Genomic DNA, 44,433 nt, shown 5'->3' on the forward strand with positions numbered 1-44,433 from the left:
CCCCATGTTGCTCATGAGCGTGCCGACAACACCTTCAGCTTTGGTTTTACCTTGGGTAGCAAGTACATATAAGATACCATCACCATCAACTAGCTTACCCGTCTCATCAACCATTACGATACGGTCACCATCACCATCTAGTGCAATACCGACATCTGCTTCATGCTCAAGCACGGCTTTTTGTAAGCTTTCAGGATGAGTAGAACCACATTCAGCATTGATATTGATACCGTCTGGCGTATTATTGATAGCAATCACGTTTGCCCCCAACTCGCGCATCACTCTAGGTGCTACGCTATAGCCCGCACCATTCGCACAATCCACTACTACCGTCAGATGACTAAGGTCGTACTGATAAGGGAAGCTGCCTTTGCAAAATTCAATATAGCGACCTTTCGCATCATCAATACGGTTGTTTTTGCCCAAATGTGCAGGATCAAGAATAGGCATTATGGCAACATCACTACCAACGTCGTTCATAATTGCCGTCAATTTATCATTGATTGCAGTTTGCATTTCATCACTTATCTTTTTGCCATCACCTGAGAAAAACTTGATGCCATTATCATAATAAGGGTTGTGCGAGGCTGAAATAACCACACCAGCATCTGCATTAAAGCTACGGGTTAAATGCGCAATCGCTGGGGTTGGCAATGGACCAAGCATATAAACATCAACACCTGCTGCATTAAAACCTGCTTGTAATGCTCCCTCTATCACATAGCCTGACAGACGCGTATCTTTACCAATCACCACACTTGGCTTACGCGTAGGATTTTCATTTTTTTCTATGAGAACAAGCCCAGTGACATAGCCTAGTTTTAAGATAAAGTCCGGTGTAATTGGCAATTCACCAAATTTTCCGCGAATTCCATCAGTGCCAAAATAGCTCATTATGTGTTCCTCAAGTCAAAAAAATAAAAGGCCAAGCGTATACGCAGGCAATACTATTGTTGTAATAATCTGTTTCTGTATTTTACAAAAAAAACAGCCAACAATAACATAGCATTGTTGGCTGTTTGTATCTTAAGCTCGCTGCAGCCTTACGTCTCAGCTAACACTAATACGATGTAAATCTACAAAAGTGAAGCGTCTTACGGAACGATCTAGTTTACTCGATAGTTCGGTGCTTCTTTAGTGATTTGCACATCATGCACATGTGACTCTTTCATACCCGCTGAGGTTACTTTGATAAACTGCGGATTGGTACGCATATCTTCAATCGTGGCAGAACCAGTATAACCCATTGATGAACGTAAGCCACCAACCAACTGATTAACGATACCCGCAACTGGTCCTTTATAAGGAACACGGCCTTCGATACCTTCTGGTACTAGCTTCTCTACGCCGTCTTTTGCATCTTGGAAGTAGCGGTCTGAAGAACCGTTTGATCCTGACATCGCACCCAAACTACCCATACCGCGATAAGCTTTATAGTAGCGACCTTGGAACAGCTCAACTTCACCTGGTGCTTCTTCAGTACCAGCCATGAGTGAACCAACCATGATGCACGATGCACCAGCAGCGATTGCTTTTGCCATGTCACCTGAATAACGAATACCACCGTCAGCAATCAATGGAATGCTGTCTTTTAAAGCACTAGCAACATTATCAATGGCTGAGATTTGTGGTACACCGATACCTGCAATAATACGCGTGGTACAGATAGAACCAGGGCCGATACCTACTTTTACTGCATCAGCACCTGCGTCACGTAAAGCAATTGCAGCTTCACCTGTTGCGATGTTGCCACCGATTACTTGTACATGCGGATAGTTTTTCTTGATCCAAGATACTTTATCGATCACGCCTTTTGAGTGACCGTGCGCAGTATCAACGACGATAACGTCGACATCAGCGGCGATTAATGCTTCAACGCGTGCTTGCGTGTCTGCACCTGTACCAACAGCTGCGCCAACACGTAAGCGACCTTGCTCGTCTTTACACGCGTTTGGATTGTTTTCAGCTTTGGCAAAGTCATTAACAGTAATCAAACCACGTAGACGGAAGTTATCGTCAATAACGATGACTTTTTCGATGCGGTGCTCATGCAATAGTCTTTTTATATTCTCGTTGCTTTCACCTTCATGTACAGTTACTAGCTGCTCTTTAGGTGTCATAATCTGACTAACTGGCAACGATAAATTGGTCTCAAAACGCCAATCTCTATGAGTAACAATACCCACAACGTTATCTGTGCCTTTTTCGACCACAGGCACACCTGAGATATTGTTATCTTGCGTCAAACGCAGCAATTCACCAATCGTCATCTCTGGATGTACAGTGATAGGATCAACAACGGTACCCGCTTCAAATTTTTTGACACGGCGTACTTGGGTGGCCTGCTTTTCGATGTCCATGCTCTTATGCAAAATACCCATGCCACCAAGCTGTGCCATAGTGATAGCCATTTCAGACTCAGTCACAGTATCCATCGCCGCAGAGATTAGCGGAAGATTAAGTGTGATGTTTTTGGTCAAACGAGTAGACAGATCAGCAGTTTTTGGCAGAACTTCAGAATAGGCTGGTAATAATAAAACGTCATCAAAGGTTAAGGCTTCATCGACAATTCGCAACATACAGACCCCTAGTGGTGGTTATTTTGATGGGTAGGAGCTCAGGGTTAAGCGTATTAATCGTTGCAGCTGTATGCACAGTGCCGACTCATCGCCAACCACTCAGTTATCCTATAAAAATAACGCCACATTATAACAAATAAGCGCCTCGCTGACACACTATATTTGTCAGATTATTTTACACAAGTGCGTCTTTATCGATGTCAGTCATATCTCAAACCATTAATAGCTCCCTTTTGAAAACAATCCGGCTCGCAAGGCTCATCGCTATTCCCAATTTCTAGTCGTCTTTTGTTAACGTAAAGCGCTCTGTAGGTAGATACTTGTTTTGCTGCGCATGCAGGTAACCAAGCATTTGCTCCCGTATCTCACAGGCCAGCGTCCATGCCTCTATAGGCCCTACCGATGAAACAGCGCCGCGCAGTTGAATAGTATTTTCGGTCACATCAACCACATACATTTCGGGTTCTGTTTTATTATCCCAAAGCTTATTGTCCTTGACCATCGATATAAATGCCTCTCGGATAGCGTCGATATCTGCGCCATAATCAATATACAAAAACACAGGACAGGTCTGATGAACCTCTGTATGCGACCAATTCTCCACTCGTTCAGTGATTAGCTCACGCATCGGCACGATCAAGCGACGCTCATCCCATGTTTTTAACACAGCATACGTGTAACGCAGGTCTTCAACCGTACTAAAATTACCATCCACTATCACACTATCGCCAATTCGCACTGGCTGCGTCACTGCTACCTGTACACCAGCGATGATATTTCCTAATATTGGCTGTGCCGCAATACCGATAACCACACCTGCAATACCCGCTGAAGTCAGTAACGTATTGCCAAGGCCTTCCATATTGGCAAATTCACTAAGACCTATCCAAAAGCTTCCCAAAATCATCACAAAAATAAACACACGGCGAAATATCGATACATAAGTACGGCGACGACGTTCTTTATCGAAATGCTCTGCAGCTAGATTCTCAATCTGCATGTCTTGATAGCGATTGGCAAAAAAGTTAATGATACGAATACCCAACCACATGGTACTAAATACCAGTCCAATCCAAATCAATGGACGAGTAGATGACGCGACTGCATCTAAATAAGGAAAACCACCAGAAACTAAGGTAAAAACCAATGAAAAACTGATGGTAAAGGTTAGTGGTACTGTCAGTTTGTTAACCAAATCGGCGACACCATTAGTGCTGCCAACGTGCATGCTGTATTTTTCATCATCGATATAATGATTGATGATTTTTCCAGTACCTTTACTTAGTAGCCAACCCATACCCATGGTTAATAAAAAGAACAATATCAGCGCTGAGAATTCCCATAGCGCAATTCCAAAAAACTTTAACTTTAACCAAGTGGGCAAATAACGCTCGAACTCAGCTGGGTGATACTGCTCATAGAGATTATCAATATTGCCTACTGTCTGCGCCGAAAACACCCAAACAGGGGCTTGATCCCCTACCCGCACTCGCTGCAAATAAATAGGAACACGGCGCTCGCGATAATCAACATAGCCAAGCTGAATAGAGCGTCTAGCAATACCCATGACACTGCTATTATTACCAAGCGGTGGTTCAATTAAGCCATCGGGACGATCTGGCATATCGTCGAATACATAGAGTTCTTTCTCGGATAATAAGAAATCCAGTCGCTTTGTGAGATCAAGCGCACGGCTACGTTGACTTTTTTCATCAATCAAATTCATGTTTAGCGCATAAGCGGCCAAATCATACTGCTGCTTCATTAACGCTGATTGAAAAAACTCTAAGGCTGCAAGCGGCGTTTCTAAATTAGGTGGCTCAGATAACGGCGGCAACCCAGCATTTAGTTTATCGAGTATATAATAGCTCTCACTATATTCTCCGGTCAGTGCCGTATCACCTTGTAGCCTGCCTGCCTGCTCCACTGCGTTACGCTCAGTAGGATCGAAGATCTCTTCAGTAATACCAGAAATACTGACACTTTCATCTTTAAGCGCATTGACTTGCTGAGTGGCATATTCAGTAAAACTATCAGGCTTACTAGGCGTTTGTTTTTCTGACTCGCTCGCATTCTGCCCGCTCTCATTAATTGCTGCGTAAACAGGTACATAGATCACACTTATAGTGACAATCAAAAAGCCCAACAATACTTGCAGCACATGGCTTTTAAAACGACTTTTCTCTACATCTACTTGATGATTATCATCTGAGCGCAAAACGGCACAATGATTGTCCATAGGATTGTGTTTAAGAGTATTCATGTTTTCAAAGCCATCAGTCTACAAAAGGGAAGTATAAAAAATATATCGGTGCTGCTTTAACCTAATTCAGTAAGCAAAAAAAAGCCAGCCTAAAGCTGACTTAATTTATTACGAGATTTGTAGCTATTTACCCTATAAACGGCAAAAATTATTTTAAGCGCGGCGCCATGTCGTGCCAGCACGGCTATCTTCGAGCTCAATACCTGCCTCTTTTAGTTGCTCACGTATCTCATCAGCACGGGCAAAGTTTTTGTTGGCTTTAGACTCTGCACGTTCGATAATTAAATTATCAATAACGGCATCCGTTAGACCATATTCTGCCTGATCACCAGTCACTGCTTGCAAAAACTGCTGCACTGGCTGCTGTAAAATATTTAATACTTGCGCCAATGCTTTTAGTTGCTGTGCTAATTGCCATGCGGTATCGACGTCTTCTGCTTTAATGGCTTTGTTGATATCACGTGCCAATCCGAATAAGACGCTGATAGCCGTCGAGCTATTAAAGTCGTCATTCATCGCCTTGATGAAGTCTTGTCCAACCGCGCTATTGTAAGCTTCAGCCACTAAGTCTTCGTTGAGTATGATTGACTGTCCTTTTTGCTGCTCAACCAATTTTAGTGCATTGTATAGTCTGCTTAGGCTATTATGTGCTTCATCCAATGCGCTATCAGAGAAGTTAACTTGGCTGCGGTAATGGCTCGATAATAAGAAAAAACGTACCGTCTCAGGTAAGTACTTTGCCATGACATCACGAATGGTAAAAAAGTTGCCCAATGATTTAGACATTTTTTCGCCATCGACATTGATAAAACCAACATGCATCCAGTTGCGTGCATACTCACATTCAGTTGCTGCCTCAGATTGCGCGATTTCATTTTCGTGATGCGGGAACTGTAAGTCATGACCACCGCCGTGAATATCAAAGGTACTACCTAAGCACTTAGTCGACATCGCTGAACATTCAATATGCCAACCTGGACGCCCTTGACCCCATGGTGATGCCCACTGCGGCTCGTCAGGTTTTGCAGATTTCCATAGTACAAAGTCAAATGGATTACGTTTATCACTCTCAACCTCGACTCGCGAACCTGCCTGCATATCATCCAGATTGCGCTTAGATAATTTGCCATAACCGTCAAAGCTATCGACGGCATAATAGACGTCACCGTTGTCGCCTGCATACGCATAGTTGCCAGTGACTAACGTCTCAATCATATTCTGCATATCATCGATATGATCGGTTGCACGTGGCTCAGCATTTGGCATCTCACAACCAAGCGCAGTCGCGTCTTCATGCATCGCTTCAATGAAACGCTGCGTCAATGTACCAATCTCTTCACCGTTTTCAGCGGCACGAGCAATGATTTTATCATCGATATCGGTAATATTGCGCACGTAATTGACGTCATAACCCAAGCGTGTCAACCAGCGTACCGCCATATCGAACCCAACCATCACACGGGCGTGCCCGATATGACAATAATCATAGACTGTCATACCGCACACATACATGCCCACCTGCCCTGCTTTGAGTGGTTCAAACTGACGTTTGCCGCCAGTCAGTGAATCATAAATGGTAAGCTGAGACATCGCATCTGCAAGTGGTGTGGTCATAGTAAAAGAGCCTTTTAGCATAAATAAAATAGATAAATTGAAAATATCGGCCACAGCGCATGAACAAGCCGTACCGATAGCTATGATTATAATTTTAGAAAATTAGATTTAGTTAATATCGTGATATAAAACGTAACCCATTATCTTAGCGAAAACAGGCGTAAAATACTACAATGAGCATGCAACTACCACTATTCAATCATAAAAACCGTTAAGGATTTAAAGATGGGCAATCGATTAAGCAAAATATATACGCGTACTGGAGATGATGGCAGCACTGGCATGGCCGATGGCAGCCGCCTTAGTAAAGCCGACGATCTATTTAGCGTCATGGGTGACATCGACGAGCTCAACTCGCATATTGGCTTGGTACGTGCGCAACTAAAGCACAATAAAGGGCAATCTATAGAGAAAGAGTTCTCTGAAGCCTTGGTCATCATTCAGCACTTGTTATTCAATATAGGCGGCGAGCTTGCCATGCCAGAATATGAAGGGGTTAATGCCACTCATATTGAATGGTTAGAGCAGCAAATAGATATGATGAATGCCACATTGCCACCTCTAAAAGACTTTATTTTGCCGACAGGTTCTATATTGGTGAGTCAATTACACGTGGCGCGTAGTGTGTGCCGCCGCGCTGAACGTCAAGCTGTAATATTGCAGCAGCAGCGTCCACAAGCGATTCGTCGTACTGCCGTCAGCTTTATCAACCGCTTATCTGATTGGTTGTTTGTCGCTGCACGCTTCTGTACTGATCCAGAAAAAGTCTCTGAGGTGTTGTGGGATAGTCAAGCATTGAAGACGTTCACTGACAGTCAATAATACAAACTAAGTATTTAACAATAAATAGCTTAAACACAAAAAACCCCGCGACATGATTGTTGCGGGGTTTTTATTATTCAGCGACAGCAATTCGGTTGACTGGATATCGCTATCTCTTACTACAATGATAAATTAATAAGTCGCGCTGTTGTCTTCAATGATGACCATATCGATGGTTTCATCTTTAGGTACGGCTTTTGGCGTGGCGGGCTTACTAGGCTCGGCAGCAGCTGCTTGGGTGTTTGCAGTCGAACTGTTCTGACTTTCAGCAGGTTTATTGATGGTTGGCGGCGTAGGTTCAGTTGGACGAATTGGCTCAACTGGCGTTACGGTTCTTGGCTGACGGATTGGCGCTGTTTGAGCCGTATCGTTGTTCTGTGTTGCACGGCGCTCAGCAGCACGTTGGGCGCGTTGCTCATCCATTGCAGTTTTAAAGACAGAACCTGCCATCACATCTGCAACAACAGTAATCAAAGCAGGCTGACCTGCAATACGCGTACGCACTTGACCGCCTTGAGTACCGACGATGTAAGTGAACGCGTCGTCAACGAGCATATTGTTATTGATACGGATATTGTCTTGCGCTAAACGCGATTGTAGACTTGGCTGATTATTGGCCGCTTGTACCTGACTGGCTTGATACAAGTCTTCACTTGGTAGCGTCATGCTGACACTTGCTTGACAAGTGGTCATGCCGTTCTCATTGGCTTGTTGCAAGATGGCAGCGTTTTGGACATCAATGACAACACCATTGGTTTTTTCGCTAACCACACCATTTGCTAAACTGATTTCAGCATCATTTGCATAGTTGGCAGCCAATGACTGTGCTTGTTGATTGAGCGTATTCTTTAGAGCTGACTTAAGGCGATCTTGCACCATAGGATCATCACAGCTGATCGCAGGTGCAACGCTATTTTCAGCGTCGACAGTCTCTTGTTCTGTTAGCTCTGCCTGCTCAGTAGTGTCTTCTTTATCTGAGCGATCACAGCCTGCAAGCGCCAAACCACATACCAATCCAATCCCAGCAACTTTATGCCACTTGCTCAAACTTATATTTGCTACGCTCATACTAACTCTACTCCCAATTTACAGGTTCGTACCGCCACTGACTGACAGTGTTCAACATTCAAATGCAACGCTAGCTGCTACAGATATGAAAACCACATCATTATACGGTGTTTAAATCAAATGGTCATTAGTGTATCCCATGGATATACAAATAGTGCCCCTCACTATGGAAAAAACCTGCGTTTGGTTGCAAAAACATAACAAACATTCGCAGATTTGGACTCTAAAAAGTCATATTTAAAAAAGTACGGATTGCATCGCAGTTTTTGTTAGACGTCATGGATATGACGCTATATGATTGGGCATAAAAATCATCGATAATTGGTGCATATGATAAACTTTAGAGATACGTTATTACTAGGTCATCGAGGCGCACGCGGTGAGGCGTTAGAAAATACCTTTTCAGGCTTTCAATACTCTCAAAACCTTAATTCAAGAGGCTTAGCAGGCGTAGAGTTTGATATACAACTAAACGCTGATGGTCATTTAATTGTATTCCACGATGACGATCTAGAGCGTATGTGCGGTCGGCAATCACGTATTGATCAGTTAAAACTGACTGAGATTCAATGCCAGTTGCAGTTTGGCCAACCTATTATGACATTGGCGAGCATGGCACCTGCGCTTAGTGGATTTAACGTTATTGAGCTGGAAATTAAGACGCATAGCCGTACCAACTATGCAGTAATGATTGAAGCGCTTCGGCAGGCCTTTATTGATACACCTCTTACCAGCTTACCAGTTGTGTTGACGAGCTTCGATGTCGAGTTACATAACCGTTTACAACGTCACAAACTATTATCTCATATGCCTCGCGGCTTGCTCATTCGTACGCCAGAAGCGTTGGCAAGCGCTACCAATACCGCATTGCAACTCGGCTGTATTCAACTGGGCATTCATTATCCGCTTTTGACCCAAGCTGTCATCAAGCATAGCCACCGTTATGGATTACCCGTAAGTGCTTGGACGGTTAATGATATTCCCACCATTGAACAGCTCATAAAATGGCAGACTGATGTCATCATTACGGATTTTCCAAGTCATTTGCTGTTGCCTTAACTGACTTATCCGTACTTTTTTGATATTTAATCATTTTTTTGATAAACGCATTCTTTCCTACATATCTACCCTCCTTGTTACACTTCTCCTTCATGTCTGATAAGTCACTCGTATTTTTGACCAATACATCCTATAATCCATACAAGTTATTGTTATTTAGCAATATTTTTATAGTGTATAAGTGTTCACTTTACACGCATTTTAAGGTACTATGGTGGCTTAAATTAATACCGTTAGGGATATTATATGATTGCAAAAAAAGCACTTGGCTTACCGCTTAAAGGCTTACGTTTCGCTATCAAATCTGGTGACACGCTTGTAAAGACCGCCAGCACTCAAGTAACGCGTTTTAAAACTCGTTTTGATGAGAAAAAAGCGCAAATGGCGCTTGATGAGCAGCCTGTTGCAAAACGCAATTATGCTAAAGCTTCTGAGCAAGCGGATCTTTCTGCGCAAGAGCAAAGCATTGATATGCGCGAGTTTGAATTTACCAAAGCACCGATCAACTGGATTCCGGCAACTATTTTGGTGGCGACGCCGATTGCTGCTGCTATCATTACGCCATGGTACTTGTTCACTCATCAAGTGAGCGCACCTGTTTGGGGTGTATTTGGTGCCTTTATGGTATGGACCGGTATCAGTATTACGGCAGGTTACCATCGTCTAATGGCGCATCGTGCTTATAAAGCGCATCCAATTGTCAGAAACTTTTTATTGCTTGGTTCTACCCTAGCGGTACAGGGTTCTGCGTTTGATTGGGTTTCTGGTCACCGTACTCACCATCGTCATGTAGATGATCGTTTGGATGATCCGTATTCAGCACAGCGTGGATTTTGGTTCAGTCATATTGGCTGGATGCTACGTAACTACCCTAGCGGCAAGTTCGACTACAAAAACATTCCTGATTTGACTAAAGATAGAGTCTTACAGATTCAGCATAAATACTACGGTCTATGGGTAGTTGCCATGAACGTTGGTATGGTTGCCGCTATCGGTTGGTTGCTTGGTGATGTTTGGGGTACGTTGGTTATCGCAGGCCTACTACGTTTGGTATTGACGCATCACTTTACGTTCTTTATCAACTCGTTCTGCCATATGTTTGGTACACGTCCTTATACAGATACCAATAGTGCTCGCGATAACTTCTTCTTGGCTATCTTTACGTGGGGTGAGGGTTATCATAACTACCATCACTTCTTCCAATACGACTATCGTAATGGCGTGAAATGGTGGCAATATGACCCAACCAAATGGTTAATTGCTGGTTTATCAAAACTTGGTTTAACTTCTGAGCTGCGTACTGTTGATGATACAACTATCAAACATGCAGAAGTACAAATGCAGTTTAAGAAAGCTCAGCAGCAAATCGATACAGCAGCAGTAAGCGGCATTGATCTTCCTCATGCGATGAAGAGCTTCCAAGACCGTATTAAGTTTGAATATGATGCCTTTACGCAGACTGTTGAAGAATGGCAAGCGCTAAAAGCAAAAACTATCGAGCTTAAGAAAACAGAGTTTGCTGATCGTTTGCATGAAGTTGATGATAAGTTAAAGCACGATTATGCCAAAATTGAACAGAAAATCCTTGAGCATAATAGCAATCTAAAAACCGCTTTCCGCTCTATTGGCGCGAACGAAAAAGCGGCTTAATTAACCTCTGATTTCATTATAATTTTGAAGCTTCTCCATCCCCCTATCCGTCCTAGATAGGGGGATTTTTTTGCTTATAGTTTATCGCTTATGTCATTTTAGCTACTTCTAATGATTTTATTATCATAATAAATGGTCAAATACATCGGCTAAACTGTGACGACCTCTAATCTAAAAACAATAACAATCTCGTCCATTAGAGTCAGTCAATTAAAGACAGAGGAATTTATTTTTTGGTTAGATATTACAAGAGACGGACAGAGTGCAACGATGCCATATGAGAGCTATGCTATAGTGACATTCTCACTTTTATATTTTAATGGAAACGGCCTGTATGCGTTATCAAAACACTTACGTCAACCTAGACACGCGCCTTTATCATGAGCAGCCACCGACGCCACTAGACAATCCTCGTGCCGGTCACTTCAATACTCAAGTTGCACAGCAGTTAGGCTGGGCCGACGACGAGGACCTGATGACCAATTGGGTTGAGATATTGGGCGGTCAATACGTGCCAGCTGATTTCAAACCACTATCGATGGCATATGCTGGTCACCAGTTTGGACAATGGGCTGGGCAATTGGGTGACGGACGCGGTTTACTCATGGCACAGGTACTCGATAATGATGGACAGCCACAAGACTTGCATCTTAAAGGTGCTGGCTTGACGCCCTATTCACGCATGGGTGATGGACGCGCAGTCTTACGTAGTACTATTCGCGAATACCTGTGCGGTCATGCATTGACGAAGCTTGGCATCCCCTCGTCTAACGCTTTGGGGTTTGTGGTATCTGATACGAGAGTGCGCCGTGAGCGTATCGAAGCAGGTGCAGCGTTGATGCGTGTGGCTGATAGTCATATTCGTCTCGGTCATGTCGAGTGGATTGCCAGCTTTGCCCCTGATGTACTGGGTGAGTTCACCGACTATATGATTGACACTTATTATCCAGAATGCCGCGATAGCGAAACGCCTGTCTTGGCTTTCTTGACCGCAGTGGTCGAGCGTACGGCGCGTATGATTGCTGATTGGCAATTGATTGGCTTTGCTCACGGTGTCATGAATACAGATAACTTATCTATAACAGGCAGTACTTTGGACTTCGGGCCGTTTGGCTTTATGGAGCGCTTCAATCCTGCATGGATTAATAATCACTCAGACCATACGGGTCGCTATGCTTATCAGAATCAGCCTGCTATCGGGCACTGGAATCTAAATGTTTGGCTGCCACACTTTATGCGCCTAGAAGGTGTCACCCGTGAGACGCTCGCTGATTGCTTAGCACCTTATGAAGCAACCTTTATGCAGCACTATCAGCAAGGTCTGTGCCGTAAGCTTGGCTTACCGCATCAAAGAGAGAGTCTCAGCTTAGCCTTTGAATGGTTGACACTATTAGAAGACAATTTGCTCGACTATACTAATAGCTTTCGCGCCCTACTCGGTTTGGTCGCACCAGCAGATCATCCTTATGAGCAAAAGCTACTGGCTACTATGACCACTGAATTAAGCGGTGATGCGCAGCAAGTATGGCAAGACTGGTCAACACGTTATCTGGCACAGATCGAGAAGCTGCCACTTGAGCAGGCAGTTAACGACATGCAGACCAACAATCCTGTCTACGTCCTTCGTAATAGCATGGCGCAGCGTGCAATTACTGCCGCAGAGCAAGGCCAGTTTGAAGAAGTTGATCGGGTATTCCGTTTACTAGCCAATCCTTATAGTGTGCAAGATATCGCTAATGATGTAGATAGCAGTGTGCCTGCGCCGGATACACCGCAGGTGCCTATTAGCTGCTCATCTTAGTAGTTGCTCGCCTTAGCACCTTTCAATTCTGTAATATTTTGAAACATTATGAAATTAAGGTTGATATCTAACTGCGTTTTTTGGCATTATCAATGAGATAAATAACGAATATCATTTTATTATATTATTCGCATAATTCATTGTTGTTGACTAGGCAGTGAATTGGCAATAATGCTAGAATGAATATTTTAGCTAGTTTGCTTTTTTGACCTGATCTTTGATCGTCGACCATGATTCTGATGGTCGTGAGTCGTTTAACGTCTTTATACTTTTCAATTATTATCATTCAATGATTTTTGGAGGGTTGGACGTTGTTTTTTATCACCATTTAATTTATTCCAATTTATTCCAACCATGGCAATTATTATGAATGACGATACCACTTCGAATACGGATAACCTCAGTACAGAAAAAGAGCAGTTTGAACAAGCTGCCTTACATTACCATGAGTTTCCACGCCCAGGTAAAATTTCGGTAACCCCTACTAAGCAGCTAGCCAACCAACGTGATTTAGCACTCGCCTACTCTCCAGGCGTTGCTGTACCTTGTCTTGAGATCCAAAGAGATCCAAAACTTGCGTCTAAATACACGGCACGTAATAACCTCGTTGGTGTTATCACTAACGGTACTGCTGTATTGGGTCTGGGTAATATCGGTCCATTGGCATCGAAGCCAGTCATGGAAGGTAAAGGCGTTCTATTTAAGAAGTTCGCAGGTATCGACGTTTTTGATATTGAAATTGCTCAAAATGATCCAGATAAGTTCATCGAAGCGGTTGCCTCGCTTGAGCCTACCTTTGGTGGTATCAACCTAGAAGACATCAAAGCACCAGAATGTTTCAAAATCGAGCGCGTACTACGTGAGCGCATGAACATTCCTGTGTTCCATGATGATCAACATGGTACGTCAATCATCGTTGCCGCAGCCATGCTAAATGCTTTGTTGATCACTGGCAAAAAAATCGAAGAGATTAAAATTGTTTGTTCAGGCGCAGGCGCAGCAGCCATTTCTTGCCTAGATATTATTTGCGCGCTTGGCGTTAATAAGAACAACATTATTGTTTCAGACTCACGCGGTATCATCAGTACTAGCCGTGAAAACCTTGATGAAACCAAACAACGTTATGCTCGTGATATTACAGCTACTTCTATCGAAGAAGTCATGGACGATGTCGATATGTTCCTAGGCTTATCAATGCCAGGTACACTATCAGAAGATATGGTTCGCCGTATGGCAAAAGACCCTATCGTCTTTGCACTTGCCAACCCAACACCTGAAATCATGCCAGAATTGGCCCATGCGGTACGTCCAGACGTCATCATGGCAACTGGTCGTTCAGACTATCCAAACCAAGTAAACAACGCGCTATGCTTCCCATATATCTTCCGCGGTGCATTAGATGTTGGTGCGACCACTGTTAACGAAGAGATGAAAGTTGCTTGCGTAAAAGCAATCGCTGCTATGGCACACGTCGAAGCCACTCCAACTACCAGCGCTAGAAACATCGAAAAGATGCAAAGTTTTGGTCGTGACTACTTAATTCCAGGCCCTCTAGAGCCAAATCTAATCATTGAGATCGCGTCTGCTGTTGCCAAAGCAGCGATGGATTCAGGCGTTGCCACGCTACCTATCGATGACATGCAAGCCTATCGTCAGCGTCTGTCTGAGTTTGTTTATAACTCAGCGTTTGTGATGAAGCCAATCTTTGCTCGTGCTAAAGCCGATCCAAAACGTATTGTGTACTGTGAAGGTGAAGACAACAACATTTTGCTTGCTGTACAAGTGGTCGTTGATGAGAAGCTAGCACAACCTATCTTGGTTGGTCGCCCTTCAGTTATCGAAGCCAATATCAAAAAGCTAGGCCTACGTCTAAAAGCTGGCGAGAACATTACCATCGTCAACGTTGATGACGATCCTCGCTACAAAGACTACTGGCAGGGCTACTATGAGAAGAACAAACGCCGCGGTGTAAGCATTGAGCTTGCTCGTCGTGATGTTCGCCGTAAGACGACTTTGATTGGTTCTTTGCTGGTCGAAAACGGTGCAGCAGATGGCATGGTATGTGGTACATTTGGCCATTATCAATTGCATCTAAAATACGTTGAAAGCGTCATTGGCAAAAAACAAGGTATGAACGACTTCTATGCAATGAATGCAGTACTCATGCAAGATCGTAATATCTTTATCGCTGATACCTATGTCCATGAAGACCCAACAGCTGAGCAATTGGCTGAAATGACCGTCTTGGCAACGGATCAGCTACGTCGCTTTGGTATCACGCCACGCGTTGCGCTAGTATCTCATTCTAACTTTGGTGCTTCAGATCGTGCTAGCGCTGTCAAAATGCGTAAGGTTCATGAGCTATTGACCAATATGAACGTCGACTTTGAATTTGAAGGCGAAATGCAAGGTGACGCCGCGCTTAACGAAAATATTCGTCTAAACGATATGCCATCAAGCCCGTTAAAAGGTGCAGCGAACTTGCTTATCTTGCCAACCCTTGATGCCTCAAACATCGCTTTCAACCTGCTTAAAACAGCGACTGGCAGTGCTTCTATTGGCCCTATCTTATTGGGTACTAATAAGCCGGTACACATTTTGACGCCATCAGCGACAGCACGTGGTATCGTCAACATGACTGCATTGACCGTTACTGAAGCGCAAGACCTAGAAAACGAAAAATAGTCACACACCATACCCAGTATGAATGCACTGTATCGGTTCAATATAATTTGGATGCAAGGAAGCCGAGTGAAAGTACTACAAATAGTAGACTGAACGAGGCTGACACCGTACTCAATTTATAGAGGATTGACTATATTAAGAAGGGCTCTGTCATCCATTGACAGAGCCCTTCTGCTATACTAAAACCAGTCAATGCGACTTATAGAGCATTGGCTGTTTTTTTGATTCATAAAAATTGAGCTAGTGATATAAAGCTCAATAATAAGAAGAGGCTTCTATGCAAATTTACCTCGTAGGCGGTGCTGTACGCGATCGACTGCTCAAACGTCCTATCAAGGACAAGGACTTTGTCGTCGTTGGCGCTACTGTGGCAGAAATGATTGATGCAGGGTTTCAACAAGTGGGCGCTGACTTTCCTGTGTTTTTGCATCCGACCAGTCATGAAGAGTATGCATTGGCACGCACAGAGCGCAAGCAAGGCTCAGGCTACAAAGGTTTTAGCGTACATGCCAGTCCCGATGTCAGTCTAGAGGATGATTTGCGCCGTCGTGATTTAACCATCAACGCGATGGCAATCGAAGTTACCAGCTTAACTGACGACACCCCTATTGACGGACAAGTCATCGACTACTATGGCGGCCTACAAGACTTAAAAAGTAAGACATTGCGTCATGTATCCAGTGCTTTTAGTGAAGACCCATTACGTGTACTTCGAACAGTGCGCTTCTATAGTCGTTACTACGATTTGGGCTTTACCATCGCGGATGACACTTTAACGCTGATGCGTCAATTGGTGGATACAGGAGAGCTAGCTCATTTGAGTGCCGAGCGTATCTGGCAAGAATCAAGCCGTGCGACTATGCAACTATCACCGCAAGTCTATTGGCAAAAACTGTTTGAAATTGGTGCGATCATAGAGTATTTCGCGCCTTTGCATCATGCTTGGGACAATATCCAAATAAGAGAAACAGTGCAGACAGCGTTATACTTTGCAGGACAGATGCGTTTGAATTTATCGCAGCGCTGGGCGCTACTCATGACTAGCCTGTCTTCATTATTTAATAGCGAAAACTCTGAGTCTACCTCTAACGTATCAACCGCTATAAAAAATATTAACGCTATCGGTAATAAAGCCAAAGTCCCAAAAGCACATACTCAGTTCGCAACTTTATTCGCTCAGCAAGCTGAAAAACTAAGCACAATAAACAGTCTAAATGCGGCTGAAAAAATCGATCTAATCCAAGCCTGCGGTGCGCATAAGGAGCCTGACAAACTATCTCAACTGCTAGTGTGCAGTTATGTGTTACAGCTAGCAACACAGCATCGCCAAATGATGTTAGCACTAAACAGCTTTCACGCCATCGGTATGAATGACATTGCGCCAGACCTTAAAGGCCCCGCTATAGGTGCAGCCTTACGCCAAAGCAGGATTGAACACTTGCAAGCGCAACAATGATATAGACAAGCACACTAGAGAAAAAAGTAGTATTGCTATGAACCAAGAAACTAATACTTTCCAAGCAGAAAATATGAATAACCAAGCGCCAGTGATGCTTGTCACAGGTAGTGCTAGGCGTATTGGGGCGGCCATTGTTAAAGCAGCTCATAGGCAAGGTTACCGCGTTATCATTCATTGTTACCGTAGTGAACAAGACGCTAATGACTTGGCTGACCATCTGAACGACATCCGTGCTAATAGTGCAAAAGTTATCGTTGCTGACTTAACGATAGTCAACGATGGGATGACTTTAGACAGCTTTGTTGGAAGTATTATAGAGGCGTTTGGACAGCTTGATGTACTGGTGCATAATGCCTCACGGTTTTATCCTAGCCCACTCGGTAGTATCAATCATGCACAGTGGGATGAGTTGCTTTTGACCAACGCGAAAGCCCCTTTATTACTAAGCCAAGCTCTACTACCTTATCTAAAGCAACAACAAGGCTGTATTGTCAGCTTATTGGACATACACGCGCATGATAGACCGTTTAACAACTATACTGTCTATAACATGGCAAAGGCTGCGCATCGAATGATGGTACAGTCGCTAGCGTTAGAGATGGCGCCAGAAGTACGGGTCAACGGAGTTGCTCCTGGGGTCAACATTTTACCTGACCCTACTAGCGACCAAGCTATTGACAATGAGCAACAAAAAAGTATCATCGACGCTATTCCTATGCGGCGTATAGGCCAACCTGATGAGATTGCTCATAGCGTACTGTATCTTGTGCAGGCAAATTATGTCACAGGAGAGATCATCACCGTGGATGGAGGTCGTAGTCTAACCATAGCTGGTGGTCACCTGTAATACAAAAATATGGCTCAATAAAAAATATCTTGATTACTGCCTATCTTTTACTTGAAAAATTAAAAAAATCAGGTATCATTGTGCGTCTAACGTTAGGGCCCATAGCTCAGTTGGTTAGAGCAGAGGACTCATAATCCTTTGGTCGTAGGTTCAAGTCCTACTGGGCCCACCACATTTAAGTATTAATAAAAAAGACCTTCAAGAGATTGGAGGTCTTTTTTATTGTCTACTGTTTTTTTAGTAAATAACAACCATGTTTATAAGCATAGATATAGGCACTTTATTCAAGCCTCTTCGCTGACAGCGGATAATTATTGATAGTTTTGTAGTGCTGATTTTTTTCAGACCTCTTGCGAGCCGCTATAGCATAATGTGCTAGTTTTAGACCCAAAAAGTCTAACTATTAATATAGATAGGCTTTTCTTAGGTAAACAAATGCTTTGCCTCTACAAGTCAGTAATAAATTTATACACGTAATGACTATCTGTTCGTAGTAGACAGTTTTATATAATTATTGAAGATGGCTTAATAAAATCCATGCACCGATGGCAATTAGCATCACACCACCAAATATTTCAGCTCTATGACCGATTAGGGAGCCCAATACTTTTCCTAACATCACCCCTAGCGTGACCATTACTGTAGTGGCCAAGCCAATAAGACCTGCCGCCAGTAAAATATTGACCTTTACAAATGCTAGGCTCACACCGACAGCCATGGCATCGATGCTGGTACCAAATGCAGTCAAAGCAAGTTTGAAAAAAGAATGTCTCGACGGTGCTGCTTCCGTTTCATCACTTGGCTTCATTCCCTCATATAGCATGTGCAGACCGAGCGCAAAAAGTATGACAAACGCGACCCAATGATCCCATGCCTCAATAAAAGATGCATCTATAAAGGATGTGGCAGAGTGACCAATTAACCAACCAATAATAGGCGTGATCGCTTCAATGGTGCCAAAAATAACACCCATTCTGAAAGCTTCGGTAAAACGAGGGTTTTTAAGACTTGCGCCTTTACTGATTGCCACAGAAAAGGCATCAGTAGACATAGAAAGCGCAAGTAATAGAAGTGCGATAGGATTCATGTGATTTTCTCTGGTCGAGTATAGAGTCCATGACATAGCCACACCCCCGACCTGCAGTGTAGATATATCGATGGTCTCGCCAACCGAGAGGTGTTCGCACCATGGCATGTGGCCAAGTATGTTGATACGAACGCTTTCGCAGTACGAAAGCAGGCTACTCCCCAAAGAGAGATTAGATTAGCATTGATAGGCTGTAAGTCAATCATAAAATGCCAAAAAATAACTTTTGCACCTGATAAAGCGTAAAGTTGGAAACACTAGCAAATACTCTTGGAACAGATGAATGCTTTAGAGAGTTATGAACATAAAAAAAACCCTTCACGCTAAATTTACATAGCCTGAAGGGTTTTTTTATGTGTGGCGCTTTTTAGTAATCGACGGTATAGCTTAAGCCATAAGTCGTGCCTGATGCAGGTAAGCGGTTTAAATCACCAAATGTGGTTTGATGATAGACCGTTAGATAGTCTTTATTAAGCAAGTTATAAACGCCATAGTCTACTCGGCCGACTGGCATGTTCACTTGGCCCAATACATCAAGGGTCATATAACCAGTGACAGGTAAGGCACTAGAGTCAGGGTCTTTTTGTTGGTCTTTAAAAGCCTTGTCATCACCGCCGATTGCCAATGCTTGTAGACGAATATTGCTGCCTTCATCGAAGTTATACTGAGCAAATGCCGTACCTTTTAGCGGTGTTAGACGTACTGCATCGAGCTCCAACCAATCGCCATCTTTGTCATACTGACCACGAGTGTACGCCACACTACCGCCTACTTGCCATTTATCACTGATATCATGACTAAGCGACCCTTCTACCCCATAGACACGCTCATCGGTATCGACAACTTCTACGGTATAGCTATCAGTAAAACGTACTACTTTGTCTGATTCGTTATAAAAACCGCTCAGTCGCGCAGCAGTATCACCATGTTTGCCCTGCCAACCAAACTCGTAGTTGTTGATCGCGATCGGTTGTACGTTGTCTGAATTAACTACAAACCCTGCACGCACATCACGAAGCGCACGTTGTATATCTGCGGTGGTAAACCCTTGTGAAAAATTAGCAAAGATTTGATCATTTGGGGTTAATTGATAGCTAGTACCGAGATTAAACAAGGTTTTGTCGTGGTCTGTGCTGCCTTTTTCTACATCGCCCGCCTGATAGTCAATGCCGTAAGCTGCACTTGTTCCACTGATAGCAGAGCTATTAAAATACTCTTCAAGCAGTTGCTCATAGATGGGCGTAAAGGTATCAGTCTCTGACTTCAATTTTTGGTAACGCACACCAGCACTGGTATGCCACTTGTCGGTTATATCTACATCTGCATTAACAAAAGCGCCCCATTTATCAATGGTAGTATCTGGTCCACCGTTATAAGTAAGCCCATTGGTTTGGGCGCTTAAGCCATTACTAGCAAGAAACGTATTTAGGTCTTGACCGTAGTAAGTTTGCTCACTGTTTTCGCGTTCAAAATCAGCGCCGTAGCTAAACAGCGTCTTTTTGCCTGCAATTTCCGTCTCGGTTTGCATGGCTGCCCGCAAACCCATTACTTCAATATCAGCTTCTGATTGAGTGACAAATGTTGCAGCACTTGCCAGTTTCTTCAGTGTGGCTGTATCAGTTAGACCATTGTCTTGCCATACTTCAGTCGCTTGGTCTCCTGCAGTTTTACCAGAAGGGTAAAAACGGCCTTTTTCATCTCGATAGTAGCCCGTCACACTTAGACTTGACCCTGCTATATCGTCATTATTATAGTTCAAGTTCATTGAGGTCTTAGTGGTATAAGGCTCGTTCTCTACGTTTGCACCATCGATAGCTTTTAGAGAAGGTTTTGCGCCAAATAACACTGCCAAACCATCACCATAATCTGGGCCGTAGTCGGTGTCTTGCTCATCTTTGTAGTAAGTCACTGCAAGATCAAGACGTTGGCTGTCAGTGAGCTCTACACCCAAGCTACCATTCACACTTAGCGATTCAGTATCTTGTTGGTCCGTTTGGTTGACATCTGGGCTGATTCGGTTGCCTTTGCTATCAAACTTACCGCCTTTATTATCGTAATCAACATCTAAGCGACCATACACTCGCTCGCCGCCATATCCTAAGGTTTGTCCTACATGATAACCCAATGAGTCTGACTCAAAATTACGACTGCTACTGACACCGACTCTAGTCTGTCTGATAGGGCCATACCCTACTAAAGATTTGGTCACAAGGTTAATCAGGCCACCTGCTGCACCAGCACCGTAGATACTGGTGGCACCTGAGAGTACTTCTACCCGCTCAAGTTGAGCAGGATCGATACTATTGAGCTCGCGTGAAAGACTACGTGAACTGCTTAAAGGCACACCATTCAACAAGAACTGCACAGGGCGACCGTGCATGGTCGTACCATAGTTACTGGTAGAACCACTACTAGCACCCAGACTCGGTATCAATTGTGCCAAGATATCACCAGTGGTACGGTTACCCGTTGCCTGCATCTGAATCTCATTTTCAGTAATCACTTGAGTAACTGCTGGCATCTCACTAATTTTTTGTGCCAGTGCCGTGCCCGTTCTGGCTTTAGCAGTGACATTGATAGTGTCTAAAGTCACATTGGGAGTATCATCAGACACAGTACGTGAAGACATTTCCGCTGGGGTCTGCGCATCTAATACGGCATCCGCTTCATTGACATTGTTTTGTGCATATAATTGCTGACTAATACAAAGGGTAAGAACAGATAGAGCAACTTGATGATGGCTTTTCATAATTTTTTCACTTAGGTTATTTCACTTAGTTGAATAAATAAACAGTAATATTTAGCTAATAATACTGTGTGTACTAACTTTGTGAATCGTATTGTAAATGATAATCGTTTTTATTTCTATATGTATTTATACTTTGGTAGTAAGCGTTTATTTGTACTGTTTTCAGATATGGTTGACTATTTGAACTCTGATAATTTCATTAATCACTGAATAGTTTATTTAGCTCGTTGTTACGATAAGCCTCAAAAAACATCTGAAACTTTACCTCATCCTCTTTATGCTTCTTTTGACAATCTGATAATAGCTGCTGTGCTACATCAACAGACAATATAAATACCCCATCATTATCCATGATGGCGATGTCGCCTGATCGAATCGTCGTTTTCTGCTCACCGAAGCGATAGGCAATATCGGACGCCAGCGTGCCTTGTGCTTGATTGCTCTTGAAGGTGGTCACAGCGCTGATACCCTGTGCAAACACAGGGAAACCTAACTGCTGAATCTGTAGCGAATCAGTCGCCTGTCCAATAATAATGACCGCTGATAACTTTTCATAGATAGCCGCGCAAGTTCGCAGTGCTCCCCAACAGGCTTTGACGCCCAATATCTGAGCATCAATACATAGCACATCATTTGGCGCTACTTGAATCAATGCTTGGTTGATCACATCCGTGTTGTCAGAGGTTAGTTGCACCGTCAACACTCGGCCGACTATAGTATTTGCGCAAGGATTAAGCGGTTTTATATCTGGTAAATACCCTTTCCCAGTCAGATGACCAATGGTAGAGGTACCTATCTCTTTATAACTGTCTATAAGTTCGCGAATATCAATATCATTCATTATGTTCTCATTATGGTATTTCATAATTTTAACCACTGTTCTTGACACGCTTGAATGGGTTGATCGTTTTACTTTCTCCAGCGGGCATACTGCCATGAGGATCAGAGCCACGGGCAATCACAGGCAATAGCAATGTCTTATGCGGATAATATGAGTTGTTAAATAACTCATCACGGAGTATCTGACGTTGATCATCATCAAAATCGATAGTTACTAAGGACTCCTCGATACTTATCATTGCCTCCTGCCACAACGTCTCTTCATTAATATGATAGTGCTCAACCAATGACTCGATAATCGCTCGAATATTAACTAATAACCCTAGCGACTGTAGATAAAATATCAACGCTTGCGGCGTCTCGCGATATAGACGGTTTTTAAAATCTGGTGGGCTCAGATATTCAGGATCTGATATTTTGTGGCGTGCCAGCCATGGTAGATGAATACGTACGGAGTCGTGGTCACGCAATAACAGACTGGTAAAATGATTGTCTTTTAATACGATAACAATATTTTGCCCGTGCATCTCAGGTGCAAACCCTAAGCGTAAGCAGCGCAGCATCGTCCCCAAAAACACATCACAAAGATTCTTAAAGCACGCTATGACAGCGAGTTTTTTATTCTGTGTTGAGCCTTCTTGAGCATTGTCTTGGCTACCATGCTGGATGCTGTCCTGAACAATGCCGTCAAAGATGTGATGGCTGACACCCTGCTTGTAAACCGACATGCCTAAGCTTGCCATTGGCAACAGTCGAATCGAATCGTCACACAGATCTGCTGGTAATTGACGTAGCATCGCGCCTAAATGCGTGGGTTTTTCTTGATAAAATTGCGGATTGATAGCGCTTTTATCATGCAAATGAGACGGAGACATATATCCCCACCATAGGCGCTCATCCCATAACCGTAGCTGTGCTGATAGTACAGGGTCTAACGTTCTTGCCTGCATCAGTATGGCTTGGTTTTTTTCACCATTGATCAGCTTGAGGGCTGGCAAGTAGCGCTTTGAGTTTAGTGCGTACACACCTATGGGCAGCTTAATGCTATTTAGCGTATCAGCATCAATCAGCATACTGCGCATGGATGAACTGGCATAAGTGATTAGCTTGTCAAAATTGAGAGCGACAACTGTGCCATTGGCAAGATCGTCGGTATACATTTCATCAATCACATGAGTCATTTGCCAAGGATGTACGGGCATCGCAATGTGCGTGTCTGCAATACCTTTATCGTCTAGCTCTCGCATCAACTTCTGCTGCTGCGTAGTATCCAAAAGATATTTCGCTGGATTTTGTATTGTTATGTCTTTGACATGCTCTGCCACCATGATATGGCTATTGGCAATGGCGACCCATACCAGCTTAATGGGTTGGTTAAACTCTGCCATATAACGTTCATAGTCTGTTACCGTAAAGCCCAACTTGCCTTTTGCCAGCGGATGAAACGGACGATCCATCAGTGAAGCCCACTGTTCCGCTGCAATCAAGGTTTGATGCCAATGCGGGTGCTGACATACAGTAGTCGTGATGTTTGCCACTGCTGACTGTTGCTGCGCTATAAATGAAACCTCTAAGCTTTCTTTTAACTTTAAGATACCGACATCAGACAACGTGGCACTATCCATCATTGATAAAAACATATCTAACAATTGCTGTGCTGAGCCTACTGGTTCTAGCAAAGCGCTATCTACATGATGCTTGCTATTAAGGTTATGTATGATAGGCAGACAAGATTTAGACAATCGCCACGGTGACGCATAAGCAGGCTCTACCAATAGTAATAACTGTCTATTCTGATTAATCTGCATTACCATTAACGGGTTATCTTGGTCAAAAAAATCTTGATACTGCTGTGGTAGCGACGCTAAAAATTGCTGCGCGTCTTGAGCTTGAGTCGTCTGATGATTTGCCAAGTACTCAGTGGTAGTTGTCACTTGAATAAGGTGCTCATCCACCCACTGCTCTAATAGAAAGCACTCTACCAAATGACTAATCAGCGACCATTGAATGGCCTCGATATCTGGCTCAGGATTTACATCAAGGTGGTTGTTTTGTACAGAAGTTTGCACAGGGAATAATGTATGCATCGTTTTACCCCCGACTTTTAAACAGTGGGTTATTGATGTATTTAATCGGGAATGCTTTGTCTCCGAATAATCGGCGCTTAGCCAATGACTCAATGCGCGTTTGTTCAGCGAATATATCAAACAAGTCGAAACGTACTTGATGCTCTGGATGAGAGGTTTGATAGTCGGTCACGCAGTCAGCGACCTGTTGCCAAAACGCCACTTCAGAATAGTGATAATGCGTCTGCATAAAAATCGCAATGTCTGACAACGCCACAAAGAATAAGCAAGCAACCGTCATATCACGAATGCCATCTGTATCTTCGGTCTCGATGAACGAGCCTCTATTTAAGGCAGCATGTGCAGGTGGCAAGCTATAAAAATTTGGACGCAAGTGTTGTTGAGTTAAGTGCTCAGGTGAATAGCGAACCCCGTCATGCAAATCTTTTAATAATATTTTTACGGGATAGCCATCTTCATGTACCAAGACGATGTTTTGCGCATGGCACTCTAATGCCACACCATAACCAAATAGGATATGTAATAAAGGGGTGACAGTGACATTAATTAACTGCGCAATCCATGTTTCTGCACCATATTTGTCAAGCCAAGGGGCTATCAGATGCGAGCCATCAGCATTGACATAGCTGACGCCATTGAGCGGAAATGCTGTTTGACCTTTTGATAGATACTGGTTCACGTTTTCTCGCCAAATCGCAGCCAGCCCGCCATACATATTTGGATGCTGATAGCCACGTGTGCGTAACGCCTCATGGTCTAAACTAACGCCAACGGTCTCACCCAAAAATGCAATGGGTAATGCTTGAGCGCTCTTATCGTCTGCAATCAGTTGGTTTAACCACGTAGTGACAACAGCGGCATTCATCACGGTATGCTTTGCTAGTATTCGCGTGCTTGAGGTATTAATCAAATGCATACTCAGCTTTAAGTAGGCTTTATCATTAACAGTGTCATTGTTACCAAGCATCGTCAATGAGCGAATGGATTGCTGAGCACGGTACTGATGACCCGCACTACCTAAGTAGACAACTTCTTGCGTGGCAATCAATGGTTGTAATGCTTGAATCAAGGTATTTTGCCATTGCCAAGGGTGCGCAGGTATTAGGTAATAGTCATTAGCCGTCTCATTTGCGATTGCAAGTACTTCTATGAGTTTGGCATTAAGTGCATCAAATTCACTAGTACCCACATAATCTTTCACCCATTCATTGATATCGATACCAGTAGTGGTATTGCTCACCAGTAGCTGTTTTTTGACGGCTAACCACACCACGCCGATGTTGTGATCAAACTCTGGGCCATAGTCATAGTTGTCTTGCAAATCAAAACCAATACGAGACTTAAAACACGGATGATAAGGATGACCTGCCGTCAAATAGCCTTCGAGTTGCTCATAAGTGAGTTTATTAATAGCTACAGGCACATTAGAAGTCAGTATCTGAGACTGTGTTTCATTCACTAAGGTATGACGCAGCTCTTTGATAAAGCTGTCTTTGAGTTCTGCACCTTCAATATTGAGCAAGATATCACTGATGACATGCTCAAGAATGGCGTCTTGGGCAACACCATTAACCACTCGCTGCACATTCAAGTCATTTAAACGGATGATGTCAAAACTGTAATGAATATAGCCTTGAGCGGTATAACGGACATCATCACTTGCTTGTATGACAAAATTCAGCAGCGACTTGTTACCAGTACTGTCATGAGCGGTGTTCGCACTTTCAGATTCAAAATCAATGATATTTTCATATAGTAATGCTTGTAGCAATTGCTTGATCACCCGTTGCTCAGCGCGTGCCATAATTTGAGAATTAACAGGTGCTTGCCACGGTTTAGTCGCATAAGTGACATTTGCACTATTATTATTTTTGGTAGAGTTTGCTAGATGATTGGACATAGATATAAGCTTCCTGTCTGAAAATTGAATCAAGTAAAAGTATGAATTTAGATGCATATAAAGCGAATGATAATTATTTACGTTAATAATTTAAAGTAAACCCCGATACGGAATATTTGTTTATAAGGATCGTGGTAATTTGCACGCTGAAGGAATTGTAAATAATAAAATCACCGCGATGACCACCAGTATTTCTTGGATCGCGCTTGCCATGCCGTCACTACTACCTGCTGCTAATAATTGCGCACCTCGACTGTCTATATAAATGGTGGACAGCGTGATAAATATGGTAGAGATGATGCGGCGACTGATGTTATTAAGTGCAGCTCCCTCAGTGACCGAGTCTTTGGGTAAGCTGCTAAACCCTACCGTTGTGGTTGGCAGGTAAGCCAAACCCACTCCGACACCTCGCACACTCATAATTAGCATTAATAGCCAAAGCGTTGGCTGATACAAGCACCATGCCAGCATCAAAGTAGACAGCGCACTAATCGCAATTCCTACGATGCCAATCCCTCTGGCACCTTGCTTATCTACCATCTTGCCAGCGTAATGCGTGGTGATACTGGCCACGAGCGTCGCGACCATCAGGACAACACCTGTCCATAAAGCACTCTCGCCCATCACGTCTTGTATTAACACGGGTAATAGCAAGAGACACAGCATCAAACCGACTGTTTGGCTAATGCTAATGATATTACTGTGCAAATAGGTTTTATTACGGAACAAGCGCACGTTTAATAATGGATATTTCTGCCGCCGCTCATAGGCCCACCACACCATCGCGGACAGTAGAAATCCGACAGACAATAAACCCAATATGACTATCTTAAATAAGCCATCACTGCTGAGTAGCCCGCCAGTGAAGTCTATCTTTAGCGTACTCAGCCAAACCATCATCGCAAGCAGCCAAACAAGCAAACTGACAAACCCAATGGTATCGAAAGGGCTTTTTTTGTCATGTGAGCGCATGTCAGGTATTAACCACCACACCATCGCCATGACCGCCGCACTGAGTGGCAAGGTAATGGCAAAAAGTGTCCACCACGCAAACTGCTCAACCAAATAAGCACCGACCAAAGGGCCAAACGCTAATGACATCATAATAACAATGCCCCATAGCGCCATTACTCTGCCGTGCTGCTGCTGCGGATAAATCTGATACAGCATACCAATAGACAGCGGGATAATCAGACCGCCACTCAGTCCTTGTATGGCTCTGGCAATGATGACAAAGCTCATACTAGATGCCAGCATGCCAATGACTGAGCCTAGCATAAATCCAAAAATTGCCGCCAAATAAACATGCTTAAACGGAAACTTTTTGTTTAAGTAGCCACTCAGCATCAGCCCCACACTCATGGCCAAGACATAAGCATTTAATACCCAGCCGCCCATCACAATGTCGACATCAAACACCGACATAAAAACAGGAATGGCTGGGTTAAGCGCACTATTACTAAAGCTGACCACCGTACCGCCGAGCAGTAGTGTCAGTAAAACCTGCTGTACCTGTTTGTCGCTCAAGCCATTACTACTACTCTGAGAAGCTTCGCTTATAGACGACTCATTGGTAGATGCCTTATTTATAGGGGCTTTATTTATAGGGGCATTGCTCATTAAGCCGTGGCACCATAAAAGCTGAGATAACCTCTAGATTCTAGAAACTCATCTCGATTGCAAAAATATAATGAGGCGGTTTTTTCTGGCATCTCAATCAGACGTTGTACGCGATAAGCAAAGCTATCAGCAATCCATTGATACACTTCAACCTTACTATCCGGCTCGACCACGATTTTTTTGGCCTCAGTATGCTCAAATATAAACTTGCTAATCATCATGCCTGTTGGCTTGAGATAGCCTTTGCCAACCACCGCTGGATCGCCAAGCAAAATATGCCACCCCATGTCCGTTTCTTTGGCTTTGTAATACTGAGATAACCGGTCACGAGCCGTTTCATAAATCTCTGTATAGCCAATCGGCTTATCATCACAAAGTATAAGGTAGAGACGCTGATGATCATCGGCAAGCATTTTTTCAAAATGTGTTTTTAGCTGCGGCATCGGGAGATGTAGCTGCCACTGATCGACCACATGCTCAGCATGCATCCATTTATACAGCAATGGCATATCATCTGGGTATTTGACAGGTCTCAACGCAAACGTCTTTTGATAAGCCTCAATGCTAAAGGTATCGGGCAAATTTTGGGTAATAGTCGGCATGACTTGCTCCTAGTTATTATTTTGTTAGATGATTAATATTCTCTAATATCGTTTCTGTTAAATATAAGTTTTATAAAACACTACGCGCCAAATTTTTGAAATACTTCTAAGGCATCGGTATCGTAAGTCTGTTCACCCGTTAATTGATTAACGATACACCCTGCTCGATAAGCACCCAACCCCAAGTCTGGTGCGCCAACGCCATGGGTATGCACCTCTTGGTTTTGTACAAAAATCTTGCCATCAGTCGCGATATCTTTTTGATACGTCATCACATATTTCAATGCATAGTCTCTATCAATGATTGGCTGATCAAACTCATCGTGCGCGATGCTAGGCAGTATCGTGTTTAAACACTCAGGTAGACCGTAACGATAGCCTGTACCAGCAATCACACAGTCATACTCAGCAGTAAAATCCTGATTCTGTTCACGCTGTTTAACTACCAGTTTTATGGTGTCTGTCGGTTCTGGCTCTTCTAGCATTGTTGTCAGAGTAGCCTCAACCACTTCACAATTGGACAGCAGCGTTGAATACAAATCTTGATTGGTAATACTGCGCTCATAGAGACGGTGATAAATATCGCGTATGGTCTCAAAGCCCATGCCTTTATAGAGCAGGTCTTGCTTAGCAGTGACTTGGGGTTTGGTTGCTGAGTCCAACTCATAAAAGTAATCTGTATACGCAGGACTAAAATGCTCTAAGCCTAATGGGGAGTACTCCATTGGAAAGAAGCCTGCCGAGCGCGTCATCCAATCTAACTGAAACTTAGGGTCGTCATTAGTACTATCATCGCCATCAAACTGCTGATCAAACAGCGTTCGATACACCTCTGCGGAAGATTGCCCAGATCCCAACACCAATACTTTGGTCAGCTTGTTGTCTGTCTTGGTGCTATTCAGATCAAGGCTACTAGTATTGAGGCTGTCCAAGTCAAAATTATCTGAAAAATGGGCGGTGTGCATACAGCGGTTAGGCGCTTGCTTGGCAATATTTTGCAGCGATGGTGGTAACGTGGCCTGTGTGCCAGTCCCTATGACCAGATTTTTAGCATGATAGGTTTTTTGTGTGCCTTGTTCAGAGACTGTCACTACAAATCCATCATTGGTATCGTCAAACGCCACGTCTATCACTGCCGCATCAAAGCTCAAACTATCCAGTTGCCCTGCTACCCACTGGCAATAATGGTTATATTCTTTACGATAAATTTTAAATTCTTCTAAAAAGTAAAACTTGAGCAATCGGTGCTGAGTATGCAGATAATTCAAAAAAGAATACGGACTGGTTGGGTCTATCAATGTCACCAAGTCTGCCATAAAAGGCACTTGCAGTGTGGTGCTCGGCAATATCATGCCTTTATGCCAATTAAACTCAGCCTTTTGCTCAAAAAACTTGGCGGTTACGTCGGTCTTTGTCAGTAATGCCGCCAAACTTAAATTAAACGGTCCTACGCCAATACCAATAATATCTAACACTGTCGCCCCTTAGTGATTTGGTAGTAGTGATTTGATAGTTACGTTAATTCTGCTACTTGTTTCTATCGAACCCTAACTTTTATCGTGTGCTTATCTTTGCCGTCACAATATGACGTGCTACGTCACCATAGGATTTGGGATATCGACATAAATAGACTGGGTTTCAACAGGTGCGGTCAGCTCATCGAGTGCATAGAGTCTGGTAAGTAGATTGCCCTTAAACGGCAATGTAGGGCTACGCAACAACAAGTCAAATAACGAGCGATGTGGGTATTGTTGCTCTAACGCTATTAAGCATTCTTTAAACGTCGTGATTAATGCTTCCTCACTCACAAGCTGAGTACGAGCAATAGCAGTGATAAGACCAAATATACTGTTACCAACTAGGTAATAGGCAAATCTTGAGTCGGCAAAGTCTTCTGGAATGACACACTCTCCTTCGCTAATCAGCTCGGGATAAGCATCAATGAGCGGCGTGGCATACTCTGCAATATAGCCAAAGCCTTGATTGTCTCTGGCCCAAAACTTAGTAGGATAGCCCTCTTTTAGCTCAATCAGACTGTTTTGCTGATGTACCTCAAACCCAATACCATGCTGATAATACATATGAATAAGCTGTATAAAACCAACTTGCAAATAAGTATCAAACCATTGGATAGCCACCTGTTCTAGAGGTTCATCTGTTCTTTTATGAATAGACTTAAACAGTGTCTCTAAGCGATTGGTGAGACGGGTTGGATGGTCTTGGCTTAAGCTGGCAAGATTGGTGACTTGCGTATCCTCTGTAAAAGGGTTGTCACGTAAGATGCAAATAGTCTCATCAATGATTTTTCCATCCACACGTAAGGCAATCCAAGCAGGATCATTCAATACCGCAATCGTAGGGTACTGGGTCTTGAGCTGAGTACCATAGTCGCTACGCCAGATTCGGCAGGCATGCATACCGCGTTTACATTCTTTGGGCAAGTTAATCCGCACCGAATTGGTAATCGCTACAGACAACGACAGTTTAAACATCCAAGGCGCATCAAAGGCCGCTAGCGTGCGTACTGATGTCGTTGGATGCAGATACCAACCGAGCTCGCCCAAGTCAAGCAATTGGCCTTGTTCTAGCAGCTTTTGATACCACGGCTGCTGCTGCAAAAACCTTGCTTGCCAAGGGTGTAATGGTAACAGCTTATAGTCAGGATGCTCATCCACAAGTTGCTGCTGATAGCCACTCATATCAGCTTGTAGCTTGGATTTTAGCGCTGTGGTAATACTCTCGCCATCTACGAATTCTTCTGTAATGCAGCTGGGGTGCACTAGCCAATAATGCAGCTGGGTTTTGCTACTGGTCTCGGGCGCATACTTCGCCCACTCAGCACCATAAAAACCAGCACGGCCTTTGGGTGTAGGGTGCATGGCATGACCGTAAATAAGGTTTTGTTCGGTCTGAATAAAATCTTGCTGATAATCAACGATGTCATCAATCTCATCATTGCGATGCTCTAAAATAATCTGTAGCCCTTCATAACTCTCAATCCAGCGCTTTAATACACCATTGGCATCTAGCGTCGCTTTGTCTTTATAACGATGCACGATGTCTTCAATAATCAAAGACGCTAGGCTCATAGCAGAGGATTTTATCCATCGGCTGTTTTGCAAAGGGTCGTCCAGTTTCGTGTCTAGTTTTGAGTCCGATCGTATGCTGACCTGCTTATTCAATATAAGCGGCGTGCCCGCCAAACGGTGCTGACCCAATTGGCTCACTCTGTCGACAGGTACGACCATTACCGTGTTCGAAGGCAATAGCATTAGCACTAATAGAGGCTTGTTTTGTGAGGCCTGCTTCTGTATATCATCCTGCTGCTCTACGGCAATAATATCGCCGCGCCCAGTTTCAAAACAGTAAGCATTGATTAGATTTTGTAGTGTAAGTCGATCAAGCGTTTTATGCTGCATCATGTTATTTTTTCCCATCGACGTTCAGGTTGTCAGAATTGAGTCGGTTAAAACCAGCAATAGCCATCTGCTCAATGATGTCTGCAATATCATTGATTTGGGTATTGGGATTTAGAATAGTGAATTTAAGGCAAAGGCGCTGCTCAAACTGGGTGGTGGCCACATTGGCGATGTTATTGACCAATAATTCTTGTGCAATGTGACGATTAAGCTGTGCGAGTTGCTCATCAGATAGCGCGGTATCTTTGGGTATAAAGTAAAACAAAACACTGCTAATAATAGGCTCATGTACCAGTACAAAATTTTCATTTGCATCAATCAGCTTTGCCGCCTGCTTAGCAGTGTCCAGACAGCTATCAATCAAAGTTGCATAACCATCCGTTCCCAGTAAGTCCAGCGCCATCCACAGTTTCAAGGCATCGAAACGGCGTGTGGTCTGCAAAGAGTACGTGACTAAATTTAAGATATTGTCCTGTTCGTCATCAGCAGAGTTTAAATACTCACTATGATGGCGAATGCTCTCGAAATTTCGATTGTCTCGTAAGAGAAAAGCACCGCAGCTGATCGGTAAGAAGAAATGCTTGTGAAAGTCCAAGGTGATAGAGTCAGCTTGATTCAGCCCGTTAATTAAGTGTCGATAACGCTGTGATAGTAGCAATGCCCCGCCCCATGCCGCATCGACATGTAGCCATATATTTTCATCATGGCAAATTTTTCCGATAGCCATTAGAGGATCAATCGCACCCAAATCGGTGGTGCCAGCCGTTGCGATGATGGCCATCACATTGTCAGCACCTAGCCGATTTATCTGATGTTGTAAGTCAGAAATCAGCATGGCACCCGATGCATCGGTCGCTATTTTAATGACGGAACGTTGGCCTAGACCCAGCAGTGTCGCGTTTTTCTCAATAGAAAAGTGCGCCTGGTCTGAGCACAGAATTTTGCCAACAGACTGACCTATCAGGCCGTCCTTTTGCACATCAACGCCCTTAGCTTTATAGAATTGATTGCGTGCTAGCAATAAACCCATCAGGTTACTTTGCGTACCGCCACTGGTAAAGACGCCACCAGCGTTATGGTCTGTCTGTTCATCAAAGAGGGCATCAGAGATGTCGTTAAATTGACAACGCTGACATAACCAATTGATGAGATCTTTTTCAATATAGGTCGCGGCTGGGCTTTGATTCCACGAGTCCATACTTTGGTTAGTGGCCGCTATAATCATCTCAGCAATCTGACCGATGACTAGTGTGGGTGGATGCAAGTGGGCTAAGCAATTCGCATTGGCCGTCGACACACAACTGGGTAAAAACTTGTTTTGAATATCAGCGAGTATCGTGTCGATGTCTCGGCCTTGCTCACGGATGCTGAAGGTATTGGTCGCTTGCACTTGTTGCGGCGTGCCGCCCAAATAGACGTTATTGTCGTCTAGCCACTGTTTGATGACAGCGCTGGTTTTTTGCATATGCGCGACATATTGCTTACTGGTTTGCTGATTTAATAAATGCAAAATGTCCTCACTTGTTTATTCTACGATTATATAAATCGCAAATAAGTGACTTGTTATTAGAGTTATTTTTATAGATGTGTGAATCATGCTAAGGCGCTGGCAATACTATTGATTGTCTTCTAGCGCCATATCAAGTCTCTGCAAGACTTGCTGCAGCTCATCTTTGGTTATATTGAGTGGCGGTAATAATCGCAGTACTGTGCCACCGCGTCCGCCCTTTTCAATCACCAAACCATGCTTAAAACACGCTTGTTGGATTTTGGCAGCCACATCACTGTCTGCTGGATAGCTTCCATCATTTTGTTTGGGCAGGCTGGGGTTGATAATCTCTATACCAATCATGAGACCACGTCCTCTGACTTGGCCAATTTGTGGATAGCGCTGTTGGCGTATTTTTAGCTGTGACATGAACCATGCGCCTATTTCTAAAACATAGTCAGCAACGTTGTTATCTTTTAAGTAATTAAGGGTGGCAAGGCCAGTTGCCATGGCCAATTGATTGCCTCTAAATGTGCCAGAATGATTGCCCGCTTGCCATACATCGTATTGTTTTTTGATACCCAATACCGCGAGTGGCAGACCACCACCGATTGCTTTTGACATCACAATCATATCGGGGTCAATGTCTGCATATTGATAGGCAAACCAACGGCCTGTACGGCAAAACCCTGTTTGTACTTCATCGATGATAAGCATGATACCAAGCTCTTTTGTCACTCGGCGCACATGCTTCAGCCATTCTATTGGCGCAGGGTTGACACCGCCTTCCCCTTGTATAACTTCTAAAATGACCGCTGCTGGTTTCACCACGCCACTCTCTACATCTTTTAGGAAGTTTTCAAAATAGCGCATATGGGCATGGATACTTTGCTCAAAAGGCAAGCCAAACGCGCAGCGATACATATTGGGATAAGGCAAGAACTGTACCGAGCTCATCAAGCCTTCGATACCCTGTTTAGGTGCCAAGTTCCCTGTCACTGCCAGCGCGCCATGCGTCATGCCATGATAGCCACCGCTAAAGCTAACCACACCTGAACGTCCCGTGACTTGCTTGGCCAGTTTAATAGCCGCTTCTACCGCATCAGCACCTGTTGGTCCGCAAAACTGCAAGCAATACTCATCGCTATTGGTGGCGAGTAGCTTGTACATGAACTCGCTAAATTTGTCTTTTAACGGGGTGGTGATATCCAATGTATGCATTGGTAAATTGCTGTCTAGTAGATCTTTAATGCTTTCTATGACCACAGGATGATTGTGCCCAAGCGCCAACGTGCCAGCACCAGATAGGCAATCGATATACTTATTACCTTCCACATCGGTAATCCACGCCCCTTTAGCTGATTGAATCGCAAAGGGTAGCTTACGTGGATAACTACGAACCTTTGATTCAAATTGTTCTTGACGATTTAAGTAGCATTCGTTATCACGTGATTCGTCTAATAAGATCGTGTCCATAGCTTCAGCCTTGTTATTTTCAGTCGTCTTGGATAAACATTCGAAAGTAAGGTTTGACGCTTACTTCTTAAAATATCGCTCGTTTATATTGAATGATAATGTAAATGATAATCATTATTATTAATGAGGCGTAGTATCTACTACCAATAACTGACTGTCAACCCAGTTTGCGAATTTTCTATTGATGAAAATGACAAAGATAGCAGCTAGCTTGAATCTAAGAACGACGAATCAAGAGCGATTGATTAGGAACAATGCAGGCTACTACAAACTGTCGACTAATTAATGACACACAGCTACCCAGTACAGATAGTTCTAAACTATCTGTGTTCACTTTTATCGTTAGTTAAGAACTATCTAAAAACAGCGGCTATCTATTTGCCGAGGCTGGTACCTTACGAATGAGCCATAAGAAGTAGCCACCACCTATAATCGCCGCAATCGTGCCCGCAGGCAGCTCATAAGGAAAAATAACATAACGGCCAATCCAATCTGCTATCACCATCACCCCTGCCCCTAAAAGTGCAGCTAATGGCAATTGCCGTTCAAGCTTTACGGCGCCTAGCGAAGTAGCCAAATGTGGCACCATCAAACCAATAAAGCTCAACGGGCCAACGGCAAGCGTACTGGCCGTGCTAAGCGCTGCTACTAGTGCCAGTAGTGAAAAGGTAACGGGCGTAACTGCCACACCTAGATTACGTGCCACACCTGTGCCTAAACCAAGGACACGCAAGGGTTTTATCAGCAGTAGACTGAGTACAAATAAGATAGCGGCAATACCAATGAGATACCATACCGTACTGGGCTGGGCGCTATAAGTTGTCCCTGACAGCCAACTGAGCATCGCTTCTAGACGCGGATCTCCTGAAAGCTTGACCATATGCATCACCCCGTCCATCATGGCGGCAATGCCTATACCTACTAACAATAAATAACCTGAGCTGACCCTGCGTGCCAGCCAAATAATCAATAGCAGCACAGCCATCGCACCTGAGAGTCCTGAAACCAGCAACGTCCCTGCTCCAGCAGATAGCCCTAAACTTGGTAATAATAAAAACCCTAAAATCACCCCCAGTGCGGCACCTGAACTGACCCCCAATACCTCAGGACTGGCCATGGGGTTACGCGTTAAGGTTTGCAGTAGCACACCGGCGACTGCCAACATCAAGCCTGTTGCTGCAGCACTCAAACTGCGAGGCAAGCGGTACTGCTGCGTGAGCGCCCAGTCCGTACTGAGCCCCCAACCATTGATGTCTTGTACCAAAAGACAAGCCAGCAGGATAAGGGCGAGCACCCCAACACCCCATCGCCAAAATGCAATGGATGTATGCTTACCCGCAAGCATAGGCGTCACTGTCTCTATCCGCTCGCGACGCTGACGCAAAATCAACCAAATAATCAACGGTGCACCCAAGATACCTGTCATGGCACCAGCTGGAATTTGCATATCAAGTATTGGCTCAAGCAATAATGCGACATTACTGGTCAATAGTAAAAGCAGCGCCCCTAACCCAAAGGCTGCGGCCAAACGCTTACCAATAGAAGAAATGCCCAGTGCATTGACCAAGCTTGCTGCACCAAGACCAATGAAACCAATCAAGCCAACTTCACTAATAACTAGAGCAGTCACAACGGCAACAACCAATACGACAAGTGCCCGAATCCCATTAATAGGCACACCCAAACGTCTGGCCTGCGTGTCATCTAGACTCATCAGCGTTAATGGTTTCAGTAATGGCAGACATACGACCGCCATCAAAATGGCAGTGATGACTAGCGCTATACTGGTATGCCAGCTGTTTTGTGCCAAAAACCCAGCCGCCCACGACAGCATGCCATTACTACGCTCAGCAAAAAACAGCACCAGTACATTGGCTACTGCGGCCAGCAAAATATTGACCACCAAACCGGCCAATATCAAAATCAATGGATTAAATCGACTGGGTGCTGATAAGGCAAACACCAGACCCATGCTAATGATAGCCCCCACAAAGGCCACATAAAGTCCGCCATAAATAGCCAGGCTTGGCAAAAACAACGTGACGATGAGCATAGCCAACTGTGCACCCACGCCCACCCCTAGCGTCGTATCTGATGCTAAGGGGTTTTTTACCAATTGCTGCAGTAAAATACTGGCCACGCCTAATAGCCCGCCAGCCAACAACGCCACCACGCTGGTCGCCACTAGATGCAGCTGTATCGCCATACTGGCAATATCCAATTGCGAGCTTGGTATAAGCAAATCACTCAGTGGGCGCGTCCATTGCTGATCTAGCAGCGCCCAACTACTCCATAATGACAGAGCCGCTAATCCGATGAGCATGGCCCACAGTCGCCAAGACAAATTGGCAAACAAGGAAGTTTGAGAATTGGGTTGGTTCGGTGGCTGATTCAGTGGTGGTGATGACTGTTTCAATGATTGCGACGATAGCGATGAATCTGAAACCGTTGCTGCTTGAGAAGCTGATGTCATCGTATGAGCACTGTCGGTGTGGTTATTGATAGGGTTGTTGTTAGTATCTGCATTGGCGCTCATAGTACTTCCCCGCCTTTTAATGAAACTTCTGACAAGTTATTTGCTAGGCTAACCAATGATGACATCCCACCATAAATCCATACTGGTGGTAGCTCGCCCACACAGCGGGTATTACCATAACCCAGGCGCTGCCAAATTAAGCTATCATCAATTTCAGCTCTAGTAATTGGACTTAGCGGATCGATGATTAATAGACAAGTCTCATCATCTAATTGCGCCAAATCCCCCATTCGTATCGGCACAAACCCCCACTGATTGCCCTTGCCCAATACCACAAGCTCTCTATTCATCTGCTCTAACGCAGGCTGAAATAAGCTATTTGCCACATACATACGCATGTTATTAGCATCCGCAAACTGTACCACTGCGAATTTCTTGGCTTTTGGATAACGCTGCTGGAATTGCTGACTGGCCAGCTGTATGTCTTTCTGACTTTGTACAATATAGTCTTCAGCCATCTTTGGGTTATCGATCAGCATGCCAAGCTCCCGCGTTGGTTCGGTATAGTCCGCCCACGTTGCTGTCTCTCCTTTTGCCGCAGACATTACAGATTCTGCAGGCACATCGCCGTATAAGTTGCGTGCATGCTCATAAAAATAATTATCTATGACCATATCGACAGGCAGTTGAGCGATTAGTTCAGCATTGGGCTGATAGCGGATGCCTAAGTCTGTTATCGAAGTTGGTAGTTTGGGGCTTCCCACCCATCTATCCCAAACCCTGACATCACCTGTCGCAATTGGTGCATGCCCCATCGCTGTTAAAGTCGCTGCATTACCCCAGTCGGGAGACACGATATTCATCCTATCGCTATGACTGTTTTCTGCTTCTGAGGTAGTGGATGTTTGACTATTACAGGCTGTCAATACCAAGCACAATGCGAGGGCGAACCATTTTATTGTTGTCATTACTGATACTGACGTAACTATTGGATGTTTTGATAATTTATCTGTATAAAAAACGGGAGGCATAGAAGCGTATCTTTGTAGGCGAATTAAAAAGAAGGAGCAAAAACCAAACGTTAGGCGACTGCGACAGGCTGTCCAGTAATAGGATGACTGAGTAGCTGCATATCGACATTAAAGATATCGTGTAGCACGGTAGGTTGCATGGTACTGGCGATATCGCCGTTGTGACATATTTGGCCATTTTTCAGCGCGATGACTCGATCGGCATATTGCGCGGCCAGATTAATATCATGGATAATAATCACCACGCTTAATCCTTGCTCATCCACCAAACGACGAATGAGCTGAATGACCTCGATTTGATAATGCATATCAAGCGCAGCAAGTGGCTCATCGAGCAATAGATAACGGGTATCCTGTGCCAGACACATCGCGAGCCAAGCACGAGCGCGCTCACCACCTGATAGTGTGGCAGTAATTCGATCAGCAAACGCTTCGGTTTGAGTCACTTTTAATGCTTGCGCGACTTTGTCTTTATCTATTTGAGTTGGCTTTTGCAACCATTTTTGATGGGGATAGCGCCCTAACATGACCAGCTCACGCACCGTGAATCCAGCAGCTTCTGGCAATTGCTGCGGCAGATATGCCATTTGCCGCGCTAACTCCTTACTGCCGTAGTCATTGATACTGTGCTCATCTAAAGTGACATTGCCGCTACTACTTGCCATCTCACCTGCTAGCGCTTTGATCAAGGTCGACTTGCCAGACCCATTATGCCCAACCAAAGCCACCAGTTGATTGGTATCAATTTCACAAGTCACGTTGTCTAATAGAGTATTTCCTTGACGGCTGATAGTCAGCTGGTTTGCACGTAGCATATAAGCACTCATTGTTGATAAAAATAATATGTCATAAAAATGATGGTTCATCGGTCATCAGCTATAGACCAATTTTTGACGATCAAACCACAATAAAAATTGATTTTACTCGTAAATGATAACAAAAACAATTATCATTAACTATAAACTCATTCACTTTAATTTCAACGCTCTGTTGATTGCGAGTATTTATATGACTAATCTTCTTTTAGCTACTACAGAAAACACCGATAACCAAAACAGCCAATACACTCCCCTAAACGACCCTGAAATAGCAGGTGTGGTCGCTCATATTAATGAGGAGCACCTCGACGAACTGCTTGGATTTTTGAGTGTGTTTACTTCATTATCTACCGCCGAATTGGATCTGGTCGATGCCCAAATAACTGATATTTATGCTGAAGGTATTGCTATACAGACTTGTCCAAAAGGCGTAGAGAATCAATCAACTGCCGCTCAAAATAGTTCACTCTATAACCAGACTTTCTTTATTGCTTTTGCTGCACCTATCTCCCAGCTTGATGACTTGCAAGCCCAATATATCTTGCTAAAACAAAGAGCAGATAAAAAGCTAGGCAAAAAAACAATCAAACTGACCAAGCAAGTATTTGAGGTACAAAATAGCTATAGAATCAGCAAAAATATGCTGCGCCTTGAATTGAGCATGCCTTCATTAAGCGATGTTGAAGGCGCAAAAAGCTCGACGTCAGTACCTACCAACGAAGCGGGTTACGCGTACTTGTTTGATTTAGAACACAATGCAATGACCAACGCATTGATTACTGACAGCACTGATGGCAATAAAGCTGGTGACTATAAAACTAATGATAGCGAGAAGGAAAACGTACGCCCTGCTCGTCCTCACTGCTATTACACTTTAAGAAAAGCATGGCAAGCTGATGATGAGATACGAGCATGGGTCGATGTTTTTTTGCATGGGGATACGCCGGGCGGCAACTGGGCAACAGCACTACAAGCAGGCGAGACCGTTGTCACAAAACGAGAGTTTCCAGAAAAGGTAGAGCACTTACGAGACGGTCAAGCGGTACTGATTGTCGATGAGACATCAATGCCAACGGCAGCACGACTGCTAGAGCTATGGAATAACCCTACACCACCATTAGTCGTTTGTGTGACGCAAGATGCAGGCGATCAAAGTTATTTTGATAATGTAAAAATGCGCAGTGGCCTTGATTGCGATACTGAAAGCCGCGAGGATAACCACTTTACCGTACTGCCTATAGTAACCAATCAACCAAACTCGGGAGCAGAGTTAGCCACGCTAATTGACAGTAAATTAGGCGATTATTTGACTGAAAATCCTCTACAGATTGATAAAGTCTGGGGAGCGCTAGAAGCGAATACTGCCAAAGCATTGCGTCCATTGCTGAAAGATCGACTTGGGCTAAGTCGTATTGATGTTGTGGTAAAAGTCTACTGGCGTCACGATTAGTTTGCACAAAAAACGCTCCCTTTTGGGAGCGTTTTTTTACGATTCAACTATTACTTTTAGATAATATTGTCATCTATAGCGGTTTGAATGTATAGGCTCGCCGTATTACCACTATCTTGGTACAAATCATAACCTGCCTGATCAGAAGTAGCTGCCTTAGTCATATCAGATACATTAACAGTATCAACGCTATCGCCCTTGATGAACAGCTGATTATTGCCATCAGTTATGTCAACAACATCACTGAGACTTATACTGAGCGTTTGAGCAGTGTCGTTAGTCAAATCAATAGTTTCAAAATTAACAACTTCACTCATGTCAGTATTAGCAACAACATTTATGTCGTTAATTACTAATGTATCATTGTCTAGACTTCCATCCGAGTTTTCACCACCATCTATTGAAACATCATTTCTATCAAATATCAAAATATCATTGCCATCACTACCTGATAAGATATCTGCACCGCTCAACCCTACTAGGGTATCATCTCCTGCCCCGCCCTCTAGCGTTTCAGCTTGGTTAGTACCTACTAGATAGTCATTATCAGCAGTCGTTCGTGAAGGAATATCATCTATTGAGTCTGGGCTTTGCGGTGTCGCATATTCATTGTAGTTCAACGTAACCGTTGAGCTAGCTGTATCACCATCAGAATCTTGATACTCAAATGAAAATACGTCTATATCGTCCACACCTGCTGTGACAATATTAGCAATGTTTTCCGCGGTATTAAACTTATAGCTACCATCAGCATAGCCAACGAACACACCATAATCGGTCCGGAATTCATAGTTAGTTGTATCACCGTCTGTGTCAATCACTTCAATCGTTGTGTCACTATCTGTGGTTGATACGCCTGACCAGATGATACCAGTACTACTCGTAGTGAGATAATCAACAGCATCACCACCAACAGCCACTTTACCTTCAATAACGACGTTGTTATCTAGTACAGGCAATAGATTGAGCGGCGTAAGTTTACCTATAAGATCATATGTATTCTCTTGGCCTTCTAAACTGTTTACCACAAAAGTATTTTCGTCATCCAGAGCTGGGTTGTAATCATCTAAAGCGAAGTCAGTATCGACAATGTTATCACCATCACTGTCGTATTTATCAATAATACCGTCGCCATTGGTATCTTCAGCGCGTCTGCCATTCGTACTAAAGACAACATAGTCGAGATTACCAGCAGCATCTAGAACAGTATCAATGATGTTATCACCATCAAAATCAATGCCATCTGATACTAAGTTCCTATCTAAATCCATATAAGCAAAATTACTGTTACCGATAACGGTATATCTATAACCACCTGTCGTATTGCCTACATATTGTGCGTCGCCTACATCTCCTATAGTACCATTACCATTCAAATCATAGTAACTGACACCTGCTGCTGAGTTTGTATTAGCGAACCCATTAATTAACTTACCAAGAGTAGAATAATTTGACTGATCTATTAATCCGTCACCATTATCATCGGTGCCATTATTATTTTGATATGCCTTCAAAAACGTTTTATTTCTGTCAGAATCAATAGTAACAAGAGGGTCTTGATTGACAAAAGTTAAGTCGAGTTGGTACTGCTGACCAGCAATATCTATAATCTGCGTCGCATCTGGTATGACAATAAAATCACTCTGGACATAATCATCGTCATAATTTGCAGGATCTAATCCATATGTAGCAGCCGTCGCATTGTTAGGCGTCTCATTATGCTTCATCTCATATTCAACAGCGACAGATTCAGAGTTACCATTGACATCAACATTGAAATTAAGATCCAACTTAGTCTCAAGTAAAACACCTACATCTGGAAAGACACCAAAGTTAATATGAGAAAAATCACCTAAATCGATATTAGATGCAAAGTCAACTTCTGAACCATTACCTTGATAATCAGTATTTTCATAAGTGGTATATCCTGCAGGGGATGACGTTGCGTCAGCCGGTGCACCCCAGTAAATGGCTTCGTCGAGCGCATCTACGTAAAGATTGCCATCTGCCGCCTGATATGTGGCATCTTGCTCTGCAGTTAAGACACCAACCGTACCACCATAGTCACGCAGTGGGATCGTATCGCCGCTACTTCCAGCTGCCGTGTTAAGACTGCCAGCAACTAAATAAGAAGGTTCATCAACTGTGACAGGACGTGTAGGATCAGTAAATAACGAGTCAGTAAATCCTGTTTGTAGATCGGTAATGGTGACAGTCTCTTGTTGAACATCAATGTTCCAAACCACTGGCTGAGGCGCGGGAGAATCATCTTCGATGATGGCCAACAGCTCATCCGATGTGGCTAATGGATTTGTAGCAGAAGAATCTTCGTATACTTCAATACCAAAATCAACCGACAGGATACCTTCGATGTCGTCACCTTGAGTATGATCTACAGGTGCACCCAACGTGACATTGTATCCAAATTGATAGCCATCAGTAATTGCTTCTTTATTACCGTTTAGACTTATGGTTAGTACATTTTGAGTTTGAGAGGCACCCAAGCTATCAATATATTCATACTCACCAACAATATCACCTGTACTTGAATCAATTCTGAAAACAATAGGATTGCCTTGACTAGTAATACCATTATCAACAGTTGGTAATACAAATTTCACAACCGCATTTGAAAGGTCAGTGTCTGTATCAGTTACTCGAATCCAGTTACCATCTGTATCAGTTACTGAATCAGTGGTATCAAGCGTTGAGTCTGGATTGCTATCTGGATTTCCTCCTTCTAACCCTTCTTCAGAAACACGACCTGGCGGCTCAACTTCAATTCTAGTTAACTGGTCGTAGTCAATAGTAACAGTTGCTTCGTTAGACAATAGACCAGTTGTATCTTCAACTGTGTAACTGATTGGCGTTGGGTTATCGGTAAAGCCGGCTTCTGGTGTGAAGGTGATGTCGCCTGTGGCAGCATCAACACTCCATTCGCCTTCGCCTGCCACAACAACCGATTTGCCGTCAGCGGCGATGGTGCCACCTGCTGGTGAGGCGGTGATGATGACCATCGTTGGGTCTAGATCGCCTTCTACATCTGTATCGTTACCGACCACAGCAACAGTAATAGCATCGCCAAGCACTTGGTCTAACTTTTCATCATCCACTGCTACTGGCGCTGTTTGTGGATAGTCAATGATAATAGTAGATTCATTAGAAGTTAAACCAGTACTATCGCTAACCGTATAGCTGATTGGCGTTGGGTCACCAGTAAAACCTGCTTCTGGGGTAAAGGTGATATCACCTGTTACTAAGTCAACACTCCAAGATCCTTCACCTGGTACGCCAACCGATTTACCGTCAGCGGCAATAGTACCACCCGCTGGTGATTGGGTGATGATGACAGTCGATGGAAGAATATCTCCATCAAAATCAAAATCATTACTCAATACCTCAATGTTAACCAATTGACCAGAAACACCGATTTCGCTGTCATCGATAGTGACTGGTGCTGTCGGTGGATAGTCCACAATAACGGTTGCCTCATTAGAGATCAGGCCCGTGCTATCGCTAACCGTGTAGCTGATTGGCGTTGG

At 43.8% G+C, this 44,433-nt stretch carries 28 protein-coding genes, 1 tRNA gene and 1 riboswitch (1 of these 30 cut by a window edge); of the genes, 9 read left to right on the forward strand and 20 right to left on the reverse strand.

Annotated features, from left to right (window positions below; translation table 11 throughout):
* From glmM to cysS, 4 genes are all read right to left on the reverse strand, one after another.
* Positions 1–894, reverse strand: partial view of a phosphoglucosamine mutase gene (gene glmM, locus B2863_RS00340; RefSeq protein WP_296206749.1) — the 5' portion only. Its footprint begins 474 nt before the window's first position; only the first 894 of its 1,368 coding nucleotides appear in the window; its start codon is at positions 892–894; its stop codon lies beyond the left edge, outside the window.
* A gap of 212 nt (positions 895–1,106) precedes the next feature.
* Positions 1,107–2,579, reverse strand: coding sequence for an IMP dehydrogenase (gene guaB / locus B2863_RS00345; protein WP_057760534.1), 1,473 nt, complete (start codon positions 2,577–2,579; stop codon positions 1,107–1,109).
* A 277-nt stretch (positions 2,580–2,856) separates the two neighbouring features.
* Positions 2,857–4,842 carry a mechanosensitive ion channel family protein gene (locus tag B2863_RS00350; RefSeq protein WP_296206750.1) on the reverse strand — a complete coding sequence of 662 codons (1,986 nt, stop codon included), beginning with the start codon at positions 4,840–4,842 and terminating at the stop codon, positions 2,857–2,859.
* A 153-nt stretch (positions 4,843–4,995) separates the two neighbouring features.
* On the reverse strand, positions 4,996–6,456 hold the full coding sequence (gene cysS / locus B2863_RS00355) for a cysteine--tRNA ligase (RefSeq protein ID WP_296206751.1): 1,461 nt from the start codon (positions 6,454–6,456) through the stop codon (positions 4,996–4,998).
* Between the two features lie 225 nt (positions 6,457–6,681).
* On the opposite strand from cysS, the gene B2863_RS00360 reads away from it, so the two are divergent.
* Complete coding sequence (locus tag B2863_RS00360; RefSeq protein ID WP_179798902.1) at positions 6,682–7,278, forward strand: cob(I)yrinic acid a,c-diamide adenosyltransferase; 597 nt, start codon at positions 6,682–6,684, stop codon at positions 7,276–7,278.
* Between the two features lie 132 nt (positions 7,279–7,410).
* Here B2863_RS00360 and B2863_RS00365 read toward each other — a convergent pair whose 3' ends face one another.
* Positions 7,411–8,346: a hypothetical protein gene (locus B2863_RS00365; protein WP_296206752.1), complete on the reverse strand. Its 936-nt coding sequence runs from the start codon at positions 8,344–8,346 to the stop codon at positions 7,411–7,413.
* Positions 8,347–8,676: 330 nt separating this feature from the next.
* Here B2863_RS00365 and B2863_RS00370 point away from each other — a divergent pair, with 330 nt between their 5' ends.
* The 7 genes from B2863_RS00370 (at position 8,677) to B2863_RS00400 (ending at position 18,019) form a co-directional block, all read left to right on the forward strand.
* Positions 8,677–9,405 (forward strand): glycerophosphodiester phosphodiesterase, encoded by a 729-nt coding sequence (locus tag B2863_RS00370; RefSeq protein ID WP_296206753.1) that lies wholly within the window; start codon positions 8,677–8,679, stop codon positions 9,403–9,405.
* 471 nt (positions 9,406–9,876) lie between these two features.
* Positions 9,877–11,055 (forward strand): acyl-CoA desaturase, encoded by a 1,179-nt coding sequence (locus B2863_RS00375; RefSeq protein WP_191115423.1) that lies wholly within the window; start codon positions 9,877–9,879, stop codon positions 11,053–11,055.
* Between the two features lie 334 nt (positions 11,056–11,389).
* Positions 11,390–12,856, forward strand: coding sequence for a protein adenylyltransferase SelO (locus tag B2863_RS00380; protein WP_296206754.1), 1,467 nt, complete (start codon positions 11,390–11,392; stop codon positions 12,854–12,856).
* A 366-nt stretch (positions 12,857–13,222) separates the two neighbouring features.
* The gene (locus B2863_RS00385; protein ID WP_160021186.1) at positions 13,223–15,541 is read left to right on the forward strand and encodes an NADP-dependent malic enzyme; all 2,319 of its coding nucleotides are present in this window, start codon (positions 13,223–13,225) and stop codon (positions 15,539–15,541) included.
* Between the two features lie 277 nt (positions 15,542–15,818).
* Positions 15,819–16,997, forward strand: coding sequence for a tRNA nucleotidyltransferase (locus B2863_RS00390; protein ID WP_296206755.1), 1,179 nt, complete (start codon positions 15,819–15,821; stop codon positions 16,995–16,997).
* 37 nt (positions 16,998–17,034) lie between these two features.
* The gene (locus tag B2863_RS00395) at positions 17,035–17,847 is read left to right on the forward strand and encodes a pteridine reductase (RefSeq protein WP_296206756.1); all 813 of its coding nucleotides are present in this window, start codon (positions 17,035–17,037) and stop codon (positions 17,845–17,847) included.
* A gap of 95 nt (positions 17,848–17,942) precedes the next feature.
* Positions 17,943–18,019: transfer RNA gene (locus B2863_RS00400), tRNA-Ile, on the forward strand.
* A 339-nt stretch (positions 18,020–18,358) separates the two neighbouring features.
* Here the strand turns inward: B2863_RS00400 and B2863_RS00405 are convergent.
* The 14 genes from B2863_RS00405 to B2863_RS00470 all read right to left on the reverse strand — a co-directional run bounded on the left by B2863_RS00405 (position 18,359) and on the right by B2863_RS00470 (position 39,438).
* Positions 18,359–18,970, reverse strand: a complete 612-nt coding sequence (locus B2863_RS00405; RefSeq protein ID WP_296206757.1) for a manganese efflux pump MntP family protein — start codon at positions 18,968–18,970, stop codon at positions 18,359–18,361.
* A riboswitch (yybP-ykoY riboswitch) is annotated at positions 18,942–19,109 on the reverse strand. (Overlaps the previous gene by 29 nt.)
* A gap of 192 nt (positions 19,110–19,301) precedes the next feature.
* Positions 19,302–21,683 (reverse strand): TonB-dependent receptor, encoded by a 2,382-nt coding sequence (locus tag B2863_RS00410; protein ID WP_296206758.1) that lies wholly within the window; start codon positions 21,681–21,683, stop codon positions 19,302–19,304.
* A gap of 199 nt (positions 21,684–21,882) precedes the next feature.
* Positions 21,883–22,524 carry an RraA family protein gene (locus tag B2863_RS00415; RefSeq protein ID WP_296206759.1) on the reverse strand — a complete coding sequence of 214 codons (642 nt, stop codon included), beginning with the start codon at positions 22,522–22,524 and terminating at the stop codon, positions 21,883–21,885.
* 28 nt (positions 22,525–22,552) lie between these two features.
* Positions 22,553–24,610: an IucA/IucC family protein gene (locus B2863_RS00420; RefSeq protein WP_296206760.1), complete on the reverse strand. Its 2,058-nt coding sequence runs from the start codon at positions 24,608–24,610 to the stop codon at positions 22,553–22,555.
* A gap of 4 nt (positions 24,611–24,614) precedes the next feature.
* Entirely contained in the window at positions 24,615–26,510 is a 1,896-nt protein-coding gene (locus B2863_RS00425) for an IucA/IucC family protein (RefSeq protein ID WP_296206761.1), read from the reverse strand.
* A 120-nt stretch (positions 26,511–26,630) separates the two neighbouring features.
* Complete coding sequence (locus tag B2863_RS00430) at positions 26,631–28,130, reverse strand: MFS transporter (RefSeq protein ID WP_296206762.1); 1,500 nt, start codon at positions 28,128–28,130, stop codon at positions 26,631–26,633.
* Positions 28,130–28,732 carry a GNAT family N-acetyltransferase gene (locus tag B2863_RS00435; protein ID WP_296206763.1) on the reverse strand — a complete coding sequence of 201 codons (603 nt, stop codon included), beginning with the start codon at positions 28,730–28,732 and terminating at the stop codon, positions 28,130–28,132. Before B2863_RS00435 ends, B2863_RS00430 begins: the two co-directional genes overlap by 1 nt.
* A gap of 80 nt (positions 28,733–28,812) precedes the next feature.
* The gene (locus B2863_RS00440) at positions 28,813–30,207 is read right to left on the reverse strand and encodes a lysine N(6)-hydroxylase/L-ornithine N(5)-oxygenase family protein (protein ID WP_296206764.1); all 1,395 of its coding nucleotides are present in this window, start codon (positions 30,205–30,207) and stop codon (positions 28,813–28,815) included.
* A 117-nt stretch (positions 30,208–30,324) separates the two neighbouring features.
* Positions 30,325–32,154: an IucA/IucC family protein gene (locus B2863_RS00445; protein ID WP_296206765.1), complete on the reverse strand. Its 1,830-nt coding sequence runs from the start codon at positions 32,152–32,154 to the stop codon at positions 30,325–30,327.
* Position 32,155: 1 nt separating this feature from the next.
* Positions 32,156–33,661: a pyridoxal phosphate-dependent decarboxylase family protein gene (locus B2863_RS00450; protein ID WP_296206766.1), complete on the reverse strand. Its 1,506-nt coding sequence runs from the start codon at positions 33,659–33,661 to the stop codon at positions 32,156–32,158.
* Positions 33,662–33,766: 105 nt separating this feature from the next.
* Positions 33,767–35,116: a diaminobutyrate--2-oxoglutarate transaminase family protein gene (locus B2863_RS00455; protein ID WP_296206767.1), complete on the reverse strand. Its 1,350-nt coding sequence runs from the start codon at positions 35,114–35,116 to the stop codon at positions 33,767–33,769.
* 370 nt (positions 35,117–35,486) lie between these two features.
* Positions 35,487–37,652 (reverse strand): Fe(3+)-hydroxamate ABC transporter permease FhuB, encoded by a 2,166-nt coding sequence (gene fhuB / locus B2863_RS00460; RefSeq protein ID WP_296206768.1) that lies wholly within the window; start codon positions 37,650–37,652, stop codon positions 35,487–35,489.
* Positions 37,649–38,560, reverse strand: coding sequence for an ABC transporter substrate-binding protein (locus B2863_RS00465; protein ID WP_296206769.1), 912 nt, complete (start codon positions 38,558–38,560; stop codon positions 37,649–37,651). The genes fhuB and B2863_RS00465 overlap by 4 nt, the downstream gene beginning before the upstream one ends.
* Before the next feature lie 113 nt (positions 38,561–38,673).
* Positions 38,674–39,438 carry an ABC transporter ATP-binding protein gene (locus tag B2863_RS00470; RefSeq protein WP_101205244.1) on the reverse strand — a complete coding sequence of 255 codons (765 nt, stop codon included), beginning with the start codon at positions 39,436–39,438 and terminating at the stop codon, positions 38,674–38,676.
* Positions 39,439–39,631: 193 nt separating this feature from the next.
* Here B2863_RS00470 and B2863_RS00475 point away from each other — a divergent pair, with 193 nt between their 5' ends.
* Complete coding sequence (locus B2863_RS00475; protein ID WP_296206770.1) at positions 39,632–40,891, forward strand: siderophore-interacting protein; 1,260 nt, start codon at positions 39,632–39,634, stop codon at positions 40,889–40,891.
* A 56-nt stretch (positions 40,892–40,947) separates the two neighbouring features.
* Here the strand turns inward: B2863_RS00475 and B2863_RS00480 are convergent.
* Positions 40,948–44,433 (reverse strand): Ig-like domain-containing protein (locus B2863_RS00480; protein ID WP_296206771.1); only part of this gene is annotated, 3,486 nt, incomplete at its 5' end.

Origin of the sequence: Psychrobacter sp. UBA3480 (genome assembly GCF_002377945.1) — a bacterium.
In the GTDB taxonomy this organism is placed as follows: Bacteria; Pseudomonadota; Gammaproteobacteria; order Pseudomonadales; family Moraxellaceae; genus Psychrobacter.

Bases quoted from the DNA above. Each gene is read 5' to 3' on its own strand.
- guaB (WP_057760534.1), bottom strand. From the start codon at position 2,579: ATGTTGCGAATTGTCGATGAAGCCTTAACCTTTGATGACGTTTTATTA.
- B2863_RS00350 (WP_296206750.1), bottom strand. From the start codon at position 4,842: ATGAATACTCTTAAACACAATCCTATGGACAATCATTGTGCCGTTTTG.
- cysS (WP_296206751.1), bottom strand. From the start codon at position 6,456: ATGACCACACCACTTGCAGATGCGATGTCTCAGCTTACCATTTATGAT.
- B2863_RS00360 (WP_179798902.1), top strand. From the start codon at position 6,682: ATGGGCAATCGATTAAGCAAAATATATACGCGTACTGGAGATGATGGC.
- B2863_RS00365 (WP_296206752.1), bottom strand. From the start codon at position 8,346: ATGAGCGTAGCAAATATAAGTTTGAGCAAGTGGCATAAAGTTGCTGGG.
- B2863_RS00370 (WP_296206753.1), top strand. From the start codon at position 8,677: ATGATAAACTTTAGAGATACGTTATTACTAGGTCATCGAGGCGCACGC.
- B2863_RS00375 (WP_191115423.1), top strand. From the start codon at position 9,877: ATGCGCGAGTTTGAATTTACCAAAGCACCGATCAACTGGATTCCGGCA.
- B2863_RS00380 (WP_296206754.1), top strand. From the start codon at position 11,390: ATGCGTTATCAAAACACTTACGTCAACCTAGACACGCGCCTTTATCAT.
- B2863_RS00385 (WP_160021186.1), top strand. From the start codon at position 13,223: ATGAATGACGATACCACTTCGAATACGGATAACCTCAGTACAGAAAAA.
- B2863_RS00390 (WP_296206755.1), top strand. From the start codon at position 15,819: ATGCAAATTTACCTCGTAGGCGGTGCTGTACGCGATCGACTGCTCAAA.
- B2863_RS00395 (WP_296206756.1), top strand. From the start codon at position 17,035: ATGAACCAAGAAACTAATACTTTCCAAGCAGAAAATATGAATAACCAA.
- B2863_RS00405 (WP_296206757.1), bottom strand. From the start codon at position 18,970: ATGTCATGGACTCTATACTCGACCAGAGAAAATCACATGAATCCTATC.
- B2863_RS00410 (WP_296206758.1), bottom strand. From the start codon at position 21,683: ATGAAAAGCCATCATCAAGTTGCTCTATCTGTTCTTACCCTTTGTATT.
- B2863_RS00415 (WP_296206759.1), bottom strand. From the start codon at position 22,524: ATGAATGATATTGATATTCGCGAACTTATAGACAGTTATAAAGAGATA.
- B2863_RS00420 (WP_296206760.1), bottom strand. From the start codon at position 24,610: ATGCATACATTATTCCCTGTGCAAACTTCTGTACAAAACAACCACCTT.
- B2863_RS00425 (WP_296206761.1), bottom strand. From the start codon at position 26,510: ATGTCCAATCATCTAGCAAACTCTACCAAAAATAATAATAGTGCAAAT.
- B2863_RS00430 (WP_296206762.1), bottom strand. From the start codon at position 28,130: ATGAGCAATGCCCCTATAAATAAAGCCCCTATAAATAAGGCATCTACC.
- B2863_RS00435 (WP_296206763.1), bottom strand. From the start codon at position 28,732: ATGCCGACTATTACCCAAAATTTGCCCGATACCTTTAGCATTGAGGCT.
- B2863_RS00445 (WP_296206765.1), bottom strand. From the start codon at position 32,154: ATGATGCAGCATAAAACGCTTGATCGACTTACACTACAAAATCTAATC.
- B2863_RS00455 (WP_296206767.1), bottom strand. From the start codon at position 35,116: ATGGACACGATCTTATTAGACGAATCACGTGATAACGAATGCTACTTA.
- fhuB (WP_296206768.1), bottom strand. From the start codon at position 37,652: ATGAGCGCCAATGCAGATACTAACAACAACCCTATCAATAACCACACC.
- B2863_RS00465 (WP_296206769.1), bottom strand. From the start codon at position 38,560: ATGACAACAATAAAATGGTTCGCCCTCGCATTGTGCTTGGTATTGACA.
- B2863_RS00470 (WP_101205244.1), bottom strand. From the start codon at position 39,438: ATGCTACGTGCAAACCAGCTGACTATCAGCCGTCAAGGAAATACTCTA.
- B2863_RS00475 (WP_296206770.1), top strand. From the start codon at position 39,632: ATGACTAATCTTCTTTTAGCTACTACAGAAAACACCGATAACCAAAAC.